Genomic DNA, 57,671 nt, shown 5'->3' with positions numbered 1-57,671 from the left:
TATAAAAGCTGAGATAGATAAAATTAGTGAAGAAGCTGCTGGAAATGGTGGCGGTAACGTTTTAGTTGTCGTTCATGGGCTTTTGATTACTACCTTAATAGAAATGTTAGACAGTAGCAAAACAAAACTTGGGGTGGAAAATGCTAGTGTGACGAAGATTGTATACCAAGATGGAACATATACAGTCGAGTCGGTTGGAGATATGAGTTATGTTGCAAAAGGGAAAGAAAGTGTGGAAATATAATTAAATCTCCAAGAGATATAAGAAAAGGAAGGTAGAGAAATCTAGCTTCCTTTTCTTATTGGAACGATTATGGAATTAATAAAATCTTCCCTGTACTTTTTCTGCTCTCTAATAATTTATGTGCAAGAGCACCATCTTGTAAGGAGAATGTAGTAGGGCACTCAATGTTTAATTTGCCAGTTGCGATCCAATCGAATAATTGAGTAGATCGTTTTTTACGTTCTTCATAAGTGGTAAGAACGTTCCAAAGGTCTCCGCCAGTTAAAGTTTTTGAAGTATCCATAAGCATACGTGGATCAACTGGCGCAGGATTACCACCAGCCATTCCGTAAAATACGACAGTACCGCCAATTTTAGTAGCGTTAAAACTGTCCTCTAATGTAGAACCTACTGATTCATATACAACATTTACTCCAGTTCCATTAGTCATTTCAAGTACTTTCGTATGCCATTCTTCGTTATATAAAAATACGTGATCGGCACCAGCTAATGTAGCTATCTTTGCTTTCTCTTTTGATGACGTTAAACCAATTACTTTTCCGCCATATAGTTTAATCATTTGAACAAGAAGTTGACCGACGCCACCAGCTGCAGCGTGTACTAAAGCTATATCACTTTGTTTTAGTTGATAGCTATCTTGCGTTAAATAATGTGCAGTTAATCCTTGTAATAAGACAGAAGCAGCTGTTTCAAAAGAAATAGAATCTGGTAGTGGGATTACTTTTTCAGATGGAACGGCAACTAGTTCTGCATTTGCAAATGGGACGTCCGCAAATGCAATACGGTCTCCTAGGTTGATAGTAGTAACGTCAGCTCCTACTTTTTCAACAATTCCAGCTCCTTCATAACCTAATACATAAGGCGGATTGCCAGCAAGATGATAATCGCCGCGGCGTCTATAAATATCAGCGAAGTTTAATCCGATTGCTTTCGTGCGGACTAGAATTTCATTTGGATTTATGATTGGATCATGTATTTCTTTATATTGTAGTACATCTGGATTTCCAAACTGTTCGAAACAAAGTGCTTTCATATGGAATCCCTCCATTTGTATTGTTTGTCGATGCTCTTTATCATACAATACAAATATCAATAGGCAAAGAGGATTATTTTGATGAAATCAATCGGAAATATCGATTGAAAAGAGGGATGATAAATGGAGATAAAACAATTAATTACATTTAAAGTAGCAGCAGACACTTTGAATTTTACACAAACTGCAAAGAAATTAAATTTTGCCCAATCAAGCGTAACGGCACAAATTAAAACGTTAGAAGCTGAGCTTGGTACACCGTTATTTGAAAGATTAGGAAAACGCCTTTTCTTAACTGAAGCAGGAAGAAAGTTTCAACTATATGCGGACAAGATAATCGCACTTAGTAAAGAAGCAAAGACGGCCGTGAAAGATGATGAGGAAATAGCAGGTACGTTAATAATTGGTGCACAAGAAAGTCAATGTACATACAGACTGCCTTCTATATTAAAGAGGTTTAAAGCACAATTTCCTCAAATAAAACTTATATTTAAACCAGCACATTCCAATAAAGATGCAAAGGAACAATTGATGGAGGGGAAAGTAGATCTTGCATTTATTTTGGACGAATGTAAAACAGAAGATGTTTTACATGTGGAACCACTTATGAAAGAAGAATTAAAAGTAGTAGCTGCTCCTACGCATCGTTTACTTGAACAACCTTCAGTTTCTATAAAAGATTTAGAGAGTGAAACACTTCTACTAACAGAATTAGGCTGCTCGTATCGGACTTTATTTGAAGAACTATTTCGTACAGAAGATGTGTATCCAGCAAATAAAATTGAGTTCGTTAGTGTCGAGGCAATTAAACAATGTGTTATTGCAGATTTAGGTATAGCTGTTCTACCAGCGATAGTAGTAGAAAAAGATATAAGAGAAGGGACAATAAAAGAGTTACATTTAGAAAATGCAATTTCATCGATTTATACACAAATTGCTTGGCATAAAGATAAATGGATGACAGCACCACTGCAGCAATTTATTGATGTAACAAGGGAGTTTTTTACAACGGATTAAGTGGAGAAATATTTATTTTATATAAAAGAAAAAATGGCAATTTTGTATAAAGAACCGATGCTTGAATATAACAAGTATCGGTTCTTTTATGTTTTAAATATAGAATGCTATAAAATGTGTATTTCTCAACTTTTTTTCTTACAAGGATAAGTAAAATTCTTCGTATATTCCAATAATCATCAGGGAATTTACAACGTTTATTCGTTTCTGTAAGATGCCTCTAGGAAGAGTGAAAGGAGGGCTTACATAGCAGTATAGCTTGTCTTTAGTATACGTACTTATTGTGAGGGGGAATTTAAAATGTTTAAAAAGTTAATGAAAGTATGTGTGTTAAGTGCGGCAAGTATAGGTGTATTATTTAGTTTTCAAGGAAGTACATTTGCAGCTACTGATTTAAGTAGTTATTATGACGGGAAAAATCCAGCAACAACGAAAGTATACGGGGGAAGTACAACATGTGATGCAGATGGATTTAATGCAAAGTCTACAGCAGTTTATGAAGGTAGTAAAAAAGTGGGGACAGTGTATTTACGTTACAGTAATAAATGTCATGCAGCATGGGCTAAGTTTGTGTTAGATCAACCAGCACCAGCTGTTTCGGGAGGAGTGTACGCGTACGCTGTTGTAAATAAATACAAAAATGATGTATTCCAAAAATCAGTTACTTCTAATCAGGGGAACGGCACAATAAAAACAGGTCAAACGAGCACTTATACAGGAATGGTATTTGATTTAACTGCTGATTTCGGATACACAGCAGATGCTGAAGCAGTTACGTTTAATAACGGTTACGGGAAAACAGCACGTTACTAATAAAGGAGTGAAATTATATGAAACTTTTAAAAAAGACGAGTGCATGTTTATTGCTATCTTTACTCGTTGTAACTAGTATGTTTAGCACGATTAATAGCGATAAAGCATATGCAGAAGATCATTCATATGATGGGAAAAGTCCTTATTATAATAGTTGTGATCAATCCGCAGTAACGAAAGAGAAGAAATGGATAGATTCAAATTCTTATGTAGAATTAAAATTTAGCACGACGTGTAAGACGGCTTGGGCGAAAGTTACTGTAACTCGTCCAGCAGTTTATAATAACGAAGCTGATGCAAGGGTTGTTAGAAAAACAGATGGAAAGGCATATACTTGCGGAAGTGCTGGAGGAAATGGTGTTGTAAATAAAGGACAAACATCATGCTATACGCCAATGGTATATGACTTGGATCCAAGAAAAGCGCAAGCACAGGGGAAACATGCCATTCCGAATAGCGATGCTTATAATTATGCGGAGACTATTTGGTATTGATGGAATTATAAAAAATTTAAGATAGCATATTTTAAGAGCATGTTTTGACTGGTTTTCAAAGCATGCTCTTTTTGTTCGTTTATTCAGTGGTAACGAATAGCAAGACTCTAACTTCGAGCTTTGATTGAAGTGAAGCGGATAGCGGGATATTTCGTAAAGGTCTAATTCAGTATGGATATTTCTTTCGGGTATTGGGATAATTTAACATAACTTATTTTCATCCTTCGAAATTTATGCTCTAATTAAAACAAAGGAGGCAAGTAGATGAGTAATGATATTAAACGATATGTAATTTGTACTTTTATAGGTACATGGACACTTTGGGGGTTATTAATTAGCTTGATAAGATTAAACATTACGACATTTGGTACGCCGTTTGCAATGATATTATTTGTTTTCGGTGGGATCATGCCGGCAATCATTGCGATTAGTTTAAAGAAAAAATATGGATCACAAGAGGAGTTTAGAAGTTTCATTAAAAATATTGTAAATCCTAAACATCACTTTGCATGGTATATTCTAATCATTATTCTAGCTTTTATAAGCTGTTATCTTCCAACGATATTTGGTGGAGCAACAGTGCAAAAACCATTATACGTGGCATTAATGAGTTTTCCGATAATGATCATTGGTGGAGGTCTTGAAGAAATTGGATGGAGAGGAATCTTACAACCTGCTCTTCAGAAAAGGTTTTCAGAATTTTTTAGTACGATTATTGTGAGCATTATATGGGCTATTTGGCACTGGCCGTTATGGTTTATTCCGGGCACGAATCAAACTCAAAGGGATTTTCTAGCCTTTATAATTACGACAATTGCCGTATCTTTCTTATTAACTACAATTATTAACGCAACTAAAAGTATTTTTATGTGTCTAATTTTTCATGCGCTTCTTAATTCTTTTTGGAGTGTGTACGTGCCAAATGATAAAGTGTTACCAGCGTTTTCAACTTTTATTTTCGGAATTTTCGTGTTTATTTTGTGTACATTCATAATAAAAAGAAAAAACCTCTTATTGATTAGGTAACTGAAATTATAAAAGGAAACATATTAATATATTTTTTTATGGATATGAAACTAGTTAGTAAGAACACGACACAAACATAATTAAAATATATTACAAGTTTGTGTCGCAAAAAAATTGCAGAACTATAAATAACATCAAAAAGAATGAAGAGCCTTTTCATATATAAACAATGCTAACGACAGTTATAGTAGTTGAGTTGTTAGAATTAACTAAGATCTGTATCAGGAGGATTGTATCCAAGGTGACGAGCCATTGATACAATTTGTCCTTTATGATGAAACTCATGTGTCTCTGTATGAGTTAAAAGCCATAACGGTGTTGTACTCCAAGGTTCTTTTTGCCATTTCACTTCATTTGCTATATTTTCGAGCCAACGGTCATTGTATTCATCTAAAAAACGTTGTACAGTCTCATCTACTAACTTAAATCTAGCACGGACTTTCGTGATATCTGCATGCTCAATTTCATAATCACTAGCAAATGAAAAATCTGCTCGTTTTTGTTTAAATGCGAATGATCCAAGCCAGTATCGATAGCAATCGGCTACATGAATATGAGTCTTTATAATGCTACCGCTTCCGAAATTAGGAACTGTGCTATGTAATGTTTCTACGGGGATTTCTTCCAAAAACGAAAATAGAGTTTCTCTTGTAGAGCTAATAAGATTATATTGTTGTTTTAAAATATGTAACATGCAAGTACACTCCTCTTTTATTTACATAGTAAGTAATTCTATATTTACGAGGAGTGAACCTTTTTATTATTTTTAATAAGCATATTAGATGTATTTCTTATTTGTTTCTGATAGATTAAACAAGGTGAAACGTTAATAAGTTGAACATTCTTAGTTCATAATAAATTGTACATCAAGAAGGGGAACGATAAAATGAATAGACTAGTGGGTTTAAAACAATTTGAAATAACGCGCGGGGCGTTACTTAAATTTATGGAAACGTTAGATGATAAAACTGCGGATACGCAGCCAGAGGGTTTTAACAATACAATTCGTTGGCATATCGGTCACGTGTTAACAGCAGCAGAAGTTTTCATGTTTGGAAAAGAATTCAAACAATTACCAACTGAATACCCAGGTATGTTTGGGTATGGATCACGACCATCTAAATGGAAAACAGAAGGACCATCGTTAGAAGTGTTAACGGCTCAATTAAAAGAACAAGCAAAACGTATTAACGAAATTCCAGCAGAAGCATTTGAAAATAAACTGCCAGAGCCATTCCTAGGATTGGAAACAGTAGGGGAGCTTTACGGTATGATGCTTTATCATGAAGCTGATCATATTGGGCAAATGAAAGCGATGGAACGTATTATTAAAGCTCTTTAGTCTTAATTGCATATAACAAGCAATACAGTTGTAATGTTAAATAATATATATACAAAAAAGGTAGATAAATTATTATCTACCTTTTTTGTATAACTTCTTGAAGGATTAGGGATTATCATCGTGGTGCTGATGAAGAAGGATAAGAGAATTTTATAATTTTTATGGTGTGATTATTAATTGTAGTATTCCTAAATATGGAATATACGTATAATAATAGAGAAGAACTAGAAATAGGGGTGAATACTATGATTACATTAGAGCAAAAGTTGGAGCAATATAAACATACATATGTACAGTTAAAGGGAGAACTAAAATGGAAAACGAGTGATTCTCGAACAGGAATGATGATTGCTGCTATGTATGCAGGTAGTGATAAATTGTTTAATCTCGAACGTTTTTTAGAAATTAGTAGTTATATTAAGAATCAGGTAGGGATGTTTTCATACTTAAAGTCTTATCATCGTTTTGTAGTGGCCGCAACATTAGATATTCACTTTACAGATTACAAGAAAGCTTTTCGGACGTTTTTAGATTTATATGAACAATTGGTCACTAGTGGCTTTAGCCGGAGTATATTTACTTATCTCGCAGCAGCTGTGCTTTTAACAGAAGAAAATGAACAGCATGGCGCGCACATTCAGCGTTCGATGCAAGTATATAAACGCATGAAAAAGGATCACCTCTTTCTTACAAGTACAAATGATTATCCGCTCGCGGTTTTATTAGCAGGACAATCAGAGAATGTAGAAACACTTATGGATCGTGTAGAACGTCTGTATCAGAAACTAGCGAAAGCTGGTTTGCGTAAAGGGAATGATCTTCAGTTTTTAAGTCATATTCTTTCACTAAAGAAGGATGTCCGTGAAGAAATGTTAGTTGCAACATGTACAAACATATGGAATTTGTTAAAACAAGAAAAGGTAAAAGTGAAACAGATGCATTATCCAGCAATCGGGCTACTAGCGTTACTTGAAGATGGAGAAAAAGAGATTTATGCTATTAAAGCGTTGATTGAAAAACTGCAGGGGGAGAAATTATTCCGTTGGCATGCAGATGCGAATATTCTTATTGCTATTCAACTGTTCGTAAGTCAGAAAGGTGAGGAAAGTAAAGCTACCAACACAGGTTTACAAACTATGATAGAAGTCCTCATACAAGCACAACAAGCAGCTATGATGGCAACGATTGCCGCTTCATCTGCAGCAACATCTTCTGCTAGTAGTAGCTCATAATATGTAACTACTTTAATAAGGAAGGTAAAAAAGCCCATCACTTTCTAATGAGTGATGGGCTAACTATTTTTACATAATCAGCATTATTTTTTCGACTCTTTCAAATGTTTGAGTTGTGTAACAATCATAATGCTAATAACAACGAGTAAAAACCATGAACTAATTTTGCTTAAGTGAACGAGATTCCACGCTTCCCGTTGATTTGGATATTGCCATGCTCCGAAAAATGTTGCGATGTTCTCTGCAATCCAAATGAAAAATCCGATAAGGAAAAAGGAGAGAACGAGTGGCATTTTATATGTAACGCCTTGTAATGAAAATTGTACAAATGTGCGAGAGAAAACAATGAATAGTAGTAAAGTTAATATCCATCTAAAATCGTATGTAAAGTGGTGTGTGAAAAAATTGAAGTAAATCATAGCTCCTAACGGCACGGCAAAAATAGCTTTCGGCCAATGATGCATTTTTAAATGCAACCTTCTCCACGCTTGACATATGTAACTCGCGACACTCGCATACATAAAACCGCTGTATAGCGGAACTCCAAAAACCTTCGAATATGCCTCTTCGGGATAACTCCATGAACCGAAATGTACTTTATATATTTCTAGTAAAAGGCCGATGAGGTGGAAGATGGTAATTACTTTTAGTTCGTCTTTTGTTTCAAGACCCGTCTTGTACATAATCCACTGCATAAGAAGGCATACGATGAGTATGAAATCATAGCGGTATAACCCTGGGATTGAAACAATTTTTGAAAGGGCTAGTGTTAAGAAAATAACAACCGGGAACAAACAGGATAATGCTTGTTCATAAGTGAAATTGAGTAGCTGTTTTATATAAAACATGTTTTCACCTTCTATAATTTTTCGTTTTAATTGAATAATCTGAAGAATAATTAAGTATACTATAGTTCTAAATGATAGAAAACTATAATTAGTTTGTTTGAAAAAACAAAAAATGTAAAATGAAGTTAATTCAATGTAGAGGAGATGTGCCAATGTCAGCGCTTATTGTAAGTATCCCGTTTATAAAGCAGTTTATGGAACTAGGGGATAAATGGGCTGAAACAATTATCCCCATTATGTAATAAAGGGGGATTTTGAAATGACAATGAATCTTTTTCGAAATAAAACGATTAAATTATCAGTTATGAGAGAAAAAGATGTTGAATTGATGGCTATGTGGCAAGAGGATAGTGAGTATTTAAGAAATGTAGATACAGATGTAGCATTCCCGCAATCTTTAAATGAAATAGCAAGTGATGAGTTATTAAAAGGACGGAGATCGAATAGTGTTTCTTTCATGGTAAGGACAGTTCAAGAAGATCGCTTAATTGGTTTTGTGGCGATTCATGGTATAGAGTGGAATAACAGAACAGGTTTATTAGCCATTGGTATAGGAGATGCGAATGATAGAGGAAAAGGATATGGGAAAGAAGCAATACATCTTATTCTAAAGTATGCTTTCTATGAATTGAATTTACACCGCATCGGTCTCGATGTTATTTCGTATAATAAACCTGCCATTGCATTGTATAAAAAGATGGTTTTTCAAATGGAAGGCTGTATGAGAGAAGCGGTTCAAAGAGATGGGAAGTGTTTTGACCGTCTGATTATGGGGATATTGCGGGATGAATGGATAGAGCTGCAAGGTTAGAAAGTACATTCGAAATTATATATGTAGTATGCAGGAGATATAATGGTAATTGGCGAAAATTTACAGTGTGTTGATTGAATTTATAAGGAGTCATGCAAAATGAATTTAGAAAAGGCAAAACCAGTAAATGAAGAGGTCGCCGAATTAAAAGAACTTATTAAAGAGTTACACGGAAGTGTGCACCAACTTCAAAGTGAAGTGCAGCAACTAAGGCACGAAAGACCAGTTGTTGAAGTGAGAAAAGGTGTTCAATTATCACCAACAATTGTCGGACAAATTGGTGGTATGATTTTAGGTGGTTTAGCAATTATCGGTATATTTTGGTGATGAAAAAAGGTTTGCAGCACGGATGCTGCAAACCTTTTGTATTTGACGATATAATTTCATGCAATACAACTTTTACATTAAATAACGTAAATATATATAAGCATGTGATAACAAGAGTGCAACAATAGTTAATGGTAAACCAATTTTTAAGAAGTCCATATAAGAGAAGCCATGTCCTTCACGTTTTGCAATACCAGCAACGACTACGTTTGCAGATGCTCCGATTAGTGTTCCATTTCCTCCTAAGCAAGCTCCAAGAGATAACGCCCACCATAGTACTTCGATTTGCGGAGAATCGACAGATAGTCCGAGTCCTGTAGCTAAGTCTTGAATAAGAGGAATCATCGTTGCGACAAATGGGATGTTGTCGATTGTCGCAGATGCGATGCCAGATACCCATAAAATAAGTATAGCTGCGAATCCGATGTCACCGTTTGTTACATCGATTACTTCTCTTGCAAGTGAAGAGATAAGTCCGATATCAATTAACCCGCCAACGAGAACAAATAATCCGGCGAAGAAGAAAATGGTAACCCATTCAACGTGGGCAAATACATCTTCAATATCATGTTCTTTCACGCCGATTAACATAAGAAGTGTAGCGCCTGTCATCGCGATAACAGCAGCGTCTACATGAATAATCGAATGAAGTACGAAGCCTAAAATTGTTAGTCCTAAAATCGAAATAGATTTTAAAAGGAGGCTTTGATCTTTAATGTAATCTTTTTCGTTTAATGCCATTAGTTTTTCGATTTGTTCAGGTGTTGTTTTTAGTTTGTTACGATACATGAAGTAAATAATGCCAAGTGTCACGATAGAAATAATAATTACGATTGGAGCTAAGTTAAGTAAAAAGGCGTTAAAGTCTAAATGCTTGTTTGCTGATCCAATCATAATATTAGGTGGATCACCGATTAATGTTGCTGTTCCGCCTATATTTGAAAACAGCACTTCTGAAATCAAATAAGGCACAGGATTTACTTTTAAAATACGTGTAATGGATAATGTAACAGGAACGATTAATAAAACAGTCGTTACATTGTCCAAAAATGCTGATCCGACAGCAGTTAATAGGGATAGTAATAATAAAATGCGAATCGGTTTTCCGCCAGCTGCTTTTGCCGCTTTAATGGCCACAAATTCAAAGACGCCTGATTGACTCGTAATATGTACGAGAATCATCATCCCAATTAAAAGGGTAATCGTTTCCCATTGAATATGTGATGTGAAAGCAGTATGTAAATCTACAACTCCAAAAATAATCATAATAGCAGCACCGAATAGTGCGATTACAGCACGATTCAATTTCTCAGAAATAATAAATCCGTACGTGATTAAAAATACGGCAATTGCAAAATAATATTGCCAATTTGCTACTTCATGTGCTGACTGTTCCAATCATGTCACCTTCTTTAAATTATGTATTCAATTGTCGAAATGTATCTCGCTGCAATAATACGGGATAAAATATATTGTAGCAAATTCAAAAAAGAAAGAAAACTATTTAACAAAGTGAAGGAAAAAATGTATTTTTTACATATCATATAAAAAATATAAAAAACACAGTGCAAATTATTAGGAAAAGTGAGCGTTGTCCTCTAATATAGAGATAGCAATTTACATTATTTTTGCGTAAAATGGTTTAAAGAGGTGAATTCCGATGGAAATAGTAAAAGATAGTTCTCTTATTCAAAATGAAATTGAACGTTTTGTAAATAAAGATGTATATATTCATTTAGAAACGACAAACGGAGCGTATGCATCACACATAAATGAAAAGATGATGACAGTTGGTGCTTTCATTCGAAATGCGATTATCCGTTTTGAACGCGGGAAGATAACTGGAACAAATCCATACCGAGTTGGTCTGAAAATGGATCACGGTTGGGTATATGCTGAAGGTATTACGCACTGGGAAGTAGACGATCAAGAGCGTTTATTATTAGCTGGACATGATAATTTAGGTCGTCTAGCAGTTGCACTTGAGTTAAGCTTAACACCATTTAAGTAAGAAGGAGGGAAACTTATGGAGAGACATGTACTTGTTGTATTTCCGCATCCAGATGATGAAGCATATGCTGCGGGAGGAACAATTCGCTTATTAACAGATCAAGGAGTACCTGTAACATATGCATGTGGTACTCTAGGACAAATGGGACGTAACATGGGTAAGAACGTATTCGCTAACCGTGAAACGATTCCACATATCCGTAAGAAAGAATTGAAAGATGCTTGTGAAGCGATGGGTATTAAAGATTTAAGAATGCTTGGCTTCCATGATAAAACGTTAGAATTTGAAGATGTTGATTTCGTTGCTGACAAAATTGAAGCAATCATTCAAGAAGTAAATCCATCTCGAATTATTACATTTTATCCAGAGCACGGTGTACATCCAGATCATAATGCATTTGGCCGCGCTGTCGTTCGCGCTGTATCACGTATGCCAAAAGAAGAGCGCCCAGTTATTCATGCTGTTGCGATTACGAAAAATCGTGAAGCAGTATTAGGAGAACCGGATGTTGTAAATAACATTAGTGAAGTATTTGATCATAAATTAACTGCATTAGGTGCGCACCGTTCACAAACAGAAGCAATGCTTGAAGACACGCATGCAAAAATAAAAAACAAAGATGCAGCAACATTAAAATGGCTGCAACTTGAACAGTTTTGGACTTATAAATGGGAGTAGGCTAGAAGGATACCTTCTAGTTGCTCTTATATAGAAAAGCGCCGTCACTTGTGATGGCGCTTTTTTTATTGAAGACTATATATTTCTTAGGGGGCTTCAAAATTTTTAAATTAACATGCAGTATAGCCTCCATCAACAAGAAGTGTTGTACCGTTAACAAAACTAGCATCATCACTTGCTAAAAATAAGACAGCTTTAGCGACTTCTTCTGGTGTTCCAAGTCTGCCTTGTGGATGAAGTGAAGCTAAATATTCTTTCTGTTCAGGATTAACACTACCAAGTAAAGGGGTGTCAATATAACCGGGGCACACCGCATTAATACGTATTCCGTATTTAGCGTAGGCAGTACATAAATTTTGAGTTAATAGTTTCACACCACCTTTTGCAGAGGAGTATGCTGTTGGGGTAGGTAATGAAACAAAACTATGAATCGAACCAGCGTTAACGATGACACCACCTGTACCTTGTTTAAGAAATTGTTCAATCGAATATTTATCAGAAAGGAATACCCCAGATAAATTAATATCAATAGTTTTTTTCCATTTTTCATAGGATAATTCGTTTGCTGGTGCATCATCAGCAACGCCGGCATTGGCATACATAATATCTAATTTACCGTATGTACTTACAGTCTCATGAATTAGCTGTTTAATATCTGCTTCTTTTGTTACATCGGTTTTAATAAATAACGTATTATATCCATGTGCATTCAATTCATCTGATAGGTCTTTTCCACGTTCAGAAAAGTCAGCAATAACTACTTTTGCACCTTCTTCGATAAAAAGACGAACGGTAGATTCGCCAATTCCACTTGCACCACCAGTTATGATTGCTACTTTGTCTTTTAATTTCATATAAACCTCTCCATTCATCAATGAATTTAAGTCGAATTTTTAAATTTTGTTATTAAACTATCAACCTTAAATAGTAAGTAGATAGAAGAAAAAGCTCGCGTTTACTTAATCGTAAAAGCCCGATTGGTGAGGGCTGATAATCAGTGAGGGATGAACAAAACCCCCACTGATTAAAGTTTTACTTTATTGTACTTTTTGATACAGTAATGGACGAAAATATTAATTTGGTCAATTTTATCATTAGATTGAATATTTGGTAAAGAGCTCTCGAAAAGAGCGAGTGCCGATGCTGAAAAATTAAAATAAACATTCAGTATTATTTGTAGGGTAAGGAACAAAGGGGAGAGATGCATAACGAAAAATACTATGCTAGTTAAATAGGAAAAAGCCTTGCAGGGGGGCAAGGCTTTAAACAGGGTATTAAAAATTATTGATTTATTAAGAATAACTTCTTCTTGTGAATAAACTAATTTTAGCATGATAACTCATATATATGTGTTACGAATTTGTGAATAAAAACTCAATGATAAAAGTATGAGTGCAAGGAAATAATGTATTTGAAATATGCATTATTACACAAAGTTCAGTTGAAATAGGGAGGGAAATAAAAAAGCGCAATGAGCAAAATAATTAAGAGACGAATTATACCAAAGATTAGTGGAACGCCTAATACTAAATTTCTTTTTGCATTTAATTCTTTAGAATTGATTTTTAATAATGTATGTAAGAAGCGTATATTTTGAATTATTTAATAGAATAATATATATTTATATTGATTTAATGATTTTAGTTTTTTAAAAATGGGGAAATGGATATGAAGGTTAAATTTGCCGTAATAAAAGATGAGAACTTTGATTGTAGTTTATTGGAAACAAAATTATTGAAAACTTTTAAAGAAGTAGATTGTGAAGCAGATATTGTAAAGGTTGAGGATGAAATTTTTGAAAACAATGATATACAAATGCATTTGTCAGAAATAACCATTAATGTTACTGGGAAAAATATCGGATTTAGATCCGTTTCAGCCAGTATATTTATTGTTCTAGAGAGTTTATCAATACAGCTATTTCGTATTCATATTAGTATACTTTAAGCAGTTCAAAAAGTGGATTCTTCAGAAAATCATACTGATTATATTGAGTTGTAAATATGAAAATAATAGAAATTATCGTAGGTGCTCCCGAATGTTGGATTGCACATTGTTTGTTGTTAAATAAACAAGGGATACTTTTTCTAATTTGAACGTATCTTAACGCTAATTTATAAATAGAAGAATGGAAACATGTGAGTAATTCAATTAAAATGTACAAATAATTTGGTACGCGGATATACGGAATGTATTCACAGGTAAGAGGGTTGTCTCATAATATATATAGATTTTTCTATTAAGATGAACAGAGGGTGTGAATATATGGAAGATGTTTACGCTAAAATTGACAGTCTCAAGGCGGAGCAAAAAGAAATTATGCGAGACATTCGAAATTTAGAAACGCGTACCACTATTAATGAGAAAGACATAGCAACAATCAATAAGCAATTAGAAAAAATAAGTACAAACACAACTTGGATTTTGCGAATTATTATTAGTACGATAATAATGTCAGTTTTAGGATTGATATTAAAAGGAATGATTTAGTCTTGTGAAATAGAACAATATAAAAGAAAGAGGGGAGCTCCCTCTTTCTTTTATATAAATGAGAAGCTATAAATTTTCCGTTTCCTTTTCATCTGCATATTTTTCCTCTAAAGAAATTAATAGAGGAATGGATACAGTTACTAGAATGATTAAAGTAGTTATAAAAGATTTAGAAAGAGAAAAAGAACCTTCAATGAAAGGTGATAAAAACTTGAATGAAAGTATACTTGTTATTAAGGAAATTACTAAAAAGCTAAAAAGAGATATATTTTTATTCTTTATAGATGTCTCTATAAAGTCTTTAACACAGGTTATTACGACAAATATAGTTAATATGACAAGAGAAACAAAATAATGTGTTAAATTCGTCATACTAATAGTAGGGTCTTCTATTATGTAAGCAAGTAACTTAGATACTAATATTCCTCCAAACAATAAAATAATAAAAGCAAGTAATCCTTCTGATATATAAGTGCTGAAATTCTCTTTCTTGTTAAAGAGTTTATAGTTTAGAGTAGATTGGATTATTTGAATTAGGAATAGGGTAATAATCCATACATAATATACAAATGGTAATTCTCCTGAGAATAGAGAAATTAGAAAGTTTACTACTGTCCTTAAAATTTCAATCATTACGAAAGGCCTCCAGTTTGTAAGCTTGTGACATTAAAATATGCTAGTCTATCGTTTAATAATTAAACTTACGAATTCAAACTATTTCTAATTATTCCATAAAAAGGTGACTGCATCAAGTTATCTTTTTAACAATCCTCCAAGGCCGAGCACTAGTAAAAGAAACGTAGTATGTAATATAATTGAAAAAGTATATTTAAAAATCGATGTTAATATTACCCTCCTATAAGTATTAACATACGTAATTGAGGTGTTTTCTTTGTTGTTTTATGAACGGATTTCTATAATGGCCCCTCCTGTTCCGTAGCTAAGGAAAGTCTTTTTATTTCTGAGATTTTCAAAGTTATAGGAGGGTATGAAAAATGAAAAAAGTCTCAGTACCATCACTTTTGTTAATGATTGTTCTTGTCGCATTTCCGCAAATTAGTGAAACGATTTACACACCGTCGTTACCTGATATTTCAAAGGCGTTACATGTAAGTAATAATGAGGTGCAGTTAACACTTAGTGTGTATTTTGCTGGTTTTGCGTTAGGTGTATTTTTTATTGGGTGGTTATCAGATATAATTGGTCGTCGCCGGGCGATGTTACTTGGAATTGTCGTATATGGCGCTGGGAGTTTCTTATGCTATATTGCAAATTCCATTGAAGTTTTATTGCTAAGTCGTTTTATTCAAGCGTTTGGAGCAAGTGCAGGATCCGTGGTTACACAAACGATTCTTCGGGAAAGTGTAGATGGGCATAAACGCCATGTTATGTTTGCTCAAATTTCGGCAGTCATTGCTTTTACACCAGCGATAGGCCCGCTAGTTGGGGGCTTTCTTGATCAAATGTTTGGATTTAAAATAGTATTTTTAAGTTTAGTTGTTATGAGTGTCGGGATTTTTCTGTATACGTTTGTTTCTCTTCCAGAAACAAAAACAGACTCAGTGACAAATAAAATAAATGTCTTTTCAGTATTGAAAAGATTAATTACAAATCCGAAAGTAGTAACATATGGGCTATTAATTGGAGGAGCAAATGGTGTTTTATTTAGCTATTATGCAGAAGCACCGTTTATCTTTATCGAATACTTTCAGTTATCACCCAGTACGTATGGATTTTTAGGAATTGTTGTTGCGTCTGCTTCTATTGTTGGAGCGAAAGTTTCAAAACGTTTACTGGTTACTTATAAGCCAGAGAAAATTATATATATCGGTTGTCTTGTAATGACAGGTGGAGCAGTCGTTTTATCTATTATTACTTCAGTTGGATCAAATCCAAATATAATATATATGATTGGATTTTTAGTAGCGATGTTTATATTGCTATTAGGAATTGGAGTAGCGTTACCTAATTGTTTAAGTTTAGCATTAGTAGATTTTCAAGATGTTATTGGTACAGCTGGTGCATTGTTTAGCTTAGGGTACTATATAATTGTAACGGTGACAATTTTGGGAATGAGTCAGCTGCATACAGGCTCGTTACTGGTGATGCCACTTTATTTTCTGGTTATTGTAGTTATTATGATGGTGTTTACTAAAGTGTTTATTTTAGGTAAACAAACTTCAAAAGCAATTTAAATATGAAATGGTAAAAGGGTCTCATTAAAAATGAGACTCTTTTATATTTTATGCCTCAAAATTGGACTGGACTAAAGAAGTTAGTAATTTATTAATATATTAAATTTCTGATTGGTATATGAATCTAACGTTTGGGAAATCACGTTATCAACTATGAAGATTGAAGTACATGAGATGTGAAACCGAGGAAGAAATGCCATCCTTGGTTATTTATATTGTAATAATATTCATACCGGAATCATATTGAATAGATGTATTTTATTGTTAATTTAGTTAAAAATTAAGCAGGCTTATGTATAATAATTTATTGAAAAAATAATTGAATTTTTCAGATTAATGAATTAATATAAGGTAAGTAATTTTAAGATTTATAGAATATTGGAAGATGAAGGTTTTGAGAATTTTATTAGGAGCACAAAACGATTTTAGGATAGCTTTAAAGCTAGTGTAAAATGACGTTTGCTTCATCATTTTCAGGGCCGAAAGGAATTAGGGGAAAGCATCTTGTTTTAAAATGCGGCTATGAATCATCTAAGAGGGGGAAGTGAAGTGGCAAACAAAGAATTGAAAAGAGGTTTAGAAGCACGTCATATTCAAATGATTGCTTTAGGCGGAACGATTGGTGTTGGTTTGTTTATGGGGTCAGCCAGCACAATTAAATGGACAGGTCCGTCAGTAATGCTTGCTTATGCAATTGCAGGTATTTTTATCTTCTTCATTATGCGTGCCATGGGAGAAATGTTGTATATGGAGCCAAGTACAGGCTCATTTGCGACATTCGGTCATAAGTATATTCATCCGCTAGCTGGTTATATGACAGCGTGGAGTAACTGGTTCCAGTGGGTTATCGTTGGGATGTCAGAAATTATCGCGGTTGGAGCGTATATGCAATATTGGTTCCCGGATTTACCAGCTTGGATACCAGGTATAATTGCCATGGTCATTCTTGGTGCAGCTAACTTAATTTCTGTTAAGTCATTTGGTGAATTTGAATTTTGGTTCGCGATGATTAAAATTGTTACGATTCTATTAATGATTATTGCGGGATTTGGTCTTATTTTCTTCGGAATTGGTAACGGTGGAGAAGCGATTGGTATATCTAATCTTTGGTCAAATGGCGGTTTCTTTACAGGTGGTTTTTCAGGATTCTTCTTTGCATTATCACTTGTAGTTGGAGCATATCAAGGTGTGGAATTAATCGGGATTACTGCTGGTGAAGCGAAAAATCCGAAGAAGACACTTACAAGAGCAATTCAAAGTACAATTTGGCGTATTTTAATATTCTATATTGGTGCTATTTTCGTTATTGTAACTGTGTATCCGTGGGATCAATTAAGTACAATTGGTAGCCCGTTCGTAGCGACTTTTGCGAAAGTTGGTATTACGGCAGCAGCTGGACTTATTAACTTCGTTGTAATTACAGCGGCAATGTCTGGTTGTAATAGTGGTATTTATAGTGCTGGACGTATGCTTTATACGTTAGGGATAAATGGACAAGCACCAAAATATTTCACAAAACTTTCTGGAAATGGTGTACCTTTATTTGGTACAGTTGGCGTAATTATCGGTTTAGCGGTTGGTGTTGTATTAAGCTATATTGCACCGAAAAACTTATTCGTATATGTATATAGTGCGAGCGTACTTCCTGGTATGGTACCATGGTTCGTCATTTTAATTAGTCAAATTCGTTTTAGAAAAGAAAAGGGAGCAGAGATGAAAGATCATCCGTTCAAAATGCCATTTGCTCCTGTAACAAACTATTTAACGATTGCCTTTTTAATTATGGTATTAATCGGAATGTGGTTTAACGATGATACTCGTATTTCACTAGTTGTAGGTATTATTTTCTTAGCTATCGTTACAATTAGTTTCTATGCTTTTGGAATAGGGAAGCGAGCTCCGTTAGACGTTCAAAACAATAAAGAGATTTCAAGTAAATAAAGAAAAGGCTGTTCATCTGGAACAGCCTTTTCTTATTGTTGATATAATTTGATTTGTGATAGATATATTTGAAAAATCGTTGATATATTGTACGTTATGATAGATATATTTGAAAAATCGTTGATATATTGTACGTTATGATAGATATGTTCGAAAAATCGTTAATATAATTTCACATACTATCTGTCACTATCATGATTAAAATTTCTCTAATACGATTTTCCCGATGGTACGTCCACTTTCAAGTAGTGCATGTGCCTTCTTTAAGTTTTCAGCGTTAATAGGTGTTAATGTTTCATTTAAGGTAGTCTTTAAAATGCCTTCATCTAGTAGTTCGCTTACTTTATTTAATAGTTCGTGCTGCGTAATCATATCGCCAGTTTCATACATTGCTTTTGTAAACATAAACTCCCAAACGAGTGTAGCACTTTTACTTTTTAAAATACCCATTTCAAGAGGGTGTTCATTTTCTACGATAGAGCAAATTTTGCCTTGTGGTTTAATAAGGTCACATATTGCTTGCCAATGTTGATCTGTATTGTTTAAGCAGAAAATATAATCTACATCGCTGAATCCAAGGCTTTGTAATTGCTCTTTTAAAGGGGCATGATGGTCAATTGTATGGTCAGCTCCAAGCTTTTTAACCCAGTCTATCGTTTCGCCGCGGGAAGCAGTTGCAATTACATTTAGTCCAGCCCATTTCGCCAGTTGAATTGCAATTGAACCGACACCACCAGCTCCGCCGATAATTAAAATGTTTTTAAATGAGTTCGTATCTTTTTTAGTATGATCAATGCCTAAACGTTCAAATAAACCTTCCCAAGCTGTAATCGCTGTTAAAGGAATTGCGGCAGATTCAGCATCATTTAACGTTTTTGGTTTCTTACCAACGATTCTTTCATCAACTAAATGATATTCACTATATGTACCTTGTCTCGTAATGCTTCCAGCGTAAAACACTTCGTCGCCTTCTTTAAATAACGTACAACCTTCGCCCGTTTGTACGACAATACCACTCGCATCCCAGCCGAGTATTTTTGCTATATCTTCTTTTTTATCTTTCGGAGAGCGAACTTTTGTATCAACTGGATTAACGGAAATTGCGTTAATTTTAACGAGTATATCTCTTCCTGTAGCAACAGGTCTTTCAACTTCAATATTAATTAAACTGTTTTCTTCTTCAATAGGTAAGTATTCATGTAAACCAATTGCTTTCATTTCTATTCCCTCCATTAAAGTAAGAGTCATTTACTCTTTTATTATAGATGGTGAAATGCCATTATGTAAAAAAGTACACTCTTTTTTATTTATGCTGGTATGAAAGTGTGGAAGGAGTTTATTTCTAAAAAGCAGAATTTTTTATTGTGTTACTTTATCTTAAATTAAATGTAAAGGTGGATACATAATGACAGTAAAAAAGCTTTATTTCATCCCAGCAGGTCGTTGTATGTTAGACCATTCTTCTGTTAATAGTACGCTCACACCGGGAAATTTATTGAACTTACCTGTATGGTGTTATCTTTTGGAGACGGAAGAAGGGCCTATTTTAGTAGATACAGGTATGCCAGAAATTGCGGTTAATAATGAAGGTCTTTTTAACGGTACATTTGTTGAAGGACAGATTTTACCGAAAATGACTGAAGAAGATAGAATCATAACTATTTTAAAGCGTGCAGGGTATGAGCCAGATGATCTCCTATATATTATTAGTTCACATTTGCATTTTGATCATGCGGGAGGAAATGGTGCTTTTTCGAATACGCCAATCATTATACAGCGTGCTGAATATGAGGCGGCGCAATATAGAGAAGAATATTTGAAAGAGTGTATATTGCCGCATTTGAACTACAAAATTATTGAAGGGGATTATGAAGTGGTACCTGGTGTTCGGTTATTGTATACACCAGGACATTCGCCAGGGCATCAGTCACTGTTAATTGAGACAGAAAAATCCGGTCCGATATTATTAACGATTGATGCATCTTATACGAAAGAGAATTTTGAAGATGAAGTGCCGTTTGCAGGATTTGATTCAGAATTAGCTTTATCTTCAATTAAACGTTTAAAAGAAGTTGTGGCGAAAGAGAAACCAATTATTTTCTTTGGTCATGATATAGAGCAGGAAAAGGGATGTAAAGTGTTCCCGGAGTATATATAGTGCAAAAAGTCATGAGCTCGCGTGCTCATGACTTTTTCGTTTAAATAATTTTTTTAAATAAATTATAAACTTTTTTTGAACTATCTTCGTTTAACTGATAGTACGTAAGGTTTACATCATCAGGAGTATCTTGCTGAGCAATCATCACTTCGCTGTTGTGATGATCAACTACCCATATGAAATATTTTTTATAAGTTCCATCTTCGAAAGTAATCCACATATCACAATCTATTAAATCTGATCCTTCCTCATCCAATGTTAATTTGCCTTTTTTTGCGGTATTCATACTGTTAATAAACGTTTTTAACTCATCTGTTTTTGTGAGAAAGATATCCTTTTTTGTTTTAATTGATTCGACATGTATATCTTTTATTTCCTGTTTTCCTAAAAAAACAGGAGGCTCATTTGGATCTCGGGAGCTTGAAATAATAGTAGCTTTCTTTTTCGGCTTATTTGCAGTATACAGATCTTGAATAGATTTTCCCGAGTTTACAAACCATACAATTCCAGAAATAATTAATACGCTACCTAACAATAAAATAATTTTTTTAATAGGATTTTCTCCTCTCTATTACTTTGTGTGAAGAGCTTTTCTATTAATATATGATAGGTAAGCGTAAAGTATTATAGTTGAACTTGGTTATGCTTCACAGTTTTTATCGGGCGATCTATGAGTAAATTGTAAGTGAGCCCAATTAATACGAAAATGCCACCGATAACTTTACCGATAGAGAGTTCATTTGTCAGGAAGAAATCAATAATAGTCCCCGCAAATAATTGTCCGATAAAGATGAGTAATGTTAAATAAAAGGCTGATATTTTAGGAGTAATATAGTTGGATAATGAAATAACGATAACGCCTACTAATCCGCCTAAGTACACGGCGATAGGAATAGATTGCAACGTATGAATAGGGATATACAATGAATCTGAACTGAAAATTAAAAATAACATAGAGAAAAATAATCCAGTAATATAATTGAAAAACGTGCCTTCCCAGTTTCCAATTTCCTTTGCTAAATTCGCGTTAATAATTCTAGCAACGACGATAGAAACACCAGCTAAAATAGCGATCGTAATATATAACATATTTTTGCCCCCATTAATAAATTGTCATGATAATAATCCCAGAAGAGATGAATGCTAATCCAACTAGTTTTTTCTTTTCAAACTTTGCAACTTTCATTCCTAATAAGCCGAAATGATCAATAACGATGGAAGCAATAGATTGACCGAGTAAACTTAATGCGATCGTAATAGAGGCACCGAGGACGGAGAAACTTATATTATTAAAAAGAACAGTGAATACTCCAATCGCTCCAGCGCTATATAAAAAAATCGGAATACCTTTATCGAAATGAATTTTATGTTTGTTTAAGATTAAAATGAAGATAACTGCAATTAAACCGACGAGGTGAATGACAACGCTTGCTGTATACTTCCCAATTAACTCGGATAAAATTCCATTCAATGGGAGCATAACGGCGATGAGCACACCAATAAAGACAGAAAGAAAGTTATACAATGTAATATCCCCTTTATATTTCATATTTGTAATGACTGTATCATGCTGAAATTGTGTATTGTTATGACATATGTCATAGTGGAAGAAGAAAATTTTAATTACAATGGGGATGAGTTGTAAAGGTGGGGGACTATGAAGAAAGTATGTAATTCTATTAAACTAGCAGAGTATATGAAGAAAAATAATATTGATTCATTTTTTAGTCATGATATGAAGCCATATATGGAACTTATATTTTTTAAAAAGAATGAGTTTATTTGTAGAGAAAATGAAGAAATAGAGTATTTATTTTTCTTCGTTGAAGGAAAAGCGAAAGCGTTTAATACATTAAGTAACGGGAAATCTGTATTGCTATGTTTCTATGATAGTTTGCAGCTGTTAGGAGATGTTGAGTTAATTCATTCTCAAAAGACTGCTTCAAACGTACAAGTAATGGCAGATTCATATTGTGTTGCTTTACCTTTAGGAAAAGTGAGAAATCAGCTATTTCATGATGCGAAATTTTTAAGATGTATTTGTGGATCGTTAGCACATAAGTTAAATCGACTTTCAAAAAATAGTACAATTAATTTACTATATCCACTTGAAAATAGACTTGCAAGTTACATGTTAGCAGCAGGGGAACGAGCGGTGCAGCACGGAAATCGAATTGTGTTTAGTGGGAATTTAACGGAAACAGCTGAATTGTTAGGAACGAGTTATCGGCACCTATTACGTACATTAAATATTTTTTGTGATAAAGAGATTATAAAGAAAAACAATGGTTGCTTTGAAGTAGTGAATGTGGATGTTTTGAGGGAATTGGCTGCGGATGTTTATAAATAGGAGATGAAGTTATAAATGATTACACCTATATTTAGAATTTTTGATATTGAAAAAGCAAAACTATTTTACATAGGTTTTTTAGGATTTAAACTGGATTGGGAACATCGGTATGAGGAAAATATGCCATTATATATACAAATTTCGTTAGATGATACTGTGATACATTTATCAGAACATCATGGTGATGCCTCACCAGGTGGTACGATTCGGATCAAAATAGATGATGTAAAGGATTATCATTCTGTATTATTAAGTAAAGAATATGCTTATTCGAAGCCGAATATAGAAAAAACACCTTGGGGTACAATTGAATTAACTGTGATTGATCCGTTTTTAAATAGAATTATATTTTATGAGGAAAAATTGTCGGAGTAGAAAGGATTCATATACAAATATTCATGGGTTAAGTAGTGTAGTTACGTGGTAAATGTAATGAAGAGTAGTTCATAAAGTAGTGAACTGCTCTTTTTCATGTTGTTAAACAGATTGAATTATTGAAAAATAAATCGTATGATAAAATACATGAACAAATGAGCATATATTCATTTGTTGTAAGGAGGAGGGAAAAGATGTTAGATGCAATCATTGTTGGAGCTGGTCAAGCGGGATTGACAATAGGATACTACTTGAAGCAGGCAGGATATAATTTTTTATTACTCGAGGCAGGAAACCGAATTGGTGATTCATGGAGAAATAGATATGATTCTTTGCGGCTCTTTACACCGAGTGAATATAGTAGTTTACCAGGTAGGATATTAAAAGGAGCAAGGAATGAATTTCCACATAAAGATGAAATTGCAACTTATTTAGAAGAATATGCAAGACATTTTCAATTACCGGTACAATTACAAACGGAAGTTCTAAAAATAAAGAAAGAAAAAGAAATATTTGAATTACATACTCCTACAGAAATTTTACAAACGAAAAAAGTTATTATTGCATCAGGTGGTTTTCAGCAACCATTTATTCCCTCAGTTTCAGAAAATCTTTCACCACATATTTTTCAAATACATTCATCACAATATAGATCATCATCGCAAATTCCACAGGGGAAGGTACTTGTAGTAGGTGGCGGAAATTCAGGAATGCAAATCGCAGTAGAACTTGCAAAAACGCATGAAGTTACGGTGTCTATTAGTCATCCCTTAACGTTTTTACCGTTACAACTTTTTGGAAAAAGTATTTTTAATCTGCTAGAAAAAGTGGGTTTATTGTACGCTGAAATAAATACAAAGAGGGGAAGATGGTTTCAGAAGAGAAAGGACCCTATTTTCGGTTTTGAAGGTAAGAAACTTATTCGTAATGGAGCAATCAAACTACAAGAAAAAGTAGTAAGTGCATCAGGAAATAACATTATGTTTCAGAATGGTGATATTTATAGTGCAGAAAGCGTTATATGGTCAACTGGTTTTGTTCAAAATTATAATTGGATTGAAATTGAACAGGCAGTGAATGAGAAAGGGTTTCCTAATCATATAAAGGGAGTTAGTCCAGTAAGAGGATTGTATTATATCGGATTGCCGTGGCAATCTCAAAGAGGCTCTGCGCTTATTTGTGGTGTAGGAAAGGATGCAGTATATTTGCTTTCTGAAATCAAAAAAATAGATCAGTAGCAATAACTACTGATCATCCATATGTACATGAATTAGGAGAGGTCAAACATTTATTAACTTTATTATAATAGATTTTCATAGAATTAAAAACTGAAAATTCAAATTTCATGTTGAGAAAGTTTTTTGTATCGAAATATATGAAAAAATAGGGATTTTCATCCCACATTAACGGACAGTAAGGCCTCCACTGATTAAAGTTTCACTTTATTAAAAGGAAAAATGATATTTATATTTTAGTAAATTATGATATAGTCTAAATAAGTGTGTTTTTCCATAAATGTAATTATTTTCATTGTAGTTTCGTTTATATAAGGGAAGGAGAAGTAATTATGAAGTTTGATGATCAACGCTTACTAGGAGTCCGATTAGGTTCTGTACTTGTGACAGAGGAAAATCAATATTTAGTAATTAAGAAAAAAGATCATTATGCACTATTAAATATACATAATTTAGAATGCACTCATGTTGAAGTGCAGTTAGAACATTTGGAAGAAATGTTACATGAAGATTTCCAGGAAAGTATAACGGAGATTATCGCACCAGAACATATAAAAATTGTTGCGAAAAATGTTATATAGATAAAGAAGCTGGAAGGAACAGCTTCTTTATTTTCATTATAAGGATAACGTTTTTACAACCTCACCAATGATCCCTTCCATTTGATGAACACCTAAATCGGAATTGGTCATAATAACAGCGCCATTCCCGCAGTATGGATAACAAACCATCATACATTGAAATCCGACGCCCCATCCGAGTGAATAAATCTGTAATTCTTCATTAGAATCATCTAGAAAAACACCTAATCCAGTCCATTTTGAGCAACCTTGAGGAGAAATCATGTCTAGTACTAATTTTTGAGAAAGTTTTAGTTTGCCCTTTCCTTGTAAGGAATGAATGATTTCAATGACTAAAGCTGATAAGTCAGTGAAATAAAACAAATGAAAGTTAGTAAGGGGGAACATTCATGGAATTCTGGATGGTTATACCGATAGTAGCCTTTGGATTCATTTATATCGCTGAAAAATTAACTACAATTGAAAAGAAAAATGATGCGCGTTTAAAGAGAATTGAAGATAGATTACAATTAATTACGAAAGAATTGGGAATTGTAGAAAGAGAACCTGAAATTAATAAAGAACTACGCCAGCTTGTAGAAGAAGGCAAAAAAATTACAGCAGTTAAGAGAGTAAGAGAAGCTTTTGGTTTTTCCTTACTAGAAGCGAAGCAATATGTTGATAAATTATAAAAAAGATCATCCATTTGGGTGATCTTTTTCACTGCACCATGCGTGTATTTACATAAGCCGCGATTATAACGTGTCCAATTATAATGATAGGAAATAAGATTTTGGCATTAGGAGTAGTGAAGACACTACCGATTGTCGCAATGACACCAGCAATTAAATTATAAAGACCTACTATTTTTGATAGTGTCACTTTATCAAGCACGCGGCGTTCGTTGAATCCTGATAAGAGGCAAGTGTATTGTTTTACTCCGATGAAATAAGCTAGTGCAAATGAAATGATTGCTACTATGAATAATGATGGTGAAGCGAAGAGAGTCATTGCAAACACCTCCGTTAATGGGCTATAAATAAATTATAGTCTGAATGTTATAATTTAACAAAATACAATTTTGATTTTAAATGTAATAGAAAAATGGAGTATTTGTAATGAGGGGAGATTAAGTATGAATATTGTGGAGTTTCAGATTGGGATGACAAATTAACGAAGGAACTAATAGAAATGGTAGAAAAGAAATTTCAGAAGCGCGTAACGGATTTCATTATTACACATGCGCACGCTGATCGAATTGGCGGAATAAAAACGTTGAAAGAAAGAGGTATTAAAGCGCATAGTACAGCATTAACTGCAGAATTAGCAAAGAAAAATGGATATGAAGAGCCGCTTGGAGATTTACAAACAATTACGAGTTTGAAGTTTGGCAATACAAAAGTAGAAACGTTCCATCCAGGGAAAGGACGTACAGAAGATAATATTGTTGTTTGGTTGCCACAATATAAAATTTTAGTTGGAGGCTGTTTAGTGAAATCTGCGGAAGCAAAAGATTTAGGAAATGTTGCAGATGCATACGTAAATGAATGGTCTACATCGATTGAGAATGTGCTGAAGCGATATGGAAATATAGATTCGGTAGTACCTGGTCATGGAGAAGTAGGAGACAGAGGATTACTTTTACATACATTGGATTTATTAAAATAAGAAATTGTAGAAATACAAAAGAGAGGAGAAATAATTTTCTCCTCTCTTTCTTCTAACTATATTTAAATGCTGAATCTGTCGATTACGCCAGCATGTATTACTGAGATTTTAATTCCAAGTATACAAATACTAGAACTGTCATAATTGCTATAACAACGTAAGTAGCATCAAGCATTATAAGTGTTTTTAAAGTTTCAGTCATTCTAATTCACCCCTGTTATAAAAATATAACATGATCTTTTTATTGATTAGATAAGAGATCATAAAGATAAAATGTATATGAAATTTCTTAAGTAGTTTCTATATAAATATATCATATAAATAATGTAAGTAATGTTAAGATAGTGTAAATGTATTGTAAATAAAAAGCTTTACAATAAAGGCTTTAATAAAAAATGATAGTTCCTTAAAATAAAAAATACGCTATTCTTTCTATTGAATGATAGAAAAGGATGGCGTTTTTGTATGTCTATTTTCATATGTGATGAATTGCAACTATTTGTATAAGGGTTCAAAAAATTTTCGTTGTATATATTTCTCCAAATTAATTATTTAGCTATTTAAAAGTATCGAAAGATGTGTGCACACTAATGTACATTTTTTAGTGTCAATAAAAATATTATGTCAACAATATGAACTGTCACAAATCTTTATATATTATTGTGATTGATATCACATCACTTTTTTTCAATGGGTATTATGCTTAAGGTGTAATAAATGATTGGGAGAGGGTGGGATGATATGTTTTGTTATCAATGTGAACAAACGCCAACAGGCGGATGTAAAGTGATGGGTGTTTGTGGTAAGAATGAAACGATTGCGAGTTTACAAGATACGATTGTGTTTGGGCTAAAAGGAATTGCAGCTTATCGCACACATGCTGCTCAGCTAGGGTATACGGATGCATTTGTAGATGCTACAACACAAGAAGCTTTATATATGACATTAACAAATTCTAATTTTAACGAACAAGAGCATATTGATATGGCTATGAAAGTTGGGAAATCAGCTTTACGGGTGATGGAGTTATTGGATGAGGCACATACGAATCATTTTGGTGTGCCAGAACCTGTACAAATTACACAAAATCGTGTAGAAGGTAAAGCAATTGTAGTTACGGGCCATAATTTATTTGCATTAGAAGAACTATTAAAGCAAACAGAAGGAAAAGACATTAATATTTATACGCATTCTGAAATGCTACCAGCACACGGATACCCGCAGCTGAAAAAATATAAACATTTAAAAGGAAACATCGGTAAGGCATGGTATGATCAAAGACGCCTTTTTGAAAAATTTACTGGTGCCATATTAGCTACAACGAACTGTGTTATGCCAATTAAAGGCTCGTACTCTGATCGATTCTTTTCATATGACATTGCAGGTTTAGAAGGTGTACAAAAAATTGAAAATGATGATTTTACAACGTTAATTCAAAAAACGCTAGAACTTCCAGAAGTACATATGGAGTCGGATGAACAGTTAGTGACAGGGTTTCATCATAATACAGTATTATCATTAGCTCCAGAAATTATTGACGCAGTAAAAAAAGGGAAAATAAAGCGTTTCTTTGTTATCGCCGGTTGTGATGCACCGGGAAAAGGCGGAGAATATTATCGTGAATTAGCAACGTCACTTCCGCCAGAAACGGTTATTTTAACAACTTCTTGCGGGAAATTCCGCTTTAATGATGTGGATTACGGTGTTGTACCTGGTACGGAAATTCCGCGTTACATTGATTTAGGACAGTGCAATAATTCAATTTCTACAGTGAAAATAGCGGCTGCTTTAGCTGATGCTTTTCAATGTGAAGTGAATGAATTGCCAGTAAGTATTGTCCTATCATGGTTTGAACAAAAAGCGGTTGCCATTTTACTAGGGCTATTTAGTCTTGGGATTCAAGATATTCGCATCGGTCCAAAGGCTCCTGAATTTATTTCAGCTGGCGTGCTTGATGTATTACAAGAAACATTTGGTTTAAAACTAATTACAAATGCAGCAGAAGATATGGCTATGATGTTATCGTAACGGAAAAGATGTTTTCACTTAATTGTGGCTTTATAAATCATTTGTATGTGTGTGAGTAAACGTACATACATACAAATGATTATTAATAAAGAAAATTTGCTATATCTATAAATTTTATAATTTTATAAAGCTTTTAAAGTGTAACACCACATGCCCATCACCTTAAGATTTTAAGTATCCCCAAAACGAAATTTTTACATGAATATCTATAATTTCACCTCTTTTTCATTTGATTTGAAAATAAGCTTTCTATTTTTAAAAACCAACGATACCACCTCAAATTATATGAATAAAATCCATTCATTTATTAGGAAAATGGATTAAAAATAATAAGGTAGACTAAAAAGTAAAATATTATTTATGATAGTCATTCTTTTATAAAATTCAAATTGGAAATAGCCCTACTCATTTTCAAAATGGAGGGGCTTTTTTTACTGTAAAATCAATATCTGCAGCTTATTTTTGTTGAAAAAATTCTCATTCTTATTTTGATAGTGATATGGGTACATATACATGCACATCAATCTTTTATTATGAAGTAGCCCTTGAATATATTGTTTTTTATTGACAGACATAAAAATGATTTATTTGCTGTATTGATAATTTATAGACGTTATAATAAAATGTTTATGTATATGTAAACTTAATTTATTTTTGTTTGGTTTCATTGGGAGGTTAGGCAGTGTTAATAACAATAAAATAATGGATATATCACCTGCAAAAAGAATGAAACCAATACGGAGAAGATGATTTCGTTAAAAATTCGAAAAATAAGCGTTATTAGCTCTTGAAGAAAAATGACTAGAAAAATTACAAGCATATGGAAAATAGGGTTATACAAAAAGTCCTAAAGGGGGACGGAATTATGGAGAAAAGAAAGTATTCAGTAACACCACAAGATCGAATGAATTATGTATTAGGTCTTTATTCTGCAGATCAACAAATTAATGCAGTTCTTTATTTTCCTGTAGGTATATCCAAGGAAATACTTGAAGAATCAGTAAGGATAACGTTGCAATTGCAACCAGTTTTGAACAGCCGGTTTGTAGAAAATGATATTCCTTACTGGGAGGAACATTCATCTGACACTAACTCATCTATTTGCTTTTTTGCAGAAGGAAATAATCAAGAACTTGAAATAATGGCAATAGATTTTATTAAAGAACCTGGTGATCGTATACAGGGGCCTATGGTTCAAACGAAATTATTACGGGGCACTACAACAGATATGTTAGTTGTGAAATTATCTCATCTATGTTCAGATGGTGCAGGAGTCAAGGAATATATTAAATTGCTTGGAACAATATATACGCACCTTTCATTGGGACGGTCTAAGAAGCAAATTATAAAGGAATTTGATGAGGGAAATGAGAGTTGTCGAGATCAATCACATGTATTCAAATACGCTGGAATATCGGACATAAAAAGTGCGTATCGTCCTAACCAAGAACAACAGGCATCGTTATGGTCTTTTCCATCTCAACCTAACAAAAATAAATTTCCCCAAATGTCCGTACGGCGATTGAGCCGTGAGCAAACTCTACGTTTAACCCAATGGACAAAAGCACAACAGGCTACCTTGAATGATGTAATCATGACTGCATACTTCCGAGCTTTATCACATTTCACTGTGTATGCAGAACCTCGCACTGCAGAAAAAATGATTGGCTTGACAATTGATTTACGTCGATATCTGCCTAATAATACAACTGGTGCTATTTGCAACTTATCCGGTATGGAAATGCCAGTGATTAAAATGGAAGACGATGAAACATTTAAGCAGACTCTTGTTCGAGTTAAACAATCAATGGATAAAATAAAGTCTCAAAATCCAGGTCTTTCTTCAGCAGCAGGAATGGAGCTACTGGCAGAAATGAAGCTATCTACAGTGAAGGAAATGTATAATCAGCAATATGAAGAGGCTGTACAGATGGGGATGGCGTTGCCATTACTGACAAATTTGGGAGTGATCGCTGAGGAACCTATTCAGTTTGGTCAAATTCAAGCTGAGGACGGGTATATGGCATCGCCTATTATGTATGCACCATTCTTTTCAATGGGAGTAAGCTCTTATAATGGAAGACTTACATTTACAATTGGTTATCATGCGCCGGATACATCAAAAGAAAAGGTAGAAAAATTTTTAGATAGTGTTGTGAATCAACTATCAGAAATAAAATAAAAGAGAATATAGAGAACAAATTTCTAACAGAATTGTATTTTAGGGGCTCGTATCATGTACGGATAATCTCTGGGAATTTTCTCTGACCGCACTTGCCTTTATGCTTTATATGCAATGGGAATGGTAGTGAGAAACAATTTGTATCGTGAAAAAACATGATATATCGGTATGAAAACAATAAAGCAGAGCTGATTTAAATTACACTTTGAATCAGCGCTGTTTTACTAGTTTGACGGCCCTTACAACAAAAAAAGGAGACTGTATCCGGTTAGGGTAAAGCGGATTTTTAATTTTTTTGAAAATAAAGTTGACATCCACAACTACTTAGTCATACAATGTAGTTGTAATAAGTAATACTGAATAGTGTAGTTTTACTCAAAAGCTATTCAGTAAAAATTCGCCTTAGTACTCTGTAGTACTGAATATAAGCCAGACAGAATAGGGGGTAAAGGAGGATCAGGACATGGAAAATTTAACTGAAATGCTGAAAGGTTCACTGGAAGGGTGTGTACTGGAAATCATTAGTCGCCGTGAAACGTATGGCTATGAGATTACCCGCCACCTGAATGATCTTGGGTTTACCGAAGTTGTAGAAGGTACGGTGTATACTATCCTCGTACGATTAGAGAAGAAAAAGCTTGTGAATATTGAAAAGAAACCATCAGATATGGGGCCTCCTCGTAAGTTTTATTCATTAAATGAAGAAGGCCGCCAGGAGCTTGAATTGTTTTGGGAAAAATGGGATTTTGTATCGTCAAAAATTAACGTCTTGAAGTCAAAATAGGTTCATAAGATAAAATGTTCTGGCCGATACTTTGAGAATTTCTTGTTCGGCTTTATAAAAAAGGAGGAAAATAAGATGTTAGAAATGTTCAAAAAGTTAATTGGTGATAAAAAAGAGTACAAAATGATGATGGCACGAGTTGAGGCTCTGCCAGAGGACTACCAATTTGTATTTAAGAAAATTCAAAACTACATGTGGAATTTCTCAGCGGGTAACGGGATGGATATGTTACACATACAGTATGAATTAATCGATTTGTTCGAAGCGGGTGCAGCGGAAGGAAGACAAGTGCTTGACATTACTGGGGATGACGTGGCTTCCTTTGCTGACGAACTAGTGGCAAACGCTAAAACGTATGTCTCCAAGTATCGTGAAGATTTGAATGAAAGTATTATGAAGAAATTGAGAAAAAAATAAATGCAATTAGTAATACCGACTGATTAGCTGGTTACAAATGTGAATTGCCGCCATCGCTATTCAGTTATATTTTTAAACCAGTACTAAGTAATACAGATTATCAGTGATACTAAATAGAGGGTGTATGTAATCTAATTTTATAAGGGGGAAAAAGTATGAGCAATGCAGCAATTTCTATAAAAGGGTTAAAAAAATCTTTTAAAGATAAAGAAGTCTTAGAGGGAGTGGATTTTGAGGTGCAGCGTGGCGAAATTTTTGCGCTGCTAGGCTCAAATGGAGCGGGAAAGACGACAACGGTCAATATCCTTTCGACGTTAATGAAACAAGATGATGGTGAAGTGAGTATTTGCGGTTTTGACGTCCAGCGACAACCAGATCATGTTCGTCAAAGCATCAGTTTGACAGGACAGTTCGCAGCTTTAGACGGCATGCTTACTGGAAGGGAAAACTTGATAATGATCGCTAAGTTACGTGGTGTTTCCAATCCCGCACAAGTTGCTGATAATCTACTTGCAAGATTTAGCCTGACTGATGCGGCCAACCAGAGGGCAGACCAGTATTCAGGCGGGATGAAGCGCCGACTTGATATCGCGATGAGTTTGATTGGGGCGCCAGCAGTTATTTTTCTTGACGAACCAACGACTGGACTTGATCCGGAAGCGCGGATCGAAGTGTGGGATACCGTCAAGGAACTTGCCGGCAGCGGCACAACGATCTTGCTCACTACTCAGTACTTGGAGGAAGCGGAACAACTGGCGGACCGTATCGCTATTTTGCATGGCGGAAAAATTATTACGACAGGTACTCTTACTGAACTGAAAGAGATGTTCCCGCCAGCAAAAGTAGAGTATATCGAGAAGCAGCCGACGTTGGAAGAAATTTTCCTTGCGATTATCGGTAAAAAGGAGGAGATGTAAATGAAAAGCAAAACAGGGGTATTACTAGGGCGCTTAATGCGCAATATTATGCGTAGTCCGGATACAATTATTACGGTAGCAATTACACCGATTATGATGATGCTATTATTTGTTTACGTATTTGGCGGGGCTATAAAGACAGGAACGGATAACTACGTTAATTATTTATTGCCGGGAATTTTGCTAATGGCTATCGCATCCGGTGTAGCTTACACTTCCGTGCGACTATTTACGGATGTAAAGAGTGGGCTGATGGCACGTTTCATTACGATGCCTATTAAGCGCTCATCGATATTGTGGGCTCACGTTTTAACCTCTTTTGTTGCTAATGTACTTACTATCGTGGTGGTTATTCTTGTTGCATTATTAATGGGTTTCCGTTCCAGTGCTAATATTCTAGAGTGGCTCGCGGTAGCTGGAATACTTGGGATGTTTACGCTGGCGCTAACATGGCTAGCTATCATTCCAGGATTGAAAGCGAAGTCTATGGAAGGGGCGACTGCTTACTCGTACCCGCTAGTTTTTCTTCCATTTATTAGTTCGGCCTTTGTGCCTACCGAAACGATGCCAAAAATTGTTCGTGCGTTTGCAGAGAATCAGCCTGTAACTTCAATCGTGAATGCGATTCGTGCTCTTTTATATGAAGGAACTGTGGGTAACGATATTTGGATTGCACTCGCTTGGTGCGTAGGTATAATGGTCATCTCTTACTTTTTCGCCAGTAAAGCATTTAAACGTCAGTTAGGGTAAGAAACGAGATAAACGAAACCTTCAGGAATAATATATATTTAGAAAAGCACGGGAGATTTTCCGTGCTTTTATTATTTATCATGCTCTCATTGTAGTAAATGAAATGGTATTTAAAAATAGGATAATTATCCAGTGATAAAGCTTAATATTTGAGGCTCACTGCTTATGGAATGTATAAGCACACTCGTTTTTGTAAATCTGCTAATACTTCATCGGGTATTTCTTTGATTTTAATATCCTTCCCTAGAAAAAGCAGCCAATTTATTATTTCCATCACTTCATCGGGATTGTTAACATTGATAAAAGTTTTTAAAATGGCTGTGGATTGGTAAGGATTAGTATAAGATATTGAAATTTTTAAAGGATGGTATTTTTTGAACTGGGCAATTGCTGTCGGACCAAGTTCAAATACAAGGTTAATTGCTTCGTCCTTCTTACTTAGTTTTTCTAAAATCTTTTTCTTATTTAGCCTTTTGTTCGTCGTGTATGGTTCGATATTAATGAGATCATCGACAGGAAACATCATCTTCTTTTCTTCTTTTAAGTCAAACCCTTCAATGATCCAATGGCTTTTTTCTTGATAAAGGTGCAATAGATAAATTGGATAAGACTTGATTTCTTCATCTTCTTTGATAGTAATCAATAAATGGTTATCTAAAAGAAGGATTTGAATGAGTTTTTCTAACATAGGATGGGGGAGATCAGAAAGCTCAAGTAGATCGGGATTATAAGGATTAGTCCCTTGGAAAAGCAAGAGTTGATTTAAAAGAACGAGATCATCTTGCTGGGTTTCTGAGATGAGTCCTAGTAGTTTTTCGGCTAAAGATTGACGACTCTTTAGGTAGGGAAGTTGTTGATTCCTCGTAGCCATAAAGGCAATAAAAAGAGCTTTCACTTCATTATCAGTAAAGCGAACAACGGGCAGGATAGAGTTGTGCATAACAAAATATCCCCCGGTCCTCCCAACTTCAGCGACAAGTGGCATTCCCATAGCTTCAATTTCTCTAATGTCTCTAATAGCTGTCGACCGTGATATGTTAAATTCTTGTATAATTTCAGATATTGTAAAGTGGGAGCGGTTGTTGATATACCGCATAATTGTATTAATCCGTTCAACTTTTTTCATTTTGGTCTCCTAAACAGTATCATTTTTTGACATGGTTTAAAGGTATTATAAACGTATCAGATGAAAAGATAAATCATTTGAATCATTTTAAAAGAAGGAAGGTTTTGAATATGAAAAATTATACGATTGAAGAAAAAGATAGCTTTATTGTGTTAGGTATTGGAACTGAAATTAAGAGTGACTATACAGACTTTGCTGGGATAAATAAAGAAAAGGAAGACTTTTGGTCGGCTGTTAAAGAAGATGGAAGGCTGGACACTTTAAAAGCTTTAGCTACAAATGAATACATTTTTTCCGTGAGCGAAGCGGTGAATAACAAAATGATGTATTATGCGGGTGTCATGACAGAAGCACAAATAGAAGAAGAATCTAGAGTGATTCAGTTTCCGAGGGGAGAATACTTAGTAGTGAAAGGGGAAGACAAAACGGCTAAAGAGCTAAGTAATAAGCTTACTGGCATCGCCTTCGGTCAAGCTTTACCAGAAGCAAAGGATTTTGCCTATGTTGGTGGACCGAATACAACGGTTGAGATGGGACAGAGAAATGGCCTAGTATTTGGTGAAATGTGGATTCCGGTTGTTAGGAAGTAAAGTGATAAAAGGTGCGAATATGGAAAGTAGAGGCTAATGATCTTGTATTGTTGGCCTTTTTGAAATGAATATAATATTCATATACTGCTACACAGTATGTTCTGATAAAATGGAATAAAAGGGAATTACTGTAAGGTGGTGGTGGGGAGAATAAAAAAGGCTATTTGAGCTATTCATAGTAACGTTTGTTTTTCTATTCCTTCATGTAAGTACATTTACTAATGAAAGATTTAACGATAAATTGGGATCCTTTACTTTCATTGTGCTACTTCTTATGCTTTCTATTTACACTGCATTTATAGAAAAGTATTTTGATGATATACAAAAGTGGATTCGAAATATTACATGTTGCTTTGCTTTATTCGTAGTGGTTTTAGTAGCTCTATGGATAGGTTATTTTTAGTCCTTACTTAAGAGAATGAGAAATATGTGATTACACTACATTCGATTCGATAATATGACTTAGCTGCATCGGTTTATATTAATCTTTTCTCTCCTCAATCATGATAAAATGTACAAAATGAGAATCCAATTTAATAGATATTATAAGAAAACCATCAATTTGATTATCCTTTTTCAAATTGATGGTTTTTATTTTTGAAATAAATATGTATTTTTTAAAAAAATATTTTTTGACCCCCATAAAACTATGTATTCCTCCGAATATGTATAGTGAAGAAAATAAATAGAAGAAAAATGACTATGAAAGAATATAGAAGCATTAATAAATTTACTAGATTAAGTGGGCATCCGAAATAAAAGGATGAAATTACCAATGATATAGAGAAGAGTTATTCAAGGATTGCAGATAAAATAGAAAAAGAATAAGCAAAACGAACGGTAGAAAATAAGAAAGTAGATAAAAATTAAAACTTAACTTTTGTGCCGAGAGAAAAGGAAAATCATTAAGAAAACGTTAGGAAAAGTTAGAATCGAAAAATATAACTAACAGCAAGAAGACAAGACCGAAGAAAAGTACCAAGAAAATCTGGTTAAATGGTCACTTGTGTAGTGGCCATTTTGCTATTTGAAGGAGGCTGGGAGATTACAAGTGTTGAGTTTAGTAATGAAGATCTTAAGAAAACCGAAAATAGAAGATATCGTATGTAACATACAAAACAACGAAGAAGACAAAGAAGCGTTTATCGTACAGTATCAGCCTTTTATTAGAAAATCAATCTCATCTGTCTGCCGCCGATATATAACAGAACAGGATGATGAATATAGCATTGGATTGTTTGCGTTTAACGAAGCAATTGAACAGTATTCATATACAAAAGGAAAATCCTTTTTAGCGTTTGCTGATCTTCTTATAAAAAGAGATGTAATTGACTATATACGTAAGGAGTCTAAACATAACTTTGTCTTTTTAAAAGAAGATGAGCAAGAGGAAATGTTAGAAATGCAAGTATCGCTTACGGAGTATATGAAAGAGATGGAAAATAGTAACCGTAAGGAGGAAATTCTTCATTTTCAAAGTGTGCTAGCTGAGTTTAAAATCACATTCTCAGAGCTTGCTAAAGAATCTCCTAAGCATCGTGATACACGTGAGCACTTAATAGAAATTGTAAAAATTATTATAAAAGAAGAGGAAATGATGGAAGAGCTGTTCCGAAAGAAAAAGTTACCGCTTAAACATATAGAACCACGTGTTAGGGTAAGTCGTAAAACGTTGGAACGACATAGAAAATACATTATTGCAATGTGTATTATTTTTGCAAACAACTATACATATATTCTGGATTACATAAGAGGGGAAAAGCATGATGAATAAAGGAATTGTGATGGATATAAAAAAGCATAGCGTAGTTGTTTTAACACCAAATGGAGAGTTTATTACGTGTAAAAGAAAAGGGGATTCTTGCATAATCGGGGAGGAAATCTTATTTGATGAGCAAGAACAAAAAGCATCGCATTTTTCGATCCCTTCCTTTTTAAAACCTGCATCAATACTTGTTGCTTGTTTTCTATTTGCAGTGCTGTTTTTCTACAATCAACCAGAAGAAAAAGTATTTGCTTACGTCTCAGTTGATATAAATCCAAGTTTAGAGGTGAGCGTAACAAAGGATTTTCGTGTTATAGATTTGCAGGCTTGTAATGATGATGGAAGGCGTATTTTAAAAGAATTGAAGCAATGGGAAAATAAACAATTGCAAGAAGTAATACGTAGGATTATAAAGCAAAGTCAAGAGGATAAGTATTTAACGAATGATAAGCAAGTTATGCTAACAGCTGTTGCAAAGGACAAGGCACTAGAACCACAGTTGGAAAAGGCGATGAAAGAATTAAAGAAAGAATATGAGCTAAAACATATTACAGTTGAATATCAAAGTAGCACAATGCAAGTACGAGAGAATGCTAGAAAAGCTGGAATTGGCACAGGTGTCTATATAAAGCAAGAGAGTGAGAAGAACAAATCGCTTACGCCTCCTGCCACGCCGTCTAATCCGGTGGAAAACGAAGAAGAGATACAATTGCAGCCGGAGTCATCTCCTGATGCATCACCGGATTTGTCTCCCGTACAAGAAAAAAAATATGAGAAGCCAGAGCATAAAGAACAAAAGAAAACAGAAGAACAGCCATCGAAGCAAATAAAAGAAAACAATGGAAGAGGATCCCAGCAAGAAAATAGAGGGAATCAACAGGAGAATAACAGTAGAGAATCTCAACAGGGAAATAATGGGGACCGACAAGGGAACAATGGAAGAGGATCTCAACAAGGAAATAATGGGAATCAGCAAGGGAACAACGGAAGAGGATCTCAACAAGGAAATAATGGGAATCAGCAAGGGAACAACGGAAGAGGATCCCAACAAGGAAATAATGGGAATCAGCAAGGGAACAACGGAAGAGGATCTCAACAAGGGGATAATGGAAATCAGCAAGGGAACAACGGAAGAGGATCTCAACAAGGAAATAATGGGAATCAGCAAGGAAACAATGGAAGAGGACCCCAGAAAGAAAATGATGGAAACGAGCAAGGGAACAATGGTAGGGGGTCTCAACAAGAAAATAGAGGCCACCAGCAAGGGAATGAAAAGAAGAATCAATAGAATATGGAAGTGAGAGATTCATTTCAAAGCTAAAAGGATTTCTCTCGCTATTGTGGGCAGTAAAACTCCCATCTCAAAATTTGGCTTGGGCAAAGAAGTTAGGTGGGGGTTGGGCTGCTTGTAAATGCCCAATTGGTGAGGGCTGATTAAAGTTGCACTTTATTATTCTATAGTTCTATTAAGAAGGAGTATGTGAAAAATATAATGGAGAAAAACATTCAACAAGAGAAAGATAAAGAAAAACCTGTTTTTTATGATCCGAAAGGAAGGAGAAACATAGCCTTTATTTGGTTTCTATGTATCTCAATAGTTAGTGTAGGTGTTGTATTTTATTTTTTCTTTCAAAGTATTTTTTCAACACCAGAAATTCCAAACATGAATCCTACTGTAAAACAAGATACGAAACTTGTACCAATTAATCAAAAACTTAGTGAGGAGCAGTTAAAGAACGAAGAATTCAAGCCAAATACCGAAATGAAGGATAATAAAAATTTGGTGAATTCGACAAACGATAGTAAACAACCTAAAGAAGTGTATGGTTTTTATGTAAACTGGGATGAAAATAGTACCGCTTCTTTAAAAGAAAATATCGATTCATTAACCACGTTAGTACCAGAATGGTATCATTTAAAAGAAGATTTAACGATTAGAAGTGAGATAAAACCTGAGATTGTAAAACTAGCAAAAAAAAATCATGTGAAAATTATGCCGTTACTTACTAACTATACAGAAAAAGCTTCTGGCCCTGATAGTGAGCTTATCCATAAGTTACTGAATTCGCCGAATGATGTGAAGACGAAATTTATTAATGATTTAGTAAGCCAAGTTAAAAAGAATCAGTTTTCAGGTATTAATATTGACTTTGAGGCCGTACCTGAAAGTGATAGAGAAAACTTAACAAATTTTATGAAAGAACTTACTACGGAATTTCATGAACATGATTTGCTCGTTACACAAGATGTTCCAGCTAATGATAAGGCTTTTGATTATAGTGCGTTAGCAAAAATAATAGATCGAATGATTGTAATGATGTACGATGAGCACTATGGAGCCGGGGAACCAGGACCAATTGCTTCAAATAAATGGTTCCAACATACATTAAAAGAACTGAATATTCCGTCTAATAAGCTTATAGTTGCTTTCGGTAACTATGGATATGATTGGGAAGTGAATAGTAAAGAAGCTGCGAAGTCTTTAACTTTCTCAGAAGTTATGGCAATGGCTCATGATTCAAATATGAAAATTCAATGGGATAACATGAGTGGAAATCCTTATTTTAGATATAAAACAGGAGAGAAAGAACATACTGCATGGTTCTTAGACGGTGTTACTCTCTATAATCAAGTGAAAATCGCAATGGACAACAATGCAAAGGGGGTTGCGTTATGGAGATTGGGAGCAGAAGATCCTACAATATGGAAAGTTTTAAAAAATCCTATTGAGGCACAAAAAAATCCTAATGTATTACATAAAATCAATAGTTTAGATGAAGTAAATTATTCTGGACAAGGTGAAATTTTACAGATTGAGAATGAAAGAAAAAATGGATTGAGAGATTTTAAAGTAGGCAAAGATGGTTATCTTACAGATGAAGTATATCAATCCTTACCATCTGCATACGAAGTGCAACGATATGGAAAACCGAAAGGGAAACAAGTAGTATTAACATTTGATGATGGACCAGACCCGAAATATACGCCAGAAATTTTAAATATATTAAAAGAGAATAAAATAAAAGCTGCTTTTTTTGTCCTTGGTGAAAACGCACAACTAAATCCTAGTATTGTAAAAAGAATATACGATGAAGGGCATGAAATTGGCAATCATACTTTCAAGCATCCTAACGTAGCTGATACGTCTTTACTACGAACAAAAGTAGAACTTAATACGACGCAACGTCTGATCCAGGAAATAACTGGGCATTCTACAGTTTTGTTTAGGCCACCATACGAAGCGGATGCTAACCCGGATTCCTCAAATGAAATAGTGCCTATTTTACGGGCACAAAATATGAACTATACAATGGTAGCAGAAAAAGTGGATCCCGAAGACTGGGCAACACCATCAACAAATGAATTAGTAAAGCGTGCTCTTAATCCCGTTTATAAGGGAGAGGGAAATATTATTCTTCTTCATGATGCGGGAGGGAATCGTACCCATACAGTAGAGGCGCTCCCAATCATTATTAAAGACCTAAGAAAGCATGGATATAGTTTTGTAACAATTTCAGATTTAATGAATAAAGAACGAGATGAAATTATGCCCCCAGTTTCTTCTGAGGGGAAGCAATATTTACTTTACAATAAAGCTGTCTTTTCAGGGGCAGGATACTTTAAACATATATTAACAACTATTTTTTATGTTGCTATTGGATTAGGGATTTTTCGATTCTTATTCTTAATTTATTTTGCATGGAAGCAGAAAAGAAAAACGCTATCTCGCTATATTAATTCGTCATATCAACCTTTTGTTAGTGTTGTCATAGCGGCATATAATGAAGAAAAGGTGATAGCTAAGACGATTCGCTCAATTTTGGATAGTAATTATAGAGAATTTGAAGTTATTGTTGTGGATGACGGATCGACAGATGATACGTCAAAAGTAATGAAAGAAACATTTTATAAACACTCTAAAGTTCGTTTCATTCAGAAAGAAAACGGCGGGAAATCATCGGCAATGAACCTAGCGTTTCAACAATCGCGAGGAGAAATCATTGTTACTTTAGATGCGGACACTATTATTGCGCAAGACGCCATTTCTCTAATGATTAGACACTTTGAAGATCAGAATGTAGCAGCAGTTTCAGGTAATGTTAAAGTGGGGAATAGACGAAATTTGTTAACTACTTGGCAACATGTTGAGTATATTACAGGGTTTAATTTAGAACGTAGAGCTTTTGATGAGTTAAATTGTATTACAGTTGTTCCAGGAGCTATTGGGGCGTGGCGCAAGAAGAATGTAGTTGAATCTGGATATTTAAGCGAAGATACATTAGCAGAAGATACGGATCTTACTATTACATTTTTACGTCAAGGGCATAGAATTGTATATGAAGAAAAAGCGTATGCTTTTACGGAATCACCTGAAGATGTGAAAAGTCTTATTAAACAGCGGTATCGTTGGTCATATGGTACGCTCCAATGTCTTTGGAAACATCGAAAAGCTTTGTGTAATTCAAAACATAAAACATTAGGGTTTATTGCATTGCCTAACATGTGGTTATTCCAATATGTTCTGCAATTCATTGCTCCTTTAGCGGATATATTAATGATCATGGGGCTATTTGGTAGCGATCCGCTAAAAGTTTTAGGATTTTATTTTGTATTCTTTTTATTAGATCTGCTCGCATCTCTGTTTGCATTTAAATTAGAGGAAGAGAACCCTAAACCGTTAGTGTGGTTAATTTTACAACGCTTTATTTATCGTCAATTTATGACTTATGTTGTCATTAAATCTATATGTTCATCGCTTCGAGGAGTAGCGGTAGGATGGAATAAACTAAAGAGAATGGGGAGTGTTAAACATTCCACGGAACATAAGGAGGCATCATAAGAGAGCAGACTATCTGCTCTTTTTTTATTGATTTTAGTAAGTTGAATATAGAGTAGTGGTGAGACATTATGTTAAGATTCTCCTTTAGTTTCGGATTAAAGTTTTTTTATATTTTTTTAAAATGACGGACATAAAAACGCATATACCTTCGAATTATATATATGGATAACATAAATATGTATATAAAAGGGGAGAAATAAGATGAGAGAAAAAAAAGAAATGTTTCAAGAAATTGCTGAGGTGTTAAAGGTATTGGCGCATCCCGTTCGTCTATCTTTAGTAAAAATAATGCTTGCAAAAGGCCCTACTAATGTAACAACAATGTATGGGGATTTACAAATGCCTCAAAGTACAATTAGTCAACATTTATCTAAACTAAAAGCTGCTAAAATGGTTACAGGTACTCGGAAAGGATTAGAAATTTATTATGAGGTAACGGACAATCGCACAAAATCAATATTAGCATGTTTAGTTTAAATACTGATTGTCTAGACATTAAGAAGAGGATGAAAAAGTAATTCTTTGACTACAATTTTTAAGATTTTATACAAAAGTAATATGTATAAGTGCATGTGATTTTCTTACTAACATAAGTTGTATGTAGGGTGGTTATTAATTTGTTATACTTCTTAATTAGCTTATTTTATTAAAAATTAGTAAGGTGAAGGATTATTTATGTACACATGAAATATTTTATAAAGAGTACGACTTTACTCCAAAGTTACATTTTTAGTTTTTTATCTATAGATCTAATACTAAAGGGAAAATAACTGAAATATAAATGTAATTGAAAGGAGTGGAGTAACAATGGAGGTAAGCCTTTTTTTAGGATTTTTTTGGGGGTGGATAACGGTTATCATCTCAGGAATACTTTTTGTACGACCATCTATACTACGTGAACTGAAAAAATTAGTGGTAGAAGACAGAGGATTTGGAATTATGTATGGCTTTCTATCAATTTTCCTCGGGTTAGGTACTGTTATCTTACATAATGTTTGGACACTTAATTGGCAGGGACTCATTACACTTATTGCATGGCTCGCACTATTAAAGGGGATTTATGTAATTGCATATCCTGAACCATCCAAGAAAACCGATTTTGAAGTAAGAGTACTATCTACTCGTATAGTGCTTGCTATCCTTGGTGCTTTATCTTTATGGATGCTTTTCATACTTTATATGAAATAGAGACAAATATTTTTGATCATGGGAGTATATAGGTGAGGAGTTTTGGGTAGTCCTTTGGAACGGGATTTTATAGTTAACTGTAAATATAGTGTTTCTTCCCTTGTAGATATGTTTTTATAAATAGTGAGATGGGCAAAACGAAAAGAGTCCTAAATAAATAGGATTCTTTTCGTTTTATAAAAGTGAACTTATTTTGTATCACTAATACAATGGATGATTATTTTTCCGGACTATTCGCAGTTATCTATCTTGGTATACTCAATGGTGGCTATGTGACCATCCGGTCGAATCAAAACGGTATCTATATTTTTTAACTTGGAATCTTGTATTTCTCCTATTATCACCTTTATGTGTGAATCAATATTTATTTTATTTATCTTATCTATATAAGTAGGGTGTATTAATAAAATAAATTTACCATCCTGCATTAATTCAAAGAGTTTATAACTTTTCTTATTTAGAGAAGAAATAGTGAGGTTTGTACATCTTTTTCCTATCAATGGATGCCTTTCTATATCGTGCATCGACGAATACATTATCCCTAAGCCACTTACTCTTTCAGATAAATCTTGATTTATCTCGGGGTATGTAAGTAGGTACGAAAATAAATCCCTCAATTCCATTCCTGCGTTTGAAAAGTTTATCATTAATTGTTCTTGCGCTTGTACTTCCTTGAAAAATTGTTTTCCCACAGCATGTCTTTCAATATGATAACTTTCTAATAGGCTTTCATATTTTTTTTGTTTTATTGCGAGTCCTAATTTCCATCCTATATTAAAAGCATCTTGTAGACCTACATTCAAACCTTGTCCTCCAGCAGGGAAATGAATATGTGCTGCATCCCCAGCTAAGAATACACGCTTATGTTGATAAGTATTTGCTAGTTTGGTTGCATTGCCAAAACGAGAAAGCCATATTGTGCTCTTAATTTGAAGATGTTTACCTGTAATACTATAAATACTATCTATAAACTCTTTTTCTGTAACAGCAACATGAACAGGTATTGTCTGATTCTTAGGGTCAATAATTGCAAAACGAAATACATCAGGTGTAATAGGTACCATCATTAATATCCCATTTATATTAGAAGTAGATAAAAATGGATTATCTGGTATACCTTCTAAAATAACATCACCTAATATAGCGGTAGTTGTTGTGTTTGTTCCATTAAACGGTATATTTGATAATTCACGAACTATACTTCTTGCTCCATCAGCTCCTATTACATATGGAACTTCTATTTTATATATTGTTTCTCTTTGTTCTATTTCTAGTTGTACGAATGTTTCATATTGTTTTAAGTCTTTCAGAGTATGCCCGCGTTTAATGACTACGCCTAATTCTAATGCATGTTCTTCTAATATTTCTTCTGTAATAGATTGGGGAATAAAAAGTGTATACGGAAAATCAGTATTTAAATTTTTAAAGTTTAATCTTGTATCTAAGGCAGCAAAATGACTTGTATTTAATTTCTGTCCTCTAGCTAAAAATCTATCTGCAATACCTCTCATAGCCATCAATTCTAAGGAACGAGGGTGTAGTGTGAGTGCTCTAGAATTTCGTACCCGGTCTAATCTTCTCTCTAAAACAACAACTTTTACGCCTTGGATAGCTAATTCACATGCTGCCATAAGTCCAACTGGACCACCACCAACTACCGCTACATCATAATAATTGTCCATATCATGCCCTCCATTTATTTAATTGTTTAAGAGCTAATGTGAAAAATTGTAAATAGATTAATGATATCTATTGTACATATATAATTATACTTCATTTTAGTTTCTTCGGAAACTAAAATGAAGTTCCTAGGAGAAGTCTACATAGTAAGTGTGTAGTTAAAGCTATATATCGTTTCTGCAGCTTCTTCTGCTTGTGCTATTTTTGCTAAAAATGCTACTGCTGTAGTTCCATATGGGAGTTGTAAAGGTCTTTCCGCTATTCGTAGTTTTAATGAAGTAGTAGTGGTTTTAACTCGACTTCAAATAATTCGCTTTCAATTTCATTAAGTGCATACATTGATACAGGGTGTGGAGAGGTATTAGATAAGACTTGTGATGAAAGAAGTGCTCCTGATGAGGAGTAAAATGTAACAAACACTTGTGAAAATGGAGGGACCATAATGATTACACGGTCAGTTTTTTGTAACGTATTAACCAACTCCAAAATAATATAGTTTTATAAAAATCAAAAAAAAAAATAGATAAATATAAAGATATTATTATGGGTACTTTTCCGATAGTGAATTAAGAAAATTAATAAACTCTTTATTTTATTGTAAATAATTTAAGAGCACACAAATATGCGCGCTCTTAGAATAGAAAGGTAGTTTTCTATGAGTAGGGAGTCCTCATATAATAAAATATGCTTGTCCAATTTAAATGTGAGAAGTTTTTTATAAAAATGCTATTTGGTAAGTCTATGTGAAAAATCACCTTGTACAGGAACTCTTTGCAAAGTATTTTGTCTGCAGTCATGATTATTAAAGTTGATGAGAGCTGTTATTCGACTAATAAAACCACATCTCAAATTGTTGACTATATGTCTAACAACTAGGATGCGGTTCAATTAATAAAAAGTGTCCGAGCAAAATATAAGGTGAAAAGTATAAGATACTTTTGTTATAAAGAGTATTTATAGATGAATGTTATTGTTTTTTATTTCTGAAAGATTTGGGGTTCTAAATTACGAGTTGTTGGAGTCCCTCTAATATAAAATTTCAGTAGAAATATTGAACTACTAATATGAATGTAGAAGATTTAATAAAGACGGTAATGTTTTTTTAGTCATGTAATCTTTTCAATTGATGATCTTTTCCCCATTCACATAGTTCATCCATAATTTGCATTAAAGATTTCCCATATTCGCTTATTGTGTACTCAACCTTTGGTGGAACTTCTTGATATACAGTACGATGGATAATTCCATCAGCTTCAAGTTGCCGAAGTTGTTGAGTCAGAACTTTTTGCGTAATGTTTGGAATTTCTCGTCGGATTTCATTTGTTCGCATTTTTCCATCTATTAAGACACATAAAATATGAACTTTCCATTTTCCGCCGATTACATCGAGTGTCGTTGCAATTGGGCAGTCATCATTTTGATTCATATAACACCTCCACAGGTACTTTAAGGTTCCTATAGCACTTTAAAGTACGTACTTTTCAATTATATGTGACTCATTCATACTAATACGTAAAGGGTTGAATAATTTATAAAGGGGATGAAAAATGATGAAAACACTTGTAATTGTAGCACATCCTGATATTGAAAAATCAAAAATTAATAAAAGATGGATTGAAGAACTTGAGAAATATTCGGATGAAATTACGGTGCATGAATTGTATAAAGTGGCACCGAATTGGGAGTTTAATGTGGAAGAGGAACAAAAGCTGTTAGTAGAACATGACCGATATATATTTCAATTTCCTCTCTACTGGTACAGCTCACCACCTTTATTGAAAAAATGGTTCGATGATGTATTAACATATGGGTTTGCATACGGATCACAAGGAGATAAAGTGAAGGGAAAAGAATTTGGTGTAGCTATTTCTATAGGTGGATTAGAAAAAGACTATGAAAATAGTGGGATTACAATGGATGAGTTGACGAAACCATTCCAAGCTACATGCTTATATACAGGTATGGAATTTATACCTTCCTTTTATTTATATGGTGCAGAATATAAACTAAGTGATGAAGAGATTGATAAAAGTGCACCTGAATATGTGCAATATGTGATGAACAAGAAGTATTCTAATATATAATGAAAAATAGCCATTTACTTGTGAAGTAAATGGCTATTTTATATTCTTCTTATATTCACTAAGTGTAATCTTTAGTAAATTAATAGTTAATCTGGTAAAATAAAAAACCTAACATATATAAAGGGGAGTTTTACTTGAGAACGATGCAAAAATTATTACAAAAAAGAGCAATGCAATCACCAAATTTGGAAGCGCTTGTAGGCGGAGAGAAAAGGTATTCGTTTCAGCAGTATAATGAACGAGTAAATCAGCTTGCACATTATTTGTTACATAATGGTGTGCAAAGAGGAGACCGTATAGGAATACTATGCAAAAATAATCACCCGTTTCCAAGCGTTATGATGGCAAGTTTAAAAATTGGAGCGGTATGTATTCCGCTAAATCATCAGCTTACTGCTTATGAATTAGAAACGATTGTAAAAGAAGCGAAATTAAAAGTATTAGTTATTGATGAAGAATTTAGTGAAGTATTATTAAAGATTGATGCTGTTAAAGAAATCCCTTATGTAATTCAAACGACAAAAGAAGGCTTTGGTTCATTTGAATTAGAGTTGCAAAAACAGCCAACGTCAGAACCGAACGTAGAAGTTCATGAAGAAGACGATGCCATTTACTTATTTACTTCAGGAACAACTGGACAGGCGAAAGCATGTGTAATTGGACATAAAAACTTGCATCATTATTTTGCTGAAATTGCGGGCCAAAGAGAAATCCCAGCAGGTGAACGTTTTTTATCCGTGCATCCATTGTTCCATATGAGTGGCGTGCTTTCTATTTTAAATTGTATTTATCATGGCGTTACGATGATTTTCTTAGCTGATTCGAATCCTGCTATTATTTGGGATAAGATTGAAGAAGAGAAAATTACTACGATGCTTGCGTTCCCAGCTGTTTATAGTTACATGCTTGATGAATTAAATAAAAAAGAACGTAATATTTCAACCTTTAAAGTAGCACAAAGCGGTGGTACAAAAGTGCCAGAAACACTCATTCAAAAATATATGGAAAAAGGAATATATATGGTGCAAGGCTATGGTAGTACAGAAGGTTGGGTTGTAACCTCATGGCATCCAATGATGGGAAAAGAAAAGATGTCTTCTGTAGGAAAAACCTTGAAAAATGTAGAGGTGAAAATTGTTCATCCGGAAACAGGACATGAACTAACAACAAATGAAGTTGGAGAGATTCATGTGAAAAGTCCATACATGTTTAAAGGGTATTGGAATAATGAAAAGGCGACAAAGAAGGTAGTAAAAGATAACTGGTTTAACATGGGTGATGCTGGCATGATAGATGACGATGGATTCCTGCATATTATGGGAAGATATAAAGACGTTATTATACGCGGTGGTGACAATGTATATCCAGATCAAGTAGAAGATGTTATTCATGAAATACATGGTGTTTTAGAAGTTGCAGTAGTTGGAGTTCCAGATGACTTTTGGGGAGAAGTTCCAAGAGCTTACATTGTGAAGGATGGCGAAACAACATTAACAGAAGAAAGTATTACTCAGTATTGTAAGGAGAAATTAGCCAGTTACAAAATACCAGAAGTGGTATTCATAGAAGAATTACCGAAAAATGCTTTAGGAAAAGTGTTGAAGAGGGAATTACGAGATGTAGTTCTTATGAAATAGAAAATTATGAAACGATGGAGAACCCAGTTATGTATAAAGCATGACTGGGTTTTTATGTATCAAAAACATAATAATTTACTAGATTTTGTATTTCGTGTAAGATAATAAAGAATATTCAATTAATAATTCGAGGGATGAAATTAAATGAAGCTACCGTTATTAGAAGTAGAGACGGATAGACTCATTATCCGTCCATTTCAAAAAGATGATTACGAAAGTTGGTTAGATGGATTTAATAAGAGACTGCCATCGCAGTATAAATATGACGATGGCTATCAAGTTCTGGTATCATCAACAAAAGCATGGTTCACGGAATGGATAAGAGGTTTTGATGAAGCAGCACATAGAGATGAGATGTATGTATTAGGCATTTTTCGTAAAGAAGACGGAGCTAATATTGGAAAGCTAGAGCTGATAAAAATTTTACGAATGGATTACCAATGGGCGATGATGGGGTATTCCATACATAATCAATACTGGAAAAATGGATATGGCATAGAAAGCGTGAAAGCTGCGTTATCGTTATTTTATAATAGTCTTCATTTTCATAGAATTGAATTACATATACATGTTGATAATGAGCCATCCGTTCGTCTTGCGGAACGATCAGGTTTTTCTTTTGAATGCGAGAGAGAGGCGTTTTCTTTAGAGAATGGTAAGTGGATGGATTTTCTTATTTATTATAAAAATAAAGAAATGAACAAATAAGGAGAAAAGAAAATGAAGACTATAAACGTATTTCATTACGACGCATTTACGAATAAACCAAATAAGGGAAATCCAGCAGGTATTGTATTAGAAGCAGATGGATTAACGGAAGAGAAAATGCAAATTATTGCTGAAAAAGTTGGATATAACGAAACAACTTTTGTTCTTTCTTCAGAAGTAGGAGATATAAGAATGCGTTATTTTACACCTGGTTTTGAAATGGATTTATGTGGTCATGGGACAGTAGGGACGATATATGCTTTGCGCGAAAAAGGTTTATTAGAAGAGAAAAGTAACCTTACGATTGAAACGAAGGCTGGGATTTTACCGATACAAATAGGTGTAAATAAAAATGGAGAAACCTTTATTAAAATGAGACAGGCAGCACCTCAGTTTAAAGAATTTACAGGTTCAAAAGAAAAATTAGCTCATAGTATTGGTTTAGAAATAAATGATTTAGATGTAAGTTTACCGATTGTATATGGAAGTACTGGTAATTGGACTGTAATTGTACCGATTAAAAATCTTAATGCATGCGAGAGAATGAAACCTAATAATGCTGCATTTCCATCAGTATTAAAAGAAATACCTAATGCTTCTATTCACCCAATTTGTCTAGAAACTTATGATGAACTAGCACAAATGCACGGCCGTCATTTTTCATCAGCTTACGCTGGGACGATTGAAGATCCAGTGACAGGAACAGCTTCAGGTGTAATGGGAGCGTATTATGCGGAGTATTTAGAGAAAGATTTTGAACATGAATTGGATTTAATCGTTGAGCAAGGACAGGAAATAAATAAAGATGGTCGTGTAACTGTTTATGTAACGAAAGAGATAGAAAACGAGAAGTTACAAATAGATATTGCTGGAACAGCGGTGTATGTGAAAGAGTTTGAAGTTTCAATATAAAGTGAAACTTTAATCAGTGGGGGTTTTACTGCCCGGTGAATAGCAAGATAAAAAAGAAAGCCCGGAATACATCCGGACTTTCATTATCTGTTCAATACTTCAATGTACGAAGCATTTCCGGTTGTTCTTAAAGCGGAGCGGAAATTATTATTTTCTAACGCCACAGCAACTTGTTGTAACTGCTGTGCATCATCATGATGGATAAGTAAGCTGTCAGCACCGCTTTCTTCTATATGAATGTGTTCGACATTTCCGATAGCATCATGTACAGCTTTTAAAAATTCAGGTTTCATGGTGTCCTCCTATATGTATGTAACGTTGTTATTTAGTATTTCCTTATTTTTGAAATATAAAAGTAAATGAAAGGAGAAATAAAATGAATATAACGCAGTTTAACGAACAGATAACATCATTATTTGAAGAGCATCTTCACAAATATGGCGATGATGAATATGGTTTTACTCATATAAGTAAAGATGAATTTCACAAAATCGGTTACACAACAAATCTGACATTAGAGACGATTGAAGAAGCGTATAAAAATGGAGTCGATATGATAGTTACACATCATGCGCCGTGGAGTTTTTTATTTGGTATGGAAAAGGCTTGTATTGAGAAATTGAAGCAATATGAAATGAATCATTTTTGGATTCATTTGCCGTTAGATTTTGTAAAGTTTGGCACGTGTACGTCGTTATTTAACGGAATTGGGATAGATACAATACTAGAATATTCCACGTATGAGGAAGAAGAACTACCGGGAATAGGAGAATATAAAGAAGCGATTCCTTTTTCAAACTTAGTTGGAAAACTGGAAGAAAAAATGGAAGAGAAAGTGAAGAGCTGGAGAAATCATGATAAACCAGTAAAACGGATTGCGATTTTAACCGGTGCAGGAAACAATACAAATTTAATTGAACGTGCATTAGAAAAAGGATGTGACACGTACATAACAGGTGAAAAAACATTATATACAGTGCAACATGCGAAATTTAAAGGGATTAATTTAATTGTAGGCAGTCATACTTTTACAGAAGTGTTTGGTGTAGAAAGTTTGGCTCATAAATTACAAGACAGAGACCCGGCAATAGAAATTATTAGAGTATATGAAGAGCATTTAGAGTGATGAAATCACATCACATTACCATAAATGGAATGAACTATATGATGGAATATTGAAGAAAGCCATTGTAATAAAATAAAATTGTTGTTTGCTATATTAGGATGGTTGGCAGGATTCCCCTCACGTTTGTCAAATAATAGTAAAGTTGTCTTTTAAATTAAGAGAATATTCCGAATTAAAGGGTGAGAGAATGGAAATTTCAATAATCACTGCACAACTAATTAAGGAAAAAGTTATTTCACATTATCCAAATAGCGTAAAAGCATTAAACGGGGGAACGACAAGTACTGTATATTTGTTGGATGAACAATACGTTGTAAAGTTGAATGAATCGGATGTCATACGTGAAGAAGCTTATTTTCTTCAGTTTTATAAAAAGGACGAATTATTTCCAAAGCTTTTATATAAGGAACCTTTAAATCGCTATATTGTTTACTCATTCCTTGAGGGCACAACGTCTTGCAAACTAGGCCATAAACGGAGTGTTCTTTGTAAACTTGTAAAGGAAGTTATCAATAAGTATGAAGTGGCTACAGAGGTTGATGGCTGGGGATGGAAAGAAAATCTGCTTCAATCTTGGAGTGAATTTTTAACAACAAATGTGATAGAAGCTCATGAAAATGTAAGACGTTACATAAGTGAAGAAGAGTATAGAACGGTTCTTAATTTAGCAAATAGGGATGCTGGAATAAATCAGCCATTTTTATTGCATGGTGATCTTGGATTTCATAACTTTATATTTAAAGAGAATAAACTGCACGGTGTAATTGATCCTTTACCAGTGTTAGGAGATCCTATATACGATTTAATTTACGCGTTTTGTTCAACTCCGGAAAATTTAACAAAAGAAACAATTAATTATGCGATGAAACAGTGTGTATTTCATAAAAAAGACTGTGATTTATATGAAGAAATAGTCATAGGATTATATTTACGTATAGACACATGTTTAAGACACCACCCGAAAGATTTAGAAGATTATTTAATAGCTTGGCGTTATTGGATGGGTGAAATTAAGCCGGCTTTATAGCACAAATATTTTTGGGGGAGATAGTGAAATGAATGTTGCAGAAGCGAAAAAGGATTTAGCAATAAAAACGAAGAGAGGCTTACCGATTATATTAGCCGGCGTTTTATTTTGGATAGTTATGAGTATAACGGGATTTGTTCTTTCTGAAAAACAAGTGGTGTGGGTATATTTAATCGGTATGGGCTGTGTGTTTCCTTTTGGCTTAATGATAGCTGCTATATTGAAAATTGATATGTTTGCGAAAGGAAATCCGTTAGGGGTTTTGGCAGGCTTAATTGGTGGGATAAATGTATTGAATATTCCACTTGTATTACTTGCCTATTTTCAATTTCCAGAATGGTTACCTTTTGTAGTAGCGATGTTAATAGGTGTTCATTTTATTCCGTACGTATGGATTTATGAAAGTAAAAGTTATGGTTTATTGTCAGTAGGGACTGTATTTGTAACGTCAGTTTGTGGGATTCTTTTTGCAGAAAAAGGATTTATTGTAATTCCATTATCGGTTACAGTTGTCTATTTACTTACTTTTATAAGTTTGTTAATTGAAAATAAAAAAGCAGATCATTATCAACAAAAGTCAGCTTAATAAAGAAATAGGGATAGGGGGAATTATTATGGAAAATTTCGTTTGTACAACGTGTGGTGTGCAGTATGCAGCGAGTGTAGAAGAACCGGTGAGTTGTCATATTTGTGATGAAGAGAGGCAATATGTTAACCAAAAAGGACAATCTTGGACGACACTAGAAAGCTTACAAACAGGTGATACATATAAAAATGAAATAATCGAAGAGGAAAATGGACTTTATAGTATTACGACAAAACCAGGATTTGCGATCGGTCAAACTGCATTTATAGTGAAAACAGAGTCATATCGTTTACTATGGGACTGTATTACGTATTTAGATGAAACGACAATTGAGAAGATAAAAGAGCTTGGTGGATTAGATGCAATTGCATTGTCTCATCCGCATTATTATTCAACGCAGGTAGAATGGGCGGAGACATTTGATGTACCAATTTATATACATGAAGATGATAAAGAGTGGGTAATGCGCCCGAGTAGTCGTATTATTTACTGGTCTGGAGAGTCATTACAATTAGCTGATGGATTAGTCATTCATCGTTTAGGGGGACATTTTAAAGGTGGATCTGTCTTACATTGGGAAGAAGGTAATGATGGAAAAGGGATTTTGTTAACAGGTGATATTATTCAAGTTGTAGCGGATGAAAGGTGGGTAAGCTTCATGTACAGCTATCCAAACTTAATTCCACTACCAGCGAGAAAAGTGGAAGAAATGGTGAATCGAGTGAAGCCGTTACAGTTTAATCGTTTATACAACGCTTTTCATCGAGTAGTAAAAGAAAATGCAAATGAGGCAGTTGAACGTTCTGCTGAAAGATATATAAAAGCAATAGAAGGAAAGTTGTTTCATACGTAAAAGGAGAATAGCTTAATGAAAACGTTAGTATGCTTTGGAGATAGTATTACAGCTGATGAAACATTTTTTAATGGAATGCCGAGATTAACACCACGTTTGCAAGAGGTGTTTCCGAACTGGAAAATAGTGAATGCAGGTATTCCAGGTGATAATACATTTGATGCGTTAAATAGAATTGAAGAAGATGTAATATCATATAAACCAGATTTCGTAACAGTTTTTCTTGGTACGAATGATGCAGTCCCTTTTTCTCAAGTGTCATTACAAGCATATAAAGAAAACTTAGAGAAGATTGTGAACCAAATTTCATCAAATAAAGTACTACTGATTAGTCCTGCACCAGTTGATGAAGAAAGACAGCATAACAAGAACAAATAGAGTACTTGGTCAGTATGCAGACGTGGTGGAGGAAGTGGCGAGGGGAAACAGGAAGTTATTTTCTAAACGTATTCGCTGAAATGATTCAAGAACGGGATTATAAAAGATTTGTAGAAAATGATGAAAAAGATGGATTACACTTTGGACCAGAAGGTTATGAGTATGTAGCGAAGTTAATTGGTGAAAAGTTAAAAGGGATTTTATAAGGAGCAAAGCACTTAGTGTTTTGCTTTTTCTTATTTCTTTCGCAGTCCATAAACTTATTGATTGCTGTAATTTGGACAAACGTTTTGCATTTGTATGTGCGTAAAAGGCTAGTACTGTTTTAAAGTAATATAAATTTATTTTTTAAAATTTATATTTCGTAGTTGAAAATCAATAAAGGTGTAACTATAATAGTTACAGTAAGTTCGTTGTTTTGAAATGTACACATTGAATTACAAGAATGAAGGGAGTTTTTATGTAAATCAAAAAGTTATAAAAATCTATTAATTTTTATAATGAGATAAAATGTTTTTTGTTTGCACAAATTATTAAATATGTTATTTCTAATAGAAAACTAGAGGTGGAAAAATGAAAAATTTTAAGGGTATGTTGATATCATCACTTGCAATTACAACTTTTGCTGGGGTAGGTACGACATTTGTAACAAATACAGTACATGCTGCTAATAACGATTCTAGTAAAATACAAGTTCGTTCTAATAAGAGTATAAACACAACAACTGGCTCGAGAGGGCTTGTATTATCAGTCAATCCTTATGATGAACCTAGATTTTCGAGACAGGGATATCTTGAAGAGGCACCTTTAGGAATTAATGCTCCTTATGCTTGGGGAATTAAAGGAGGAAATGGTCAGGGAGCAACTTTTGTAGATTTGGAAGAAGGCTGGTTATTAAATCATGAAGATTTAGTCGGTCAAAATATTGAATTTATGTCTGGAAAAATGAGTAATGATCTTTCTCATGGTACTTCAGTTCTAGGTGTTGTTTCTGCAGCTGACAATGGAATTGGGAACATTGGGATTGCACCAAAAGCAAAGGCAAAAGTAATTTCAGTGATCCGAGATAATGGGAGAATCGATGTAAGAGATGCTATTTTAAGTGCCGTAGATTCTTTACAGGCTGGAGATGTTTTATTAATTGAAGAATCCTTTAAATATGATGGATATGGAGATGACCCTTTACCAGTCGAAGTGTATTCTAGTATATTTAACGCAATTCGCAAAGGGACAGATAAAGGCATTATTATTGTAGAAGCAGCTGGTAATGGTGGGATTGATTTAGATGAATTTAAAGACCGTAATGGTAAACAGATTTTAAATCGAAATAGTCCAGACTTTAAAGATTCAGGATCTATTATAGTTGGAGCATCTACTGCAAGAGTTCCTCATAAACGTTTAGCTTTCTCTAACTATGGTAGTAGAATTGATGTATATGGTTGGGGAGAATATGTTGATACATTAGATACATATCAAAATCAAAATAGTAAAGGACAAAAAATTACAGATCAGAACATAATTAATCGTTATACTCCTAATTTCCGTGGTACTTCTAGCGCTTCGCCTATAATTGCTGGGGCTGCTGTATCGATTCAAGGGATTGCTAAAGAACATTTAGGTAAGGCATATTCACCAAAAGAATTGAGAGCAATTTTAAGTAATCCAAATACAGGCACAAAGTCTAATAACCCATCATCTGATAAAATAGGGGTTTTACCAGATTTAAGGGCGATTTTGTCTAACCTTGGATATAATAGTGATTTGACTACCAATGATCCTATGGTATTTCCAGATAACATAGAAAAAAATGAAGGGAAAGAAAATTCAACTTTCGTATTTCCAGGTGAAGAAACAAAAAGAACAGGTGATAAAAATTCAACTGTAACCTTCCCAGAAGAAGATTTAAAACAGGAGGAAAAAGAAGAGGGATTAATTGTTTTTCCTGATTAATAAAAAAATACTACCTTCCATTTGGAGGTAGTATTTTTTATTTCTTGTCATTAACAAGCAGGCATGAAAGTTGTATTTGTTTATCTTTCATAATGAATTTAACCACAAAGTCGAATATTTGACTGTTAATTAACTTTTTCTTCTCAATCAATTATATTAATTAATCTAGAAATGCTTGCTGCAATGCTTTGAGCCCATCGCTGTATATACCATGGAACAGATTAATTGCCTCTTCATCACTAACTTCAACAGGAGTGAACGTACCAGACCACTCTACTAATGATGTGTTACTTTCAGTACCTTTTTTCACCCGGATTGTAGATAAATAATTAGTGACCGGGAACGGTGCATTCATGATTGAATACGTGTAGTAGCGTTCCTTATCATTGAATACTTCTAAGCGTTCTATAATTGTATCACCATCTGGATTAGCTAGATGACGTACACGACCGCCTTCAGTTAATTTACTACTAGGTATATAAGGTAACCAGTCTGGAAGGGAGTTGAAACCTCCGATTAATTGCCATACTTGTTCAGGTGATCCGAAAATTTCCATAGATATAGTAGTATATGCCATGTTCATTACGCTCCTTTTCATCCCGGTATTTACGGGTAAATAATCAGTAGGGGATAAACCGCCCCACTGATTAAAGTTTCACTTTATAGGTCCATAACTTATAGTGAGAATGAATTTTATCGTGGATTTTTTATTTGATATATAAGTATAAAGTTAAAACTATATACTTTTAATGATTAAATTATATAATAAATATAGAAACGAAAATTTATGAGCAAGGAAGTTGAAAAATATGACATTAACAATGGGCTTTATTGGATTTGGAAAGTCAGCTAACCGCTATCACTTACCTTATGTAAACACACGTAATAATATAAAAATAAAAACGATTTTTGTACGTCAAATAAATGAAGAATTAGTGGATCCATATAAGGAAAAAGGTGTTTACTTCACTACTGATTTGGATGAATTGTTGAATGACAAAGAAATTCAAATGGTGACGGTCTGTACGCCAGCACATACGCATTACGAATTAGCGAAAAAAGTTATACTTGCTGGAAAGTCAGTTATCGTTGAAAAACCATTTTGCGATACAGTGGAACATGCGAAAGAATTATTAGCTTTAGGACGAGAAAAAGGTGTAGTAGTTATGCCTTATCAAAACCGCCGTTTTGATGGTGATTTTTTAGCTGTGAAGCAAGTAGTTGAACAAGGATTCCTTGGTGATATTATTGAGATTGAATCACATATTGATTATTTCCGTCCTGGTTCAATCACT

General features: G+C 34.0%; 60 protein-coding genes and 3 pseudogenes (2 of these 63 running past the window's edge). 46 read left to right on the top strand and 17 right to left on the bottom strand.

What is annotated here, in order from left to right; translation table 11 throughout:
- On the top strand, window positions 1-244 hold the 3' end of the coding sequence (locus tag DOS87_RS19450) for a histidine phosphatase family protein (RefSeq protein ID WP_001042048.1). It extends 467 nt beyond the left edge of the window; the window shows 244 of its 711 coding nt (coding positions 468-711); its start codon lies off the left edge, out of view; its stop codon occupies window positions 242-244.
- Window positions 245-311: 67 nt separating this feature from the next.
- Here the strand turns inward: DOS87_RS19450 and DOS87_RS19445 are convergent, their stop codons facing one another.
- A complete protein-coding gene (locus DOS87_RS19445) occupies window positions 312-1,277 on the bottom strand; it encodes a quinone oxidoreductase family protein (protein ID WP_000645236.1) in 966 nt (321 codons plus the stop codon).
- Window positions 1,278-1,400: 123 nt separating this feature from the next.
- Between DOS87_RS19445 and DOS87_RS19440 the strand changes: the two genes are divergently transcribed.
- From DOS87_RS19440 to DOS87_RS19425, 4 genes are all read left to right on the top strand, one after another.
- Window positions 1,401-2,294: a LysR family transcriptional regulator gene (locus DOS87_RS19440; protein WP_000403874.1), complete on the top strand. Its 894-nt coding sequence runs from the start codon at window positions 1,401-1,403 to the stop codon at window positions 2,292-2,294.
- Window positions 2,295-2,594: 300 nt separating this feature from the next.
- On the top strand, window positions 2,595-3,107 hold the full coding sequence (locus DOS87_RS19435) for a YjfA family protein (RefSeq protein ID WP_000473731.1): 513 nt from the start codon (window positions 2,595-2,597) through the stop codon (window positions 3,105-3,107).
- Window positions 3,108-3,124: 17 nt separating this feature from the next.
- On the top strand, window positions 3,125-3,601 hold the full coding sequence (locus tag DOS87_RS19430) for a DUF2690 domain-containing protein (RefSeq protein ID WP_000771161.1): 477 nt from the start codon (window positions 3,125-3,127) through the stop codon (window positions 3,599-3,601).
- A gap of 264 nt (window positions 3,602-3,865) precedes the next feature.
- A complete protein-coding gene (locus tag DOS87_RS19425; RefSeq protein WP_000063848.1) occupies window positions 3,866-4,627 on the top strand; it encodes a CPBP family intramembrane glutamic endopeptidase in 762 nt (253 codons plus the stop codon).
- Window positions 4,628-4,832: 205 nt separating this feature from the next.
- Here DOS87_RS19425 and DOS87_RS19420 read toward each other — a convergent pair whose 3' ends face one another.
- The gene (locus tag DOS87_RS19420) at window positions 4,833-5,321 is read right to left on the bottom strand and encodes a DinB family protein (protein ID WP_000902412.1); all 489 of its coding nucleotides are present in this window, start codon (window positions 5,319-5,321) and stop codon (window positions 4,833-4,835) included.
- Window positions 5,322-5,513: 192 nt separating this feature from the next.
- Here DOS87_RS19420 and DOS87_RS19415 point away from each other — a divergent pair, with 192 nt between their 5' ends.
- Together DOS87_RS19415 and DOS87_RS19410 are read left to right on the top strand one after the other, a co-directional pair.
- The gene (locus tag DOS87_RS19415) at window positions 5,514-5,969 is read left to right on the top strand and encodes a DinB family protein (RefSeq protein ID WP_001081119.1); all 456 of its coding nucleotides are present in this window, start codon (window positions 5,514-5,516) and stop codon (window positions 5,967-5,969) included.
- Between the two features lie 194 nt (window positions 5,970-6,163).
- Window positions 6,164-7,201, top strand: coding sequence for a DUF4003 domain-containing protein (locus DOS87_RS19410; RefSeq protein ID WP_002162676.1), 1,038 nt, complete (start codon window positions 6,164-6,166; stop codon window positions 7,199-7,201).
- An 83-nt stretch (window positions 7,202-7,284) separates the two neighbouring features.
- Here the strand turns inward: DOS87_RS19410 and DOS87_RS19405 are convergent, their stop codons facing one another.
- On the bottom strand, window positions 7,285-8,049 hold the full coding sequence (locus tag DOS87_RS19405) for a DUF817 domain-containing protein (protein ID WP_000499395.1): 765 nt from the start codon (window positions 8,047-8,049) through the stop codon (window positions 7,285-7,287).
- A 259-nt stretch (window positions 8,050-8,308) separates the two neighbouring features.
- Between DOS87_RS19405 and DOS87_RS19400 the strand changes: the two genes are divergently transcribed.
- Both DOS87_RS19400 and DOS87_RS19395 read left to right on the top strand, forming a co-directional pair.
- Entirely contained in the window at window positions 8,309-8,860 is a 552-nt protein-coding gene (locus tag DOS87_RS19400; RefSeq protein ID WP_000178512.1) for a GNAT family N-acetyltransferase, read from the top strand.
- A 99-nt stretch (window positions 8,861-8,959) separates the two neighbouring features.
- Window positions 8,960-9,187 carry a coiled-coil domain-containing protein gene (locus DOS87_RS19395; RefSeq protein WP_001047304.1) on the top strand — a complete coding sequence of 76 codons (228 nt, stop codon included), beginning with the start codon at window positions 8,960-8,962 and terminating at the stop codon, window positions 9,185-9,187.
- 72 nt (window positions 9,188-9,259) lie between these two features.
- Here DOS87_RS19395 and DOS87_RS19390 read toward each other — a convergent pair whose 3' ends face one another.
- Window positions 9,260-10,585, bottom strand: a complete 1,326-nt coding sequence (locus DOS87_RS19390) for an ArsB/NhaD family transporter (protein ID WP_000437992.1) — start codon at window positions 10,583-10,585, stop codon at window positions 9,260-9,262.
- A gap of 262 nt (window positions 10,586-10,847) precedes the next feature.
- Between DOS87_RS19390 and DOS87_RS19385 the strand changes: the two genes are divergently transcribed.
- Together DOS87_RS19385 and bshB2 are read left to right on the top strand one after the other, a co-directional pair.
- Window positions 10,848-11,198: a YojF family protein gene (locus tag DOS87_RS19385; RefSeq protein ID WP_000407045.1), complete on the top strand. Its 351-nt coding sequence runs from the start codon at window positions 10,848-10,850 to the stop codon at window positions 11,196-11,198.
- 15 nt (window positions 11,199-11,213) lie between these two features.
- A complete protein-coding gene (gene bshB2, locus DOS87_RS19380; protein ID WP_000439483.1) occupies window positions 11,214-11,876 on the top strand; it encodes a bacillithiol biosynthesis deacetylase BshB2 in 663 nt (220 codons plus the stop codon).
- A gap of 110 nt (window positions 11,877-11,986) precedes the next feature.
- Here bshB2 and DOS87_RS19375 read toward each other — a convergent pair whose 3' ends face one another.
- Entirely contained in the window at window positions 11,987-12,730 is a 744-nt protein-coding gene (locus tag DOS87_RS19375) for an SDR family NAD(P)-dependent oxidoreductase (RefSeq protein ID WP_000768007.1), read from the bottom strand.
- Window positions 12,731-13,544: 814 nt separating this feature from the next.
- Between DOS87_RS19375 and DOS87_RS19370 the strand changes: the two genes are divergently transcribed.
- Both DOS87_RS19370 and DOS87_RS19365 read left to right on the top strand, forming a co-directional pair.
- On the top strand, window positions 13,545-13,823 hold the full coding sequence (locus DOS87_RS19370) for a hypothetical protein (protein ID WP_000865002.1): 279 nt from the start codon (window positions 13,545-13,547) through the stop codon (window positions 13,821-13,823).
- A 318-nt stretch (window positions 13,824-14,141) separates the two neighbouring features.
- Window positions 14,142-14,366, top strand: coding sequence for a hemolysin XhlA family protein (locus tag DOS87_RS19365; RefSeq protein ID WP_000390464.1), 225 nt, complete (start codon window positions 14,142-14,144; stop codon window positions 14,364-14,366).
- Window positions 14,367-14,432: 66 nt separating this feature from the next.
- On the opposite strand, the gene DOS87_RS19360 is transcribed toward DOS87_RS19365, so the two are convergent.
- Window positions 14,433-14,999: a DUF5823 family protein gene (locus DOS87_RS19360; protein ID WP_000570035.1), complete on the bottom strand. Its 567-nt coding sequence runs from the start codon at window positions 14,997-14,999 to the stop codon at window positions 14,433-14,435.
- Between the two features lie 362 nt (window positions 15,000-15,361).
- Between DOS87_RS19360 and DOS87_RS19355 the strand changes: the two genes are divergently transcribed.
- Window positions 15,362-16,561, top strand: coding sequence for a multidrug effflux MFS transporter (locus DOS87_RS19355; protein WP_208730111.1), 1,200 nt, complete (start codon window positions 15,362-15,364; stop codon window positions 16,559-16,561).
- Between the two features lie 549 nt (window positions 16,562-17,110).
- Entirely contained in the window at window positions 17,111-18,502 is a 1,392-nt protein-coding gene (locus tag DOS87_RS19350) for an amino acid permease (protein WP_001284408.1), read from the top strand.
- Between the two features lie 198 nt (window positions 18,503-18,700).
- Here DOS87_RS19350 and DOS87_RS19345 read toward each other — a convergent pair whose 3' ends face one another.
- A complete protein-coding gene (locus tag DOS87_RS19345) occupies window positions 18,701-19,720 on the bottom strand; it encodes a zinc-binding alcohol dehydrogenase family protein (protein WP_000643781.1) in 1,020 nt (339 codons plus the stop codon).
- A 187-nt stretch (window positions 19,721-19,907) separates the two neighbouring features.
- On the opposite strand from DOS87_RS19345, the gene aiiA reads away from it, so the two are divergent.
- Window positions 19,908-20,660, top strand: a complete 753-nt coding sequence (gene aiiA / locus DOS87_RS19340; RefSeq protein ID WP_000216598.1) for a quorum-quenching N-acyl homoserine lactonase AiiA — start codon at window positions 19,908-19,910, stop codon at window positions 20,658-20,660.
- Window positions 20,661-20,700: 40 nt separating this feature from the next.
- Here the strand turns inward: aiiA and DOS87_RS19335 are convergent, their stop codons facing one another.
- From DOS87_RS19335 to DOS87_RS19325, 3 genes are all read right to left on the bottom strand, one after another.
- Window positions 20,701-21,195: a YhfM domain-containing protein gene (locus DOS87_RS19335; protein ID WP_000901705.1), complete on the bottom strand. Its 495-nt coding sequence runs from the start codon at window positions 21,193-21,195 to the stop codon at window positions 20,701-20,703.
- 89 nt (window positions 21,196-21,284) lie between these two features.
- Window positions 21,285-21,749, bottom strand: coding sequence for a DMT family transporter (locus tag DOS87_RS19330; RefSeq protein WP_000965812.1), 465 nt, complete (start codon window positions 21,747-21,749; stop codon window positions 21,285-21,287).
- Between the two features lie 13 nt (window positions 21,750-21,762).
- Window positions 21,763-22,209, bottom strand: coding sequence for a DMT family transporter (locus DOS87_RS19325; RefSeq protein WP_002082423.1), 447 nt, complete (start codon window positions 22,207-22,209; stop codon window positions 21,763-21,765).
- A gap of 108 nt (window positions 22,210-22,317) precedes the next feature.
- On the opposite strand from DOS87_RS19325, the gene yeiL reads away from it, so the two are divergent.
- From yeiL to DOS87_RS19305, 4 genes are all read left to right on the top strand, one after another.
- The gene (gene yeiL / locus DOS87_RS19320; RefSeq protein ID WP_000754833.1) at window positions 22,318-23,010 is read left to right on the top strand and encodes a transcriptional regulator YeiL; all 693 of its coding nucleotides are present in this window, start codon (window positions 22,318-22,320) and stop codon (window positions 23,008-23,010) included.
- Window positions 23,011-23,025: 15 nt separating this feature from the next.
- Window positions 23,026-23,385: a glyoxalase superfamily protein gene (locus tag DOS87_RS19315; RefSeq protein ID WP_000632390.1), complete on the top strand. Its 360-nt coding sequence runs from the start codon at window positions 23,026-23,028 to the stop codon at window positions 23,383-23,385.
- A 194-nt stretch (window positions 23,386-23,579) separates the two neighbouring features.
- Entirely contained in the window at window positions 23,580-24,623 is a 1,044-nt protein-coding gene (locus tag DOS87_RS19310; protein ID WP_000882899.1) for a flavin-containing monooxygenase, read from the top strand.
- Between the two features lie 329 nt (window positions 24,624-24,952).
- Window positions 24,953-25,201 (top strand): hypothetical protein, encoded by a 249-nt coding sequence (locus DOS87_RS19305; protein WP_000666947.1) that lies wholly within the window; start codon window positions 24,953-24,955, stop codon window positions 25,199-25,201.
- A gap of 36 nt (window positions 25,202-25,237) precedes the next feature.
- Here DOS87_RS19305 and DOS87_RS19300 read toward each other — a convergent pair.
- A pseudogene (locus DOS87_RS19300) lies at window positions 25,238-25,552 on the bottom strand (penicillin-binding protein); the annotation flags it as partial.
- 38 nt (window positions 25,553-25,590) lie between these two features.
- On the opposite strand from DOS87_RS19300, the gene DOS87_RS19295 reads away from it, so the two are divergent.
- Window positions 25,591-25,872: a hypothetical protein gene (locus tag DOS87_RS19295; protein ID WP_000397727.1), complete on the top strand. Its 282-nt coding sequence runs from the start codon at window positions 25,591-25,593 to the stop codon at window positions 25,870-25,872.
- Between the two features lie 28 nt (window positions 25,873-25,900).
- On the opposite strand, the gene DOS87_RS19290 is transcribed toward DOS87_RS19295, so the two are convergent.
- On the bottom strand, window positions 25,901-26,191 hold the full coding sequence (locus DOS87_RS19290) for a DUF3784 domain-containing protein (protein ID WP_000171767.1): 291 nt from the start codon (window positions 26,189-26,191) through the stop codon (window positions 25,901-25,903).
- 141 nt (window positions 26,192-26,332) lie between these two features.
- Here DOS87_RS19290 and bla point away from each other — a divergent pair.
- From bla to DOS87_RS19255, 7 genes and pseudogenes are all read left to right on the top strand, one after another.
- Window positions 26,333-26,848, top strand: a pseudogene (gene bla / locus DOS87_RS19285) (subclass B1 metallo-beta-lactamase); the annotation flags it as partial.
- 741 nt (window positions 26,849-27,589) lie between these two features.
- Window positions 27,590-28,876, top strand: a complete 1,287-nt coding sequence (gene hcp, locus DOS87_RS19280; RefSeq protein WP_002082429.1) for a hydroxylamine reductase — start codon at window positions 27,590-27,592, stop codon at window positions 28,874-28,876.
- Window positions 28,877-29,741: 865 nt separating this feature from the next.
- Window positions 29,742-31,058, top strand: a complete 1,317-nt coding sequence (locus DOS87_RS19275; protein ID WP_098578391.1) for a condensation domain-containing protein — start codon at window positions 29,742-29,744, stop codon at window positions 31,056-31,058.
- 463 nt (window positions 31,059-31,521) lie between these two features.
- Window positions 31,522-31,842 (top strand): PadR family transcriptional regulator, encoded by a 321-nt coding sequence (locus DOS87_RS19270; protein WP_000429487.1) that lies wholly within the window; start codon window positions 31,522-31,524, stop codon window positions 31,840-31,842.
- A 75-nt stretch (window positions 31,843-31,917) separates the two neighbouring features.
- Window positions 31,918-32,259, top strand: coding sequence for a DUF1048 domain-containing protein (locus tag DOS87_RS19265; RefSeq protein WP_000891986.1), 342 nt, complete (start codon window positions 31,918-31,920; stop codon window positions 32,257-32,259).
- Between the two features lie 155 nt (window positions 32,260-32,414).
- A complete protein-coding gene (locus DOS87_RS19260; RefSeq protein ID WP_000063306.1) occupies window positions 32,415-33,176 on the top strand; it encodes an ABC transporter ATP-binding protein in 762 nt (253 codons plus the stop codon).
- Complete coding sequence (locus DOS87_RS19255; protein WP_000837798.1) at window positions 33,177-33,926, top strand: ABC transporter permease; 750 nt, start codon at window positions 33,177-33,179, stop codon at window positions 33,924-33,926.
- Between the two features lie 163 nt (window positions 33,927-34,089).
- Here the strand turns inward: DOS87_RS19255 and DOS87_RS19250 are convergent, their stop codons facing one another.
- A complete protein-coding gene (locus DOS87_RS19250; protein ID WP_000755023.1) occupies window positions 34,090-35,052 on the bottom strand; it encodes a helix-turn-helix transcriptional regulator in 963 nt (320 codons plus the stop codon).
- 110 nt (window positions 35,053-35,162) lie between these two features.
- On the opposite strand from DOS87_RS19250, the gene DOS87_RS19245 reads away from it, so the two are divergent.
- The 7 genes from DOS87_RS19245 to DOS87_RS19215 all read left to right on the top strand — a co-directional run bounded on the left by DOS87_RS19245 (window position 35,163) and on the right by DOS87_RS19215 (window position 43,435).
- Entirely contained in the window at window positions 35,163-35,642 is a 480-nt protein-coding gene (locus DOS87_RS19245) for a GyrI-like domain-containing protein (protein ID WP_000801030.1), read from the top strand.
- A gap of 175 nt (window positions 35,643-35,817) precedes the next feature.
- On the top strand, window positions 35,818-36,045 hold the full coding sequence (locus DOS87_RS19240) for a DUF3963 domain-containing protein (protein WP_082180115.1): 228 nt from the start codon (window positions 35,818-35,820) through the stop codon (window positions 36,043-36,045).
- 648 nt (window positions 36,046-36,693) lie between these two features.
- Window positions 36,694-37,416, top strand: coding sequence for an RNA polymerase sigma factor SigI (gene sigI / locus DOS87_RS19235; RefSeq protein WP_002082432.1), 723 nt, complete (start codon window positions 36,694-36,696; stop codon window positions 37,414-37,416).
- Window positions 37,406-38,695: an anti-sigma-I factor RsgI family protein gene (locus DOS87_RS19230; RefSeq protein WP_000981215.1), complete on the top strand. Its 1,290-nt coding sequence runs from the start codon at window positions 37,406-37,408 to the stop codon at window positions 38,693-38,695. Before sigI ends, DOS87_RS19230 begins: the two co-directional genes overlap by 11 nt.
- 204 nt (window positions 38,696-38,899) lie before the next feature.
- A complete protein-coding gene (locus DOS87_RS19225) occupies window positions 38,900-42,247 on the top strand; it encodes a trifunctional glycoside hydrolase family 18/polysaccharide deacetylase/glycosyltransferase family 2 protein (protein ID WP_098578389.1) in 3,348 nt (1,115 codons plus the stop codon).
- Window positions 42,248-42,448: 201 nt separating this feature from the next.
- The gene (locus DOS87_RS19220) at window positions 42,449-42,724 is read left to right on the top strand and encodes an ArsR/SmtB family transcription factor (protein WP_001208312.1); all 276 of its coding nucleotides are present in this window, start codon (window positions 42,449-42,451) and stop codon (window positions 42,722-42,724) included.
- A 330-nt stretch (window positions 42,725-43,054) separates the two neighbouring features.
- Window positions 43,055-43,435 carry a hypothetical protein gene (locus DOS87_RS19215; protein WP_000453955.1) on the top strand — a complete coding sequence of 127 codons (381 nt, stop codon included), beginning with the start codon at window positions 43,055-43,057 and terminating at the stop codon, window positions 43,433-43,435.
- 230 nt (window positions 43,436-43,665) lie between these two features.
- Here the strand turns inward: DOS87_RS19215 and DOS87_RS19210 are convergent, their stop codons facing one another.
- Window positions 43,666-45,117 carry an FAD-dependent oxidoreductase gene (locus tag DOS87_RS19210; RefSeq protein WP_000371167.1) on the bottom strand — a complete coding sequence of 484 codons (1,452 nt, stop codon included), beginning with the start codon at window positions 45,115-45,117 and terminating at the stop codon, window positions 43,666-43,668.
- Between the two features lie 1,100 nt (window positions 45,118-46,217).
- Window positions 46,218-46,541, bottom strand: a complete 324-nt coding sequence (locus DOS87_RS19205; protein WP_001072962.1) for a winged helix-turn-helix transcriptional regulator — start codon at window positions 46,539-46,541, stop codon at window positions 46,218-46,220.
- Window positions 46,542-46,665: 124 nt separating this feature from the next.
- On the opposite strand from DOS87_RS19205, the gene DOS87_RS19200 reads away from it, so the two are divergent.
- The 4 genes from DOS87_RS19200 to DOS87_RS19185 all read left to right on the top strand — a co-directional run bounded on the left by DOS87_RS19200 (window position 46,666) and on the right by DOS87_RS19185 (window position 50,456).
- Complete coding sequence (locus DOS87_RS19200; RefSeq protein WP_002082441.1) at window positions 46,666-47,199, top strand: NAD(P)H-dependent oxidoreductase; 534 nt, start codon at window positions 46,666-46,668, stop codon at window positions 47,197-47,199.
- A 143-nt stretch (window positions 47,200-47,342) separates the two neighbouring features.
- Window positions 47,343-48,836, top strand: coding sequence for a class I adenylate-forming enzyme family protein (locus tag DOS87_RS19195; RefSeq protein WP_079997362.1), 1,494 nt, complete (start codon window positions 47,343-47,345; stop codon window positions 48,834-48,836).
- A 144-nt stretch (window positions 48,837-48,980) separates the two neighbouring features.
- Window positions 48,981-49,544 carry a GNAT family N-acetyltransferase gene (locus tag DOS87_RS19190; protein ID WP_000775342.1) on the top strand — a complete coding sequence of 188 codons (564 nt, stop codon included), beginning with the start codon at window positions 48,981-48,983 and terminating at the stop codon, window positions 49,542-49,544.
- Window positions 49,545-49,556: 12 nt separating this feature from the next.
- Window positions 49,557-50,456, top strand: a complete 900-nt coding sequence (locus DOS87_RS19185) for a PhzF family phenazine biosynthesis isomerase (protein ID WP_000849331.1) — start codon at window positions 49,557-49,559, stop codon at window positions 50,454-50,456.
- 83 nt (window positions 50,457-50,539) lie between these two features.
- Here DOS87_RS19185 and DOS87_RS19180 read toward each other — a convergent pair whose 3' ends face one another.
- The gene (locus DOS87_RS19180; RefSeq protein ID WP_000801655.1) at window positions 50,540-50,749 is read right to left on the bottom strand and encodes a hypothetical protein; all 210 of its coding nucleotides are present in this window, start codon (window positions 50,747-50,749) and stop codon (window positions 50,540-50,542) included.
- Window positions 50,750-50,832: 83 nt separating this feature from the next.
- On the opposite strand from DOS87_RS19180, the gene DOS87_RS19175 reads away from it, so the two are divergent.
- The 6 genes and pseudogenes from DOS87_RS19175 to DOS87_RS19150 all read left to right on the top strand — a co-directional run bounded on the left by DOS87_RS19175 (window position 50,833) and on the right by DOS87_RS19150 (window position 56,376).
- Window positions 50,833-51,582, top strand: coding sequence for a Nif3-like dinuclear metal center hexameric protein (locus tag DOS87_RS19175; RefSeq protein ID WP_001027990.1), 750 nt, complete (start codon window positions 50,833-50,835; stop codon window positions 51,580-51,582).
- A 187-nt stretch (window positions 51,583-51,769) separates the two neighbouring features.
- The gene (locus tag DOS87_RS19170) at window positions 51,770-52,609 is read left to right on the top strand and encodes an aminoglycoside phosphotransferase family protein (RefSeq protein WP_000406146.1); all 840 of its coding nucleotides are present in this window, start codon (window positions 51,770-51,772) and stop codon (window positions 52,607-52,609) included.
- A gap of 28 nt (window positions 52,610-52,637) precedes the next feature.
- The gene (locus DOS87_RS19165) at window positions 52,638-53,195 is read left to right on the top strand and encodes a DUF7010 family protein (protein WP_001099747.1); all 558 of its coding nucleotides are present in this window, start codon (window positions 52,638-52,640) and stop codon (window positions 53,193-53,195) included.
- A gap of 28 nt (window positions 53,196-53,223) precedes the next feature.
- Window positions 53,224-54,048, top strand: a complete 825-nt coding sequence (locus DOS87_RS19160; protein ID WP_016077434.1) for an MBL fold metallo-hydrolase — start codon at window positions 53,224-53,226, stop codon at window positions 54,046-54,048.
- Window positions 54,049-54,063: 15 nt separating this feature from the next.
- Window positions 54,064-54,632: pseudogene (locus tag DOS87_RS19155) on the top strand (SGNH/GDSL hydrolase family protein).
- 367 nt (window positions 54,633-54,999) lie between these two features.
- Window positions 55,000-56,376, top strand: a complete 1,377-nt coding sequence (locus tag DOS87_RS19150) for a S8 family peptidase (protein ID WP_208730110.1) — start codon at window positions 55,000-55,002, stop codon at window positions 56,374-56,376.
- Between the two features lie 160 nt (window positions 56,377-56,536).
- Here the strand turns inward: DOS87_RS19150 and DOS87_RS19145 are convergent, their stop codons facing one another.
- Complete coding sequence (locus DOS87_RS19145) at window positions 56,537-56,953, bottom strand: SRPBCC family protein (RefSeq protein WP_000332041.1); 417 nt, start codon at window positions 56,951-56,953, stop codon at window positions 56,537-56,539.
- Window positions 56,954-57,185: 232 nt separating this feature from the next.
- Between DOS87_RS19145 and DOS87_RS19140 the strand changes: the two genes are divergently transcribed.
- Window positions 57,186-57,671, top strand: partial view of an oxidoreductase gene (locus DOS87_RS19140; RefSeq protein WP_086390685.1) — the 5' end (the start) only. 576 nt of this gene lie beyond the right edge of the window; 486 of the gene's 1,062 nt are visible here — the first part of the coding sequence; its start codon is at window positions 57,186-57,188; its stop codon lies beyond the right edge, outside the window.

This window comes from Bacillus sp. CR71 (assembly GCF_003429245.1).
GTDB lineage: Bacteria > Bacillota > Bacilli > Bacillales > Bacillaceae_G > Bacillus_A > Bacillus_A thuringiensis_S.
This window is presented reverse-complemented; position numbering and strand designations above follow the sequence as displayed.

Excerpts from the sequence above, each read along its gene's own strand:
- DOS87_RS19310 (WP_000882899.1), top strand. The coding sequence starts at position 23,580 with ATGTTAGATGCAATCATTGTTGGAGCTGGTCAAGCGGGATTGACAATA.
- DOS87_RS19365 (WP_000390464.1), top strand. The coding sequence starts at position 14,142 with ATGGAAGATGTTTACGCTAAAATTGACAGTCTCAAGGCGGAGCAAAAA.
- DOS87_RS19325 (WP_002082423.1), bottom strand. The coding sequence starts at position 22,209 with ATGAAATATAAAGGGGATATTACATTGTATAACTTTCTTTCTGTCTTT.
- DOS87_RS19360 (WP_000570035.1), bottom strand. The coding sequence starts at position 14,999 with ATGATTGAAATTTTAAGGACAGTAGTAAACTTTCTAATTTCTCTATTC.
- DOS87_RS19275 (WP_098578391.1), top strand. The coding sequence starts at position 29,742 with ATGGAGAAAAGAAAGTATTCAGTAACACCACAAGATCGAATGAATTAT.
- DOS87_RS19305 (WP_000666947.1), top strand. The coding sequence starts at position 24,953 with ATGAAGTTTGATGATCAACGCTTACTAGGAGTCCGATTAGGTTCTGTA.
- DOS87_RS19385 (WP_000407045.1), top strand. The coding sequence starts at position 10,848 with ATGGAAATAGTAAAAGATAGTTCTCTTATTCAAAATGAAATTGAACGT.
- DOS87_RS19145 (WP_000332041.1), bottom strand. The coding sequence starts at position 56,953 with ATGGCATATACTACTATATCTATGGAAATTTTCGGATCACCTGAACAA.
- DOS87_RS19315 (WP_000632390.1), top strand. The coding sequence starts at position 23,026 with ATGATTACACCTATATTTAGAATTTTTGATATTGAAAAAGCAAAACTA.
- DOS87_RS19225 (WP_098578389.1), top strand. The coding sequence starts at position 38,900 with ATGGAGAAAAACATTCAACAAGAGAAAGATAAAGAAAAACCTGTTTTT.
- DOS87_RS19400 (WP_000178512.1), top strand. The coding sequence starts at position 8,309 with ATGACAATGAATCTTTTTCGAAATAAAACGATTAAATTATCAGTTATG.
- DOS87_RS19345 (WP_000643781.1), bottom strand. The coding sequence starts at position 19,720 with ATGAAAGCAATTGGTTTACATGAATACTTACCTATTGAAGAAGAAAAC.
- DOS87_RS19205 (WP_001072962.1), bottom strand. The coding sequence starts at position 46,541 with ATGAATCAAAATGATGACTGCCCAATTGCAACGACACTCGATGTAATC.
- DOS87_RS19435 (WP_000473731.1), top strand. The coding sequence starts at position 2,595 with ATGTTTAAAAAGTTAATGAAAGTATGTGTGTTAAGTGCGGCAAGTATA.
- DOS87_RS19295 (WP_000397727.1), top strand. The coding sequence starts at position 25,591 with ATGGAATTCTGGATGGTTATACCGATAGTAGCCTTTGGATTCATTTAT.
- DOS87_RS19250 (WP_000755023.1), bottom strand. The coding sequence starts at position 35,052 with ATGAAAAAAGTTGAACGGATTAATACAATTATGCGGTATATCAACAAC.
- DOS87_RS19370 (WP_000865002.1), top strand. The coding sequence starts at position 13,545 with ATGAAGGTTAAATTTGCCGTAATAAAAGATGAGAACTTTGATTGTAGT.
- DOS87_RS19215 (WP_000453955.1), top strand. The coding sequence starts at position 43,055 with ATGGAGGTAAGCCTTTTTTTAGGATTTTTTTGGGGGTGGATAACGGTT.
- DOS87_RS19165 (WP_001099747.1), top strand. The coding sequence starts at position 52,638 with ATGAATGTTGCAGAAGCGAAAAAGGATTTAGCAATAAAAACGAAGAGA.
- DOS87_RS19175 (WP_001027990.1), top strand. The coding sequence starts at position 50,833 with ATGAATATAACGCAGTTTAACGAACAGATAACATCATTATTTGAAGAG.
- DOS87_RS19355 (WP_208730111.1), top strand. The coding sequence starts at position 15,362 with ATGAAAAAAGTCTCAGTACCATCACTTTTGTTAATGATTGTTCTTGTC.
- DOS87_RS19405 (WP_000499395.1), bottom strand. The coding sequence starts at position 8,049 with ATGTTTTATATAAAACAGCTACTCAATTTCACTTATGAACAAGCATTA.
- DOS87_RS19160 (WP_016077434.1), top strand. The coding sequence starts at position 53,224 with ATGGAAAATTTCGTTTGTACAACGTGTGGTGTGCAGTATGCAGCGAGT.
- DOS87_RS19150 (WP_208730110.1), top strand. The coding sequence starts at position 55,000 with ATGAAAAATTTTAAGGGTATGTTGATATCATCACTTGCAATTACAACT.
- DOS87_RS19190 (WP_000775342.1), top strand. The coding sequence starts at position 48,981 with ATGAAGCTACCGTTATTAGAAGTAGAGACGGATAGACTCATTATCCGT.
- DOS87_RS19245 (WP_000801030.1), top strand. The coding sequence starts at position 35,163 with ATGAAAAATTATACGATTGAAGAAAAAGATAGCTTTATTGTGTTAGGT.
- DOS87_RS19375 (WP_000768007.1), bottom strand. The coding sequence starts at position 12,730 with ATGAAATTAAAAGACAAAGTAGCAATCATAACTGGTGGTGCAAGTGGA.
- DOS87_RS19210 (WP_000371167.1), bottom strand. The coding sequence starts at position 45,117 with ATGGACAATTATTATGATGTAGCGGTAGTTGGTGGTGGTCCAGTTGGA.
- aiiA (WP_000216598.1), top strand. The coding sequence starts at position 19,908 with ATGACAGTAAAAAAGCTTTATTTCATCCCAGCAGGTCGTTGTATGTTA.
- DOS87_RS19265 (WP_000891986.1), top strand. The coding sequence starts at position 31,918 with ATGTTAGAAATGTTCAAAAAGTTAATTGGTGATAAAAAAGAGTACAAA.
- DOS87_RS19270 (WP_000429487.1), top strand. The coding sequence starts at position 31,522 with ATGGAAAATTTAACTGAAATGCTGAAAGGTTCACTGGAAGGGTGTGTA.
- DOS87_RS19195 (WP_079997362.1), top strand. The coding sequence starts at position 47,343 with ATGCAAAAATTATTACAAAAAAGAGCAATGCAATCACCAAATTTGGAA.
- DOS87_RS19170 (WP_000406146.1), top strand. The coding sequence starts at position 51,770 with ATGGAAATTTCAATAATCACTGCACAACTAATTAAGGAAAAAGTTATT.
- DOS87_RS19395 (WP_001047304.1), top strand. The coding sequence starts at position 8,960 with ATGAATTTAGAAAAGGCAAAACCAGTAAATGAAGAGGTCGCCGAATTA.
- DOS87_RS19430 (WP_000771161.1), top strand. The coding sequence starts at position 3,125 with ATGAAACTTTTAAAAAAGACGAGTGCATGTTTATTGCTATCTTTACTC.
- DOS87_RS19220 (WP_001208312.1), top strand. The coding sequence starts at position 42,449 with ATGAGAGAAAAAAAAGAAATGTTTCAAGAAATTGCTGAGGTGTTAAAG.
- DOS87_RS19180 (WP_000801655.1), bottom strand. The coding sequence starts at position 50,749 with ATGAAACCTGAATTTTTAAAAGCTGTACATGATGCTATCGGAAATGTC.
- DOS87_RS19440 (WP_000403874.1), top strand. The coding sequence starts at position 1,401 with ATGGAGATAAAACAATTAATTACATTTAAAGTAGCAGCAGACACTTTG.
- bshB2 (WP_000439483.1), top strand. The coding sequence starts at position 11,214 with ATGGAGAGACATGTACTTGTTGTATTTCCGCATCCAGATGATGAAGCA.
- DOS87_RS19425 (WP_000063848.1), top strand. The coding sequence starts at position 3,866 with ATGAGTAATGATATTAAACGATATGTAATTTGTACTTTTATAGGTACA.
- DOS87_RS19420 (WP_000902412.1), bottom strand. The coding sequence starts at position 5,321 with ATGTTACATATTTTAAAACAACAATATAATCTTATTAGCTCTACAAGA.
- DOS87_RS19445 (WP_000645236.1), bottom strand. The coding sequence starts at position 1,277 with ATGAAAGCACTTTGTTTCGAACAGTTTGGAAATCCAGATGTACTACAA.
- DOS87_RS19410 (WP_002162676.1), top strand. The coding sequence starts at position 6,164 with ATGGAATATACGTATAATAATAGAGAAGAACTAGAAATAGGGGTGAAT.
- DOS87_RS19185 (WP_000849331.1), top strand. The coding sequence starts at position 49,557 with ATGAAGACTATAAACGTATTTCATTACGACGCATTTACGAATAAACCA.
- DOS87_RS19330 (WP_000965812.1), bottom strand. The coding sequence starts at position 21,749 with ATGTTATATATTACGATCGCTATTTTAGCTGGTGTTTCTATCGTCGTT.
- DOS87_RS19290 (WP_000171767.1), bottom strand. The coding sequence starts at position 26,191 with ATGACTCTCTTCGCTTCACCATCATTATTCATAGTAGCAATCATTTCA.
- DOS87_RS19200 (WP_002082441.1), top strand. The coding sequence starts at position 46,666 with ATGAAAACACTTGTAATTGTAGCACATCCTGATATTGAAAAATCAAAA.
- hcp (WP_002082429.1), top strand. The coding sequence starts at position 27,590 with ATGTTTTGTTATCAATGTGAACAAACGCCAACAGGCGGATGTAAAGTG.
- DOS87_RS19260 (WP_000063306.1), top strand. The coding sequence starts at position 32,415 with ATGAGCAATGCAGCAATTTCTATAAAAGGGTTAAAAAAATCTTTTAAA.
- DOS87_RS19415 (WP_001081119.1), top strand. The coding sequence starts at position 5,514 with ATGAATAGACTAGTGGGTTTAAAACAATTTGAAATAACGCGCGGGGCG.
- yeiL (WP_000754833.1), top strand. The coding sequence starts at position 22,318 with ATGAAGAAAGTATGTAATTCTATTAAACTAGCAGAGTATATGAAGAAA.
- DOS87_RS19230 (WP_000981215.1), top strand. The coding sequence starts at position 37,406 with ATGATGAATAAAGGAATTGTGATGGATATAAAAAAGCATAGCGTAGTT.
- DOS87_RS19255 (WP_000837798.1), top strand. The coding sequence starts at position 33,177 with ATGAAAAGCAAAACAGGGGTATTACTAGGGCGCTTAATGCGCAATATT.